Origin of the sequence: Microbacterium sp. PRC9, assembly GCF_031844125.1 — a bacterium.
Taxonomy (GTDB): domain Bacteria; phylum Actinomycetota; class Actinomycetes; order Actinomycetales; family Microbacteriaceae; genus Microbacterium.
Window position 1 is genome coordinate 452313 of sequence record NZ_JAUZUR010000004.1, and the last position, 56190, is coordinate 508502.

Consider the following 56190-nt stretch of genomic DNA (forward strand, 5'->3'; position numbering starts at 1 on the left):
GATCGCTCGGAAGGGGCGGCGGCGGCCCCGGATCCGGAGCGGGGGCCGGCTTCGGCGCGGACGCAGCCGGCGTGCGCTTCTTGCGCGGAGCGGCGGGGGGTTGCGAACCCGCGTCGGTGCGCGGCTTGCGCGGCGGGCGGCGGGGCTTGTCGGGAGCCGGTGAGACCGTGTCTGCGAGGCGTACGACGCGCGCGCTGGAGTGACGGTCCGGCTCTTCCGGATCGATGTCATTCGGCACCGGGAGGGAGGCTGTCACTGAACCAACGTATCAAGCGGGCCTGATCGCGACGGAGTTCGTCTCGCCGCGTCGCGGCATTCGCGTTATGTCACAAATCGGCAACGGGAGCCGCCTATTATGCGCCTTCCCAGGCCTCATCGCTACCATGGTCGAGGCACGAAGGGGTGTCGCGCCGGTGAACCGGCAGTGAATCACGCACTTCAGGAGCAGATTTTGACCCTTCAGACCGTCATCCTCGCAGCCGGAATGGGCTCGCGACTCGGCCGCAGCCTGCCCAAGCCCCTCACGGAGCTCGGCGACGGCCGCAGCATCATGCAGCAGCAGCACGACAACATCCGTGCCGCTTTCGGCCGCGAAGCCAAGATCACCACCGTCGTGGGCTACCGCGCCGAGACCATCGTCGAGGCGTTCCCCGACGTCGACTACGTCTACAACGACCGTTACGACCAGACCAACACGTCCAAGAGCCTGCTGCGCGCCCTCGCCAAGACGGGCAAGGGCGGCGTCCTCTGGATGAACGGCGACGTGGTCTTCGACCCGCGCGTGCTCGGCCGCGCCATCGAGCTGATCGAGCGCGACCAGTCGTTCGTCACGGTCAACACCTCCAAGGTCAGTGACGAAGAGGTCAAGTACACGGTGACGCCGGAGGGCTTCATCAACGAGCTGTCGAAGACCGTCAAGGGCGGCATCGGCGAGGCCGTCGGCATCAACTACATCTCGAGCCGTGACAAGAAGGCGTTCATGCGCCACCTCACGCGCGTCGACGACCAGGACTACTTCGAGCGTGGCCTGGAGCTCGCGATCGCCGAGGACGGCGTGCTGCTGGAGCCGCTCGACATCTCGGACCTGTACGCCGTCGAGGTGGACTTCGCCGAGGATCTCGAGCGCGCCAACCTCTTCGTCTGACGGGTCGCTCCGCGGCTGTCAAGCCCGAGCCTGCGATCAGACTCGGCCGCATAGACTCGGCGCGATGACCGACAAGGTTCACCAGATCCACTCCCTGCCCGGCGACGCGCCGTGGCAGGGAGGGCTGCCGCCCGCAGGATCCGACGAGCACCCCTTCACGATCCGTGCGCTCGACCGGGTGCTCGCGATCCAGCGGCCGGTCGTCCTCGCGCACCTTCGCAGCATCCGTCTCCGCCATCCGGACTCCTCTCCCGCTGACATCGTCCGCATCCTCGAGCGGCGATATCTCGCTGCGGTGACCACCGGCGGCGCCGCGGTCGGCGCGACCGCGGTCGTTCCCGGGATCGGCACCGGCGTGACGCTGGCGCTCAGCGGCGTGGAGACGGTCGCGTTCCTCGAGGCGACCACGCTGTTCGCACAGTCGGTCGCCGAGGTGCACGGCATCCCGGTGTCGGATCCTGATCGGGCGCGGGCCCTGGTGCTGACGCTCATGCTCGGCAAGGAGGGTGTCGACCTCGTCGCGCAGCTCGCCGGCCAGGCCGCCGGGCGCGGTCCCTCCCGTTCGGGCTACTGGGGCGAGCTGATCACGAAGTCGCTCCCGCGCGCGGCCGTCGGGCCGCTCGTCGACCGGCTCAAGACGACGTTCATCCGTCAGTTCGCGGCGCGGGGCGGCGCCTCGTGGATCGGCAAGGCGCTGCCGTTCGGCATCGGCGCGGCCATCGGCGGCGCCGGCAACAACATCCTCGGGCGGCGGGTGCTCACCGGCTCCCGGCGGGCGTTCGGGGTGCCCCCGCACGCGCTGCCTCCCGAACTCGAACCGCGCCCCGGCGCCGACCGTATCGAGCGGCTCGCCGGACGCGGCATCCGTCGCGCCGGCGAGGCGGTCGTCGACGGCGTCACGCGCGGCGCGTCCGGTGCCCGCCGCATCACGGCCCGCGTGATCCGGCGCGCGCCGGAAGCGATCGAAGCGCCCGTTCCGACCGAGGACGGAGCCTCCTCCCCGCCGGCGGGGTGACAATGGCGGTATGGGTCTGTTCAGCAAGCTTCCCGAAGAGCCCGTCGAATGGGCGGGTCTGCCGTCAGAGCCCGCCCGCTCCGAGACGCAGGCCGAACGATTGACCGAAGCCGCATCCGTCGATCTCGGCGGCCTCGGCCTCGGCGACATCGCCGTCGGCGGCGGCGCCGTCGAATCCATCGTCATCCCGGTGGCGCCTGTCATCGAGATCGCCGAGCACCAGGAATCGGGCGAGGACGAGTAGCGCGCGAACCCCGCCCGCTCTGCAAGCGCTTGCAGCGTGTCCTCGACACACGCACGACCACGGGCATACGCTCACAGGTATGGACAGCACGTTGGCGTGCCTTGCGGCGTGGATGCCACGGCAGCGGTGGTACGCCGCCAAGGGGCGCCCGCCCAGCCTGCGCCTGCTCGCGTGGTGGGATCTGAGCGCGGAGTCCGGCGGCGCGGAAGACGCCGACACCGGCACACGCATCCGCACATTCCTCGTCGCGGACGAGGGCGCTCTGCCGGCCGTGCTGTACCAGATCCCGGTCGTCGAGCGCGCGACGGAGGACGTCGACGCCGACCCCGACCACGTCATCGGCAGTCCGGTGCCGGGAACGACCTTCATCGACGGCCCGTTCGACCCCGCGTACGCCCAGGCTCTGCTGCGCCTCATCACGGTCGGGGGCACCGCACACGGACCGCAGACCACGGCGATCGGGCGGGTTGCAGGCTCAGGCGGAGCTCCGTCTCGGGCGACCTCGCGGGTGATCAGCGGAGAGCAGTCGAACACGTCGCTCATCTTCGAAGGCGACGGCGCCCCGGTGATCTGCAAGGTCTACCGGCAGCTGCACGCGGGCCTCAACCCCGACATCGAGCTGCAGGAAGCGCTGGCCGGGGCGGGATCGCCCCATGTGCCGCGTCCGGTCGGCTCGATCGAAGGCACGTGGCCGGACCTGGCCACCGCGCACGGCACCGTGCACGGGTCCCTCGCCTCCGCGCAGGAGTTCCTGCCGGGCGTCGAAGACGCATGGCGCGTCGCGCTGCAGGCAGCAGCCAAGGGTGACGACTTCCGCGACGCGGCACGCGCGCTCGGCACCGCGACGGCCGAGGTGCATGTCGCCCTGGCGGAGTGCTTCCCGACCCGCACGGCGACGGACGCCGACCGCGCGGCGACGGCGGCCACGTGGGAGCGAAGGTTCGCGATCGCCATCGCGGAGGTCCCCGAGATCGCCGGACAGCGGGATGCCGCCGCAACGGTGTACCGGCGCGCGCTCGAGGTGCCGTGGCCGCCGCTGCAGCGCATCCACGGCGATTTCCACCTCGGGCAGGTGCTGCACTCCCCCGAGCGCGGCTGGATCATGGTCGACTTCGAGGGCGAGCCGCTGCGCCCGATGGCCGAGCGCACGCAACCCGATCTCGCACTGCGCGACGTCGCGGGGATGCTCCGCTCGTTCGACTACGTCGCGGGTTCGCTGCGCCTGGACGACCCGGATCGCTCCGCCGACGCGGTGCGCGCGTGGGCGCGGGACGCACGCCGGGCGTTCGTGGACGGATACGCCGCGTCGGCGGGAGGGCTCGACCCCCGGCATCCGCTCCTCGCCGCGCTCGAGCTCGACAAGGCGGTGTACGAGGCGATCTACGAGGCCCGCAACCGGCCGACGTGGGTCGCGATCCCGCTGCGCGCGATCGCGCGGCTGGTCGAGCGTCCTGCCCCGGTGGCCTGACGCCGTCGGCCGAGCGTCGCGGGCTCAGCCCTCGTCGTCGAGTTCCGCCTCGTCCTCGGGCTCGTCGTCCTCGGCGTCGGCGACCGACCGTGCGTACCAGGAGTCCCAATCATCCATGAGGCGCTGCACGGCCCCGTGGAATCTCGCCGTCGCCGAGCCCGGTGCGGTGTCGCCGAAGTAATGGGTGACCCACTCCTCCAGGCGGGCGACGGCCTCGGGGTCCGAGAGGACGCGCTCGGTCTGGGCGACGATGTCAGGGGCGGCTGTCGCGTCGAGCCACTCGCAGGCCGACAGGTACCCGTGCGTATCGATCGCGGCGGCGGGGTCGGCCGGCCGCGTGATCATGAGCGGCTTGTCGGCCGCGAGCCGGTCGTAGACCATCGCCGAGATGTCGACGATCGCGACGTCCGCGGCGGACAGCTGCCAGCCGAGCTCCGGCCCGTCGTCGAAGACGTGCTGGCCCGAGGGATCCGAGGCATTCGCCGCGTTCAGGGCCGCGATGATGCGCTTGTTCGCCGCCCCGTACTCGTGATTCACGACACCCGAGCGCGGGTGGGGCCGGTAGATCACGCGATGGCGACCCGTGGCGAGGAGCGCGGTCACGAGCGCCTCACCGTGCGTGGCTATCGAGCCGTAGTGGGCCGACGGGCGGTCCCCCTCCCACGTGGGCGCGTAGAGCACCACCGTGCGCGCGTCGGGGGTGTAGGGCAGAGTGCCCGAGTAATGGTCGGCCTGCGGGCGCCCGATCTCGATCGTGCGGCGCGCGATGTCGTAATCCCACAGCACCCGCGAGAGTCGCTCCCGCGCGGCGTCGCCCGCGATCATCGCGTAGTCGTACGCCTTGTACTGGTTCGTGGTCATGTACATCTTGTCGGACTCGCCGTGGTTGATGAACACGTGCCAGCGACGGCCGTAGCGGAACATCTGGAAGTTGCGCGTGTTCTGGTTGACGTACAGCACGACGCGGATGTCCTGCTTGGCGATGAAGCGCTCGAGATCGCGCACCGTCGGAACGAACGCCACCGGAAGCGCCCCGTCGGCCAGCAGCGCTTCGGCGCCGGTGGCAGCGCGGCTCAGCACCACGACGGGCCAGGTCTTCGCGAGGTCTGCGAGCGGCTTGTACCACTGCCGCATCTGGTACATGTTGACCGCGCCGTCGGCGAAGTAGACGGCCACCCGGTACTGGAAGGGCGGGTGCGGCGGCCGGGCCGCGAGGGTGCGCCTCACGTCGATCACGGCCGAACGATTGCGCACCGCCTTGCGGACGAGAGCGACCGCCTTCTTGCCATCCGAGACCAGACCCACGCTTCCAGCCTACCCAGGGCTCTCATGACATGATCGACGCGTGCATGTCGAGCAACACGGGCGCAGGGACGCTCCGGTCCCTCCCCCCGGCTCCGGCGTGAGCTTCGTGATGCCGGTGCTCAACGAGCGCGACTACCTCGGCCGTGCCGTCGAGACGGTGCTCGCGCAGGACGTTCCCGGCCCGACCGAGCTGGTCCTGGCTCTCGGCCCCTCGACGGACGGCACCAACGCGCTGGCGGCGAAACTCGCCGCCGGCGATGATCGCATCGTGCTCGTCGAGAACCCGGGCGCAGACATCCCGATCGGCCTCAACCTGGCGATCCGCGCCGCGCGGCACCCCACCGTGGTGCGCGTGGACGCACACTCCGAGCTGGATCCGACGTACGCGCGACGCGCGCTGGCGACCCTCGACCGCGTGCGCGCCGCGAACGTCGGCGGCGTGATGCGCGCCGACGGCCGCACGCCGTTCCAGCGTGCCGTCGCGCGCGCCTACAACTCCCCCATCGGCCTCGGCGGCGGCGCGTACCACGGCGGCACGCAGGAGGGCGAGGCGGAGTCCGCCTACCTCGGCGTCATGCGCCGCAGCGTGCTCGAGGAGGTCGGACTGTTCGACGAGAGCATCCGGCGCGGCGAGGACTGGGAGCTGAATCTGCGCATCCGTCGTGCCGGCTACCGCGTCTGGTTCGATCCCGCACTGGCCGTGACGTATTGGCCGCGCGAGAGCTGGGCGCGCCTGGTGCGCCAGTTCTCGGCGACGGGCCGGTGGCGAGGGGAGCTCGTCCGCCGCTTCGGGCGCGGCAACTCGCTGCGGTTCTTCGCCCCGCCGGCGCTCGTGCTGACGATCCTGCTGGGGATCATCGTCGGCGTGCTCCAGCTCACGGGTCTGCTGCAGGGTTGGTGGTCGGTTGCGGCTTGCGTCGCCTACCTCCCCGTGCTCGCGTACGCCGTCCTCATCGCCGTCGTCGCTCTCGGCCGGGGTGGCGGGCACGGCTGGCGCGACAAGCTGTGGACGGCGGCGGTGCTGCCGTCCATGCATCTCGCATGGGGCTGGGGCTTCCTCCTCGGAGTGATCGGCGGTGCACACGACACCGTCGACACGTCCCGCCTCGGAAGCCGCAACACGCCGCTGCCGTGACACCCGGCGGGCGGGCGGCCGTCAGGCGTCGATGAAGCCCTGGTCGAGGATGCGTGCCACGACCCGCTCGGCGGCGCGGCCGTCGTCGCGGGCATTGAACTTGTCGCGCCACCGCGCGTACCGCGACGCGTACTTCGCGGTCTCGTCCGCGGCGAGCGCGGCCACCAGTTCATCCTGCGTGCGCACCATCGGGCCCGGCGCGTGCGCGGCCAGGTCGAAGTAGAACCCGCGCAGTTCCCCTCGGTAGTGCTCCATGTCGGGCACGAGGAAGTACATGGGCTTCCCGGTCACCGAGTAGTCGAACATCACGGACGAGTAGTCGGTGATGAGCGCGTCGGCGACGAGCAGCAGCAGCGAGGTGTCGGGGAAGCCGGTGACGTCGATCACGCGCGGGCCTTCCGCGTCACGTCCGGGCAGCAGCGTGCGCGAGTGCCCGCGCACGAGCACGACCGCATCGGTGGCCGCGGCGAGCGAGACCGGATCGATGAAGTCCACGATCTGGTCGCGGTCGTCACGCCACGTCGGCGCGTACAGCAGGACGCGCTCGCCGGGACGGATGCCGAGGGCCTCGCGCGTCGCCGTGCCGTCGCCCGTGGTCAGCACATCGTTGCGCGGATACCCCTCGACCCAGATCGGTCGTGTGAGGAATGCGTACGCCTTGCCGAGGATGCGCGCGGCATAGGGGTTCTGCGCCAGCAGGATGTTCCACCGCCGCGACTCGCGGACGACCGCCGCCGTCCGGCGCGGGTCGAACCCGGGCCGGTGCAGCGCCAGGCGCTTGAGGGGCGTGCCGTGCCAGGTCTGCAGCACCACCTGCCCCTTGCGTCGCGCGAACCGGCGGCGCAGCCAGTCGTTGACCACGAGCAGTCGCGCGGCGCCGCGGGCCCGCCACCATTCGGGGCTGCCCTCGACCACGGGAATCGCGCCGGCCGGCACGGCGACCGACAGGTCGACGACGCTCCAGTAGCGGGTCACGCCCGGCGCGCGGCGCGCGACCTCTCGGTCGATCGCGAGAGGGTTGCAGCTGGCGTTGCGGCCATAGAAGCTCTCGAAGAACACCGCGTTCTCGAACCCCGTGGCGGGTCGGGTCGCATAGCGGCGTTCGAGGGCGTCCTGCCCCTCACCGGAGTCGTACGCGGGGTCGATCGGGGGCCCGACGCGCAGGGTCCACCCCTCGAGGCTCGCTCTGAGTGTTCCGAGCTGCGTGAGCGGGAGGACTTCGGGGGGACGGATGCCGCGGGCCGTGGGGTCCGTGATGCGCACCTCGTACGAGCCCGCGGGCAGCGGCAGTTCCGGGCCGCCCCAGCGCGCGGCGCGCAGCGGGAGCGTCGCGGTCCACGTCTTGCCGCGGCCGGTGAGGCGCGCGGTGACGCGGGCGCGGGCGCCGACGATCTCGACGGATTCGGGCCGTTCCCCCTCGCCCGAGAGCACGAGAGCCGGGCTCCCCTCCGTCGTGAAGCGCGCGTCGGTCATCCGGTTCCTTCCCTCGGGCCGTCGTGGGCCGTTCCGGCCAGAATCGCACGGTACACCCTCTCGGCGTTGCGCCCGTCGCGGAACGCGTGCACCCGCGCGTCCAGCGCGACCGCCCGTTCGACGCGGCGCGCGCGCTCGGCATCGTCGCCGAGCACCGCGTCCAGCTGGGTCGCCGCCTGAGTCCAGTCGATCGCCCAGTCGTCGCCCGCCACGTCGGCGTAGGTGCCGTAGAAGCCGCGCCTGCGCGCGTACTCGTCGACGTCGGGCGCGAGGAACAGCGTGGGCAGCGGCACGAGCGAGGCGTCGAACGCGAGCGACGAGTAGTCGGTGACGAGGGCGTCGAGGCCGGGCAGCAGCGGGGTCACGTCTGCGACCAGGTCGCTGCCGAGCGACTGCACGCGGTCCGTCGGGAACGGCGGGGCGTAGTCGCCCGCGCCGAGCGGGTGCGAGCGGACGAGGAGCGTCGCGTCATGACGCCCCAGCACGTCGACGATCTGCGACCACTCCTCGGTGGTCGGCACCGCGGGGTCGACCGCACCGTCTCGCCAGGTGGGCGCATAGAGCACGAAGCGGGTCGAGGGCTCCACGCGGGCAACCGCGCGCCCGATCGCGGCGCGCGCCTGCACTCGGCGATCCTCGGCGGTGCCGCGCGAGAGCACGTCGACGCGAGGCTCGCCGGTCACCGGCACGCTCGCGTCGGGCAGGGCGAAGGCGGATTCGAGACGGCCGCGGACGAGGTGCGAGGCGGCCGGAATCACGCGGATGCGGCGCGCGGCGCCGCGGTACATCGATCTCAGGAGCCCGCGCACCGCTCCGGCGGCGGGGGTGGCCGCGACGACGCCGGGCACCCTCAGCGTCTCGGGGGAATCGACCCCGATCCGCTTGAGCGGGATGCCGTGCCACAGCTGCACGACGAAAGCGCCCGACACGGCGTAGCGGTTGACGTCGCCGAATCCGTGCGTGACGACGACCACCCGGGCGCGCGCGGTGCGCCACAGCCCGTTCAGGGAGCGCTTCGGAACCGTGCGGATGCCGCGGGCCGCGGCATCCGCCGCCTCCTGGGCCGACCCGACCAGCCACACCGGGCAGCGTCCGTCGGCGGCCGCGACCTCCCAGAGCGCCAGCGCACCGTCGCCGATGCCGACCGCACAGCCGATGACCCACTCGTCGCGCGAGCGAGGCACGAGGAGGGTGAGGAGGCGTCCGGCGGCGTAGAGCGGGATCGTCGCGAGCTTTCGGGCGTTCCCCGCGCCGAACGAGAAGGACGCCATCCCGCGAGCCTACCTGCTCGCCGGATGGCGTCCCTGGGGGGGTGTGGACTACTGCTGGAGCGATCCCAGCGTGACCTGGACGGTCTGCGTCTTGCCGTCGCGGACGTACGTCACTTCGGCGTCGCTGCCGGCCGCGGCCGCACGCACCTGAGCCGTGAGGTCGGTCGCGTCGGTGACCGGCACGCCGTTGAAGGCGGTGACGATGTCGCCCTGCTGCAGGCCCGCGGCGGCGGCCGCACCGCCGTCGGTGACGGCATCGATGTAGGCGCCGGTGATCGTGGAACCCTCGACGGATGCCGCGGCCTTCACGTTCGCGCCGAGCAGACCGTGGGTCGCCTCGCCGTTGTCGATGATCTCGCCGGTGATGCGCTTGACGATGTCGGACGGGATCGAGAAGCCGACGCCGATCGAGCCCGAGCCGTCGGACGACGAGCCGCCCGCGGTCGCGATCGCCACGTTGATGCCGATCAGCTTGCCGTCGGAGTCGACCAGCGCGCCGCCCGAGTTGCCCGGGTTGATGGCGGCGTCGGTCTGGATGACGGAGATCGAGATGCTCTCGGTGGCCGTCGACTGCTGGTCGCCCTGGCCGAAGTCGAACCGGAACGGGCCCTCCTGGCTGTTCTGGTCCTGCTCGTCCTGGCTGTCGCCGCCCGCGTCGGGCGCCGCCGACGACGCGATCGAGATCGAGCGGTTGAGCGCGCTCACGATGCCTTCGGTCACCGAGTTCGCAAGTCCCAGCGGCGCGCCGACCGCGACGGTCGTGTCGCCGACATTGAGCTTGCTCGAGTCTGCGATCTCGATCGGGGTGAGGTCCTCGGCGCCTTTCAGCTTGATGACGGCCAGGTCGTACGTCGGGTCGGTGCCGACGACCTCGGCGTCGTAGACGCGGCCATCGGACGTGGTCACGCGGACGGTCGCGTCACCGGTCGCGCCGTCGAGCGTCACGACGTGCGTGTTGGTGACGACGTACCCGTCCTTCGTGAGCACGACGCCCGAACCGGTGCCGGCCGCCGACGAGCCGGTCGCCTCGATCGTGACGACGCTCGGCACGACCTTCGCGGCGATCGCGGTGGTCTGGTTGACCGAGTCGGTGTCGTTGACCGTGACCGTCGACGGTCCCGCGGCGGGCGAGGCGCTCACCGGGGCGAACCAGGTGACGCCGGCGTACGCACCGCCGAGGCCCGCGGCGCCGCCGACGATGGCGGCCGCGACGATCAGGCCGACGACCTTGCCGGCTCCGGACGACTTCCTGGGCGCCTTGGTCGCCGTCGGCACCGCGCCGGTCGTGCCCGCGATCGGCACCGTCGGCTGGGCGTCCGCGGCGGTGACGCCGAACGCGGCACCGGGGGCACCGGGCGCCGGCTGGCCCGCGTAGGAGTGGGGGTAGGGCGCGGGCTGACCGGCGTAACCCTGCGGACGGGCGTACGCGTGCGCCGCTGCCGGGTAGCCGGCGGGCGGCACGGGCTGGGTCGGCGCGGTCGCCTGCACCTGGGCCGCAGGCTGCGCGGCGGGTGCGCTCGGCGGGACCGGGGGCAGCGCGGCGGCGGACTCGGCCGGGGTCACGGGCGGCGCGGGCTGGGCCGGCGCGGCGGGCTGCGCGGGCTCGACGGCTTCCGGCGCGGCCGCGGCGGGGGCCGGGGTCTCGGGCTGGGCGGGCGTCTGCGCGGCGGCCTCCGCGGCCGACTGCGAGGGGACGGCGGGGGTCTGGTCTTCCGGGCGATCGCCCTGGATGTCGCTCATGGTTGCTCCTTCTGCCAAGCACTCACCACTGTGCCCACCGATGCTGTGCGTTTCTTATGTCGCGAATGGGACTCGGCTATGCAACAGGGATGAGCCCGCCCGGTATTACGGTGAAGCGATGCGACAGATCCCCGGAGCATGGCGCCGCACAGCCGCGGGCGCCGGACTCGTCGGTTCCGACGGGTCGATCCACCCCACCATCTTCGCCGAGATGTCGGCCCTTGCGGCGCGTACGGGCGCGATCAATCTCGGGCAGGGCTTCCCCGACGAGGACGGCCCGGCCGAGGTGCTCGAGGCAGCCCGCTCGGCGATCGCGAACGGCGCCAACCAGTACCCGCCGGGTCGCGGCATCCCGGATCTCCTCTCGGCCGTGGCCGAGCACCAGGAGCGGTTCTATGGACTGCGCCTGGATCCCGCCCGCGAGGTGCTCGTGACGGCGGGCGCGACCGAGGCGCTCGCCGCGGCGCTTCTCGCCCTCATCGACGGTCCCGACGACGAGGTCGTGGTGTTCGAGCCCTACTACGACTCGTACGCGGCGGTCGTCGCCCTCGCCGGCGCGCGGCTCGTGACGGTGTCGCTGAGGTGGCCCGACTTCCAGCCCGACCTCGACGAGCTGCGCGCCGCCGTGAGCGATCGCACCCGCGTCATCCTCGTGAACGATCCGCACAATCCCACCGGGGCTGTCTTCGGCGCCGAGGTGCGCGACGAGGTCGTGCGCCTCGCCGAGCGCCACGACGCCGTCATCGTGACCGACGAGGTGTACGAGCACCTCGTCTTCGACGAGCCGCACGTGCCGATCGCCACGCTCCCCGGCGCCGGGGAGCGCACGCTGACGATCTCGTCGGGCGGCAAGACGTTCTCGACGACCGGCTGGAAGATCGGCTGGATCTCGGGCCCCGCCCCACTCGTCGACGCGGTGCTCGCGGTCAAGCAGTTCCTCACGTACGTCAACGGCAGCCCGTTCCAGCCCGCGATGGCCACCGGACTCCGCTTGGACGACGCGTTCTTCCAGAGCATCGCCGGCACGCTGCGTGCGAAGCGCGACCTGCTCGGCGCGGGGCTGCGCGCCGCCGGGTTCGATGTGTCGACGCCCGCCGGCTCGTACTTCACCGTCGCGGACGCCGCGCCGTTCGCAGCGACGGATGCTGCGGCCTTCTGCCGCGCCCTCCCCGGGCGCGCCGGGGTCGTGGCCATCCCCCTCACCGCGTTCGCGACGCCGGACCGGCGTGAGCAGTACGCCACGCTCGTGCGCTTCGCCGCCTGCAAGCGCGTCGAAGTGCTGGAGGACGCGGCATCCCGCCTCGCCCGCCTCGGATGAGCCTCGGCGTCAGCGCGGCCCGACACCGAATCGCCGGAGCGTCAGCGCAGGGTTGACACGGCGCACGCGCTCGATCGCTCCGACGTCGAGGTGGGCGACCGCGACGTCGGTCGACGTGCCGACGGCGGCGAGCTCCACGCCCTGCGGGTCGACGACGAGCGAGTGGCCCACGCCCAGGGGCGGCGGATGGTCCGCGGCGGCGACGAACACCGTGTTCTCGATCGCGCGGGCGTGCAGCAGGGTGCGCCAGTGGTGCTCCTTGAGCGGACCGCGCACCCATTCCGCCGGCACGAGGAACACATCGGCCCCGGCGTCCACGAGCAGTCGCCCGACCTCGGGGAAGCGGAGGTCGTAGCAGGTCATGAGACCGAACCGGAGTCCCCCGAGCTCGAACGTCTGCGGTTCAGCGGGCTCGCCGGCTTCGACCCAGTCCGACTCCCGCTGGCCGAACGCGTCGTACAGGTGCAGCTTCCGGTAGTGCGCGATCAGGCCCGTCGCATCGACCGCGACCGCGGTGTTGCGCACACGCTCGCCGTCGCCGGCGCGCTCGAGCAGTCCGGCGACGATCGTCAGGTCGTACTGCGCGGCGAGTCGCGTGAGCGCCTGCACGAACGGGCCGTCCAGCTCCTGGGCGTTCGCGGCGAGCGACTCGTCGAACGGGTCGACGAAGTAGCTCGAGTACTCGGGGAGCACGACGACCCGCGCTCCGCGATCGGATGCCGTGGCCACGAGCTGCGCGATGGACTCGAGGTTCACCGCGGCGTCGGCCGTCGGCGCGAACTGCGCCACCCCGATGGGGAGGGTCTCGGTCATCGTCACGCTCCGTTCGTCCGGCGTCGCGCCCGGAGGATCGCGGGCAGGACCAGCCACATCGCGCAGACCAGCAGCCCGAGCGGGATGAGGGCCCACCAGAACGCCGACCCGCCCAGCACGACATCGAACACGAAGGCCACGACACCGACAAGGAGCACGGCGACGGTTCCGAGCGCAGTGACGAGGGCGAGGTGTCCGTACCGCACGACTTCGGCTTTGGCGCGCTGCTGGAACAGCGCGCGATGCAACGCCACCGGTGCGAGGGCGACGATCGAGCTGAGGGCCGACAGCACGACGAGCCCCAGATAGAACGACTTCTGGGAGTCGGTGAGGTCGCCGAAGGCCGGCTGGAACGCCAGCGCGAGCAGGAAGCCGGTCAGGATCTGCGTGCCCGTCTGCAGGACGCGCACCTCCTGCAGGACCTCGCTCCAGTTGCGGTCGGCGCGCTCCTCCGGCGTCTCGGCGCGGCCGTCGGCGCGCTCTTGTCGAGGGTCGGTGTCGCGCTCGGTGGGCATGGGTTCATCCTCGCCCGCTGCCCGCGATCGGGGCAAGCAGACCACCCCGTGTCACGACCACCCCAAACCCCGTGCTAGGCTATTCCTTGTGCCGCGGGGTGGAGCAGCTCGGTAGCTCGCTGGGCTCATAACCCAGAGGTCGCAGGTTCAAATCCTGTCCCCGCAACAGAAAACACAGAAGAGGGCGTCCCGAAAGGGACGCCCTCTTCTGTGTTTGTCCCGCGTTGTCGCTTCAGTCCTCCGGGTCCATCGCACCGCACAGGTCGTCGAGGAACCGCGCGACCACGGCGAGTTCCTCTTCGTCGTAGTCCATCGCGACGCTTCGCATCGCCCGCAGCCGGTCGCCGAAGACCCGGAAGAACGCATTGCGCGCGTCCTCCGTGAGCACCACCACGCGCCCCCGCCCGTCGCTGGGATGCGGTCGGCGCTGAACATGCCCGGAATCCACGAGTCGATCGAGCAGCTTCGTGGTCGATGCTGTCGAGATGCGCAGATGGCGGGCGATGTCGCGCGGGCTGACCGACCGCCCTTGCCGCTCCCGGATGATGAGCAGCCGAAGGGCCGCGACATCGGAGGCGTTCATGTCCATGTCGCCCTTCATGCCGCTGTGCATGCGCTCCATCGCGTCGCTGACGGCACGGATGGACGTGAGCACACGCATCACCGCATGCTCATGCTCTGTCTGTGGCAGCCATCGCTCGGACATCATGGAAGTTCCCTCCGACCCGTTGTAGCATCGCACGAGAGGTATTGCTAGTTTATCTAGCAATCTGAGAGGAATGATGGGATGCCCGACACCGACCACGTCGTCCTGCTCGACGATGACGGCCGCGCCATCGGCACGGCCCCGAAATCCAGCGTGCACGGCCCCGATACCGCCCTGCATCTCGCGTTCTCCTGCCACGTGGTCAACAGCGACGGCCAGGTGCTGATCACCCGTCGGGCCCTCACGAAGCGTACGTGGCCCGGCGTCTGGACCAACTCGTTCTGCGGGCATCCGCGTCCTGCCGAGCCGGTGCTCTCGGCGGTCCGCCGCCACGCGGACTTCGAACTCGGGCTCACGCTCACCGACCTCCGGGTCGCGCTTCCGTTGTTCCGGTACCGCGCCACCGACGCCAACGGCGTCGTCGAGCACGAGGTGTGCCCGGTGTACACCGCCTACACCGACGACGAGCCCGTGCTCAATCCGCTGGAGGTCGTCGACGCGCGGTGGGTCGAACCCGAGGCGCTCGCCATCTCGCTCGAGGCGACCCCGTGGGCGTTCAGCCCGTGGCTGGTGCTCCAGGCCCAGCAGCTCCACCTCTTCGAGACGCCATCGCGCGAGAGACGCGCGTCATGATCCCCGCGGCAGCCGACCCCGATCTGCGGATCGCGATCGACGGGGCGCTCGCGCGCATCCGCGAGCGCGCGTCGGAGCTCGGCCCCGCGTTCGGCGTCCTGGGCGACGCGATCACCCGTGCAGCGCAGGGCGGAAAGCGTCTGCGTCCCGCCCTGGTCACCGCATCCTTCGACGCGTTCCGCTCCGACGAGGCCGACACGTCCGCGGTCCTCTCCGTCGCGGCGGCCTTCGAGCTGCTGCACACGGCGTTCGTGGTGCACGACGACGTGATCGACCACGACACGATGCGCCGCGGGGTGCCCAACATCGGCGGCGAGTTCCGGCGGCGGGCAGCGGACGACGGCGCCGACCCCGACGGGGCGGCACTGGTGGGCGACGCCGCCGCGATCCTGGCCGGCGACATCCTGCTCCACGAGGCCTTCCGCCTGGTGGCGATGGCTCCCACCGACGGTGCGACGCGGGACCGGCTCCTGACCCTGCTCGACGACGCCGTCCTGATCTCGGCGGCGGGCGAACTCGCCGACGTCGAGAACAGCGTCGCGACGCGGCATCCGTCCCGCCTCTCGACCCTCGATACGGCGTTCAACAAGACCGCGGTGTACACGTTCCGCGCTCCGCTCCAGGCGGGCGCGCTCCTCGGGGGCGCCGACGGCGACGCTCTGCGCGTGCTCGGCGAGGCCGGCGGGCGCCTCGGGCTCGCCTTCCAGCTCGTCGACGACCTCATCGGCGCCTTCGGGACCACGGCGCAGACAGGGCGTGACACCGGACCCGACCTCCGCGAGAACAAGCGCACCCCGCTCGTCGCGCTCGCGCGCGAATCGGGCGCCGCGCCGCGCGTCGACGAGGCGCTCGCCCTCGCGCGCACCGGACCCGTCGCGGTGCGCGAGGCTCAGGTCGTGCTGGAGGAGACCGGAGCACGCCAGCGCCTGGTGCAGCTCGTCGCGGACACGTTGACCGCCGTGCGGGCGGCGTCGCACGATCCCGCACTCCCCGACCGGGCCGGCGCTCTCCTGCGCACCCTCGCCGACGGCATCGAAGGACGGATCCCATGAGCACCGTGCGCACCGCGACCCACACGGGACTCGCCCTCTACAACCAGGCGGCGGCGGATGCTGCGGCAACCGTGATCGGGCGGTACTCGACGTCGTTCGGGCTCGCGTGCCGGCTGCTCGGTCCGCGACCGCGACCGCATGTGCGCAACGTCTACGCGCTGGTGCGCATCGCGGACGAGATCGTCGACGGCCCCGCCGAAGAGGCCGGGCTGCCTCCGGAGGTCGCCGGCGAGATACTCGATCAGCTCGAGCAGGAGGCACTCTCGGCGATCGCGCGCGGCTTCAGCTCGAACCTCGTGGTCCACGCGTTCGCCGGGACGGCCCGCGAGTGCGGCATCGGCGAGGATCTCGTGCGTCCCTTCTTCGCGTCCATGCGCACCGACCTCGGCACGCACAGCCACGACGCCGCCTCGCACGACGCCTACGTCTACGGCTCGGCGGAGGTCGTGGGGCTGATGTGCCTGCAGGTGTTCGTCAACGCCGGGGCGCAGCATCCGGTCACGCCCTCTCCTGAGCTCGTCGACGGCGCCCGGCGCCTCGGCGCCGCCTTCCAGGACGTCAACTTCCTGCGCGATCTCCACCACGACGAAGCCGTGCTCGGACGCGACTACCTCGGTCTCTCGTCGGCCGATGGGGAGCGCGCTGCGGTGCTCGATCGCATCGACCGCGACCTGGCCGTCGCGGCCAGCGCCATCCCGGCGCTTCCCGCCGACTGCCGCCGCGCGGTGACCGCCGCGCACGACCTCTTCGCCGAGCTCGCCGTGCGCCTGCGCGCGTGCGACGGATCCGAGGAGCGGGTGCGCGTGCCCGACGCCGTGAAGGCGCGCCTTGCGGCCCGCGCGCTGCTGGGCTTCGCTCCGCGGGAGGTGCGCGCATGACACTCGTCGACGGACCGCGCCGCGCGGTCGTCATCGGCGGCGGCGTCGGCGGACTCGCCTCGGCGGCGCTGCTGGCCTCCGAAGGGTGGGACACGACCCTGTTCGAGGCGCGCGACGAACTCGGCGGGCGCGCAGGGTCGTGGGAACGCGACGGCTTCCGATTCGACACGGGGCCCAGTTGGTACCTCATGCCCGAGGTGTTCGAGCACTTCTTCCGGCTGCTCGGCACGACTGCGGAGCGCGAACTCGACCTCGTGCCGCTGGATCCGGCGTACCGCGTGTACTCGGATCCGTCGACGGGCCTCTCTCCGCTCGACGTGCGCTCCGGCCGCGCCGAGGCCACCGCACTCTTCGAGGGCGTGGAGCCCGGCGCGGGCGCCCGCCTCGACGCGTACCTCGATTCCGCCGCCGACGCGTACGACCTCGCGGTCTCGCGCTTCCTCTACGACACGTACGAGACGACCGCGGGCCTTCGAGACCCGGCACTGCTGCGACGGATGCCTCAGCTCGCGCCCCTCCTGACGCGCAGCCTCGCCCGCCATGTCGAGCGCCGGTTCACCGATCCCCGGCTGCGTCAGATCCTCGAGTACCCCGCGGTCTTCCTCGGGGGATCGCCCTACGGTGTTCCGAGTCTGTATCACCTCATGAGCCACCTCGATCTGGGAGATCGCGTGCTCTACCCGCGCGGCGGATTCACCGAGCTCGTGGGCGCGATCGCTCGCCTGGCCGAGGCATCCGGGGTCGCGATCGAGACCGGAGCGCGAGTCACCGCGATCACCACGGAGGCCGCAGTCGCGACGGGCGTCGAACTCGCCGGCGGACACCGCGTTCCGGCCGACCTCGTGGTGTCGGGCGCCGACCTGCACCACACCGAGACCCGGCTGCTCCCCCGCGCCGCGCAGACGTATCCCGAGGAGTGGTGGCGCTCGCGCACGCCGAGCCCCGGCGCGCTGCTGGTGATGCTCGGCGTGGAGGGGCGGCTTCCGCAGCTCGCCCACCACACGCTGCTGTTCGCCCGGGAGTGGCGCGAGAACTTCACCGACATCTTCGGCGCGCGCCCACGCATCCCGGCCCCCGCGTCGCTCTACATCTGCCGTCCCAGCGCCACGGACCCCAGCGTGGCGCCGCCGGAGCACGAGAATCTCTTCGTGCTCGTCCCCGTGCCCGCAGACCCCCAGCTGGGGCACGGGGGCATCGACGGCGGCGGCGACGCGGCGATCGAGGCGGCCGCCGACGAGGTGATCGCGCAGATCGCCGAGTGGTGCGGCATCCCCGACCTGGCGGAGCGGATCGTGGTGCGCCGCACGGTGGCACCCGGCGACTTCGCCGACGACTTCGGAGCCTGGCGCGGCAACGCGCTCGGCCTCGCGCACACGCTCGGGCAGAGCGCGGTGTTCCGTCCCCGGAACACGTCGCGCAAGGTCGAGGGCCTGTCGTACGTCGGCGCCTCCACCCTGCCCGGCATCGGGCTGCCGATGTGCCTCATCTCGGCCGAACTCGTCGTCAAGCGTCTGCGAGGGGATCGCTCCCCCGGTCCCCTCGCAGAGCCGGCGAAGGTGTGACGGTGCCGGGACTCTACCTCGCCGCCATCCTCGTCTCGGCGGCGGGCGTGCTGCTGATCGACCGGCGCTGGCGCCTCGCGGCGTGGCCCGCGCCGGGACGCACGGCCCTGGCGGTGGCGATCGGCACCGCGTTCTTCCTCGCGTGGGACGCCGTCGGGATCGCCACCGGTGTCTTCGTCAAGGGCGACAGTTCCCTGCTGCTGGGCGTCGACCTTGCTCCCCATCTCCCGCTCGAAGAGCCCGTGTTCCTGGCGTTCCTGTGCTACCTGGCCCTCGTCGCGTGGTCCGGCGCCCTGCGCCTGACAGATCGGCGGAGGGCGGATGCTGCGCCCCCGCGCTCGGAGGCGACCCGATGACCTACTCGCTCATCGTCGTGCCGTTCGTCCTCATCACCGCGATCGTGGTGGTGCTGACGGTCCGCCTCCCGGCGTTCGGGCGCAGGATGACGGCATCCGTCATCGCCGCGGGCGTCCTCGTCGTGCTCACCGCCGTATTCGACAACATCATGATCGCCGCGGGGCTCTTCACGTACCCCGAGGCGCTGATCTCGGGGGTGCGCATCGGCCTCGCCCCTCTCGAGGACTTCGCCTATCCGGTGTGCGCGGCGTTCCTCGTACCGGCGATCTTCGCGCTGCTCGGGTCGTCGAGCTCGCGTCGTGAGAAGGTGGCCTCGTGACCACCGCTGCGCCCCTGCGCGCGAGCACCGTCGCCCGGCAGCTTCTCATCGCCTCGCGGCCCGTGAGCTGGATCAACACCGCGTACCCGTTCGCCGCCGCCTATGTCATGACCACGCGCGAGGTGGATCTGACCCTCGTGCTGGGCACGCTGTTCTTCCTCGTGCCGTACAACCTCGCGATGTACGGCATCAACGACGTGTTCGACTACGAGTCGGACCTCCGCAACCCCCGCAAGGGCGGCGCCCACGGCGCCGTGCTCGATCGGCGGATGCACCGCGTGACCCTGTGGGCCTCCGCACTGCTGTGTCTGCCGTTCGTGGCCTATCTCGTGGTCATCGGGTCCGCGGTCTCGTGGCTCGTCCTCGCCGCGAGCCTGTTCTTCGTCGTGTTCTACAGCGCGCCGCCGCTGCGGCTGAAGGAGCGGCCGTTCCTGGACTCCGTGACCAGCAGCATCCACTTCTTCTCCCCTGCCGTGTACGGGCTCGTCCTGGCGGGAGCCACGTGGACACCCGCCCTTGTGGCGCTGATCGCCGCGTTCGCGCTGTGGGGCGTCGCCTCCCACGCGTTCGGCGCGGTGCAGGACGTCGTCGCCGACCGCGAAGCGGGGATCGCATCGATCGCCACGGCGCGCGGCGCACGCTGGACGGTGCGCTTCGCCCTCGCGTGCTACGCCGCGGCGGGGGTCGCGATGCTCGCGACGACCTGGCCGGGACCGCTCGCGGCTGTGCTCGTGGTGCCCTACCTCGTGACGGTGTGGCCGTACCGCTCGATCGCCGACGCCGAGGCGGCGGCCGCGACCACGGGATGGCGCCGGTTCCTGTGGCTCAACCAGTTCTCGGGCTTCGCGGTCACGCTGCTGCTCATCTGGTACGCGATCCTCACCGCTTAACCCCGGAACGCCGAAGGCCGGTCCCCGCGGGGACCGGCCTTCGGCGTTCCGGGGTCTACGGCTGCTCGCCGAGCTGGATGAGCTTCTCGACCGCCGCGGTCAGACGCTCGTCGGCCGCGCCGTACGCGGCCCAGTCGCCCTGCTCGAGCGCCGCCTGGCGATCGAGCATCGCCTGCTGAGCGTCCTGCAGCGCGGCCTGGTACTCATCGGTCGGCTCGGTCGGCGTCGTCGGCTCGGTCGGCGTCGGCTCCGGAGTCGGCGCCGGCGTGGCACCCGGGGTCGGCTGCACGTCGGTGTCACCCGCGTCGGCGCCGGAGTCACCGCCGAACAGCGTGTCGAGGGCCTCGTTGAGTGTGTCTTCGAAGGCGATCTTGTCGCCGAACGAGACCAGCACCTTCTGCAGCTTGGGCAGCTTCGTACCCGTCGACGACTGCACGAACACCGGCTGGACGTACAGGAGGCCGCCGCCGACCGGCAGGGTGAGCAGGTTGCCGTTGAGCACCTCGGACTGTCCCTGTTTCAGCAGGTTGATCTGCGCCGAGATCTGCGGATCCGAGTTGAACGTGTTCTGCACCTGGCCAGGACCGGGCACCGTCGTCTCGGCATCGATCACCAGCATCCGGAGCTTTCCGTAGTCCTCGCTCTTCACGCCCGCTTCGCTTCCGGCGTTCGAGTCGACCGCGAGGTAGCCCATCAGGACGTTCCTGGTGTTGCCTGCCGTCGCCGCCGGGATGAACGACGTGAACATCGAGTACGTCGGCTGATCCTGGTCGGGCATCTGCATCGTCAGGTAATAGGGCGGCTGCAGCGCCGTCTCCTCCTGCGGGTCGTTCGGGGTCTGCCAGCGGTTGTCGCTCTGGTAGAACGAGCGCGCGTCGTCGACGTGATAGACCCCGAGGATCGTGCGCTGCACCTTGAACAGATCGGTCGGGTACCGCACGTGGCTGATCAGGTCGGCCGACATGTCGCTGATCGGCTTGATCGTCGACGGGTAGACCTTCTGCCACGACTCCAGCACCGGGTCGCTCTCGTCCCACGCGTACAGGGTGACCGATCCGTCGTACGCGTCGACGGTCGCCTTCACCGAGTTGCGGATGTAGTTGATGTCGTCGAGAGCGAAGCGCGGAGCGGGGTTGCTCGAATCCGAGATCGCCGACGTCAGGCTCACGGTCGACGAGTACGGGTAGTTGGCGCTCAGCGTGTAGCCGTCGATGATCCACACGATCCGCCCGTCGACGACGCTCGGGTAGGCGTCGTTGTCGAGCGTCAGGTAAGGGGCGACCTTCTGGACGCGATCGCGCGGATTGCGGTCGTACAGGATCTGCGAGTCCTCGTTGACGTAGTCGGAGAACAGGATCTGCTCGGCCTGGAACTTGAGCGCGTAGATGAGCCTGTTGAAGACGTTGCCCAGGCTCGGCCCGCCCTCGCCGTCGAACGTGGTCTTCGTCTCGCCGGAGCCGTCCTCGCCCGAGGGGTAGTCGAGCTCCACCGGTTCGGCCCCCGCGGGCGCCCCGACGATGGAGTACGTCGGCGAATACTCGCCGAAGTACACCCGCGGCTGGAAGTCCTCCCGGTCGGAGAGGAACCCGGAGGCGGGGATGCCGCGCTCGAGGAACACGGGGTCGCCCTCATTCGTGCGGTCGTTGCCCTTCGCGGCGACGAGGCCGTAGCCGTGCGTGTAGACGACGGCGGAGTTCTGCCAGTCGGCGGCGTTGCCGAGCTGCGCGAGGTTCAGCTCGCGCACCGACACCACGGTGTCCTGCGCGACCCCGTCGATGTCGTACCGGTCGACGTCCAGCGGGTCGGCGAACTGGTAGTACGACCGGTACTGCTCGAGCTGGCGCACGTTCGGCGAGATGATCGCGGGGTCCATGATGCGCACCTGGGCCGTGGTGGCCGCGTCGTCGCGCAGCTGGCCGGCCGTGACATCGGTCACTGCCGTGAAGTCCTGCTGGTCGAGGTTGTCGACGCCGTACGCCTCGTGCGTCATGTCGACGTTGCGCTGGTAGTAGTCCTCTTCGAGGGCGAACCGGTTCGGCTGCACCTGGAAGGTGTTGACGACCCACGGATAGCCGACGCCGACGACGATCGCCGACACGACGAGCAGGGCGGTCGCGATGAGCGGGTAGCGCCAGCGGCCGATGATCGCGGTCACGAAGAACAGGATGGCGACGATGACGGCCGCGAAGGCGAGGATCGTCTGGCCGGGGATGATCGCGTTGACACCCGTGTATCCGGGACCCGTGATCCGATCACCCGGCTCGACGAGCGTCTTGTACCGGTCGAGCCACAGGCTCGCGGCCTGCACCAGCAGGTACAGCCCCGCGGTCACCGCGAGCTGGATGCGCGCCGACTTGGAGATCCGCAGCTCGCGCTGACCGATCCGCACAGAGCCGTAGAGGTACGAGACCAGCGCAGTGACGAGCAGGCAGATCAGCAGGACCGCCGAGACGAAGCCGATGAGCGAGCTCCAGAACGGCATGGCGAACATGTAGAAGCCGGTGTCGAGCCCGAACTCGGGGTCGGTCGTCTTGGTGGCGACGCCGTTGAACCACAGCCACGTGGTCTCCCACTGGGCCGAGGCGGCGAAGCCTGCGAAGAAGCCGAAGAAGATCGGGATGCCCCACATCGCGAGCCGGCGCAGCGGCTCGACGACCTCCTGGTAGCGGTCGAGCTGCGAGCTCAGCCGTGCGTAGACGGGGCGCAGCCGGTAGGCGAGCTGGATGGAGAGCCACACCGGCACCGCCATCCCGAGGAAGCCCACCGCGAACATCACGACCCGCGCGACCCACTGGGTGAGCAGCACCTCCGAGAACCCGAGCTGGTCGTACCAGAGCCAGTCCGCGTAGAGGCTGGCGAAGATGAAGAAGGCCACCACGAGCGCGGCGATGATCGCCAGGGTGATCGCTATGACGCGTCGGGTGCGAGAAGGTGTGGCCGGAGTCGGCGCGGAGGTCGTGGTCACGTTCCCATCCTAGGCGCGCGATTCTCGGCTCCCGCCTTGTCCTCCCTGGGCGAACTCTAAGAAACTCGCAACGTTTCGGGCACGATCCGCACGCTCACTTGAGCGTGCAGGTCGGGAGCGCGTCGAGATCGCCGTCCGAGCTCACCGCGTCGAGCACCGCCAGCGCATCGTCGAGATCCTCGACCGAGAACACGCGCAGATCTCCCGGGATGTGACCCACGACCTCGTCGCAGTTCGCCTCGGGAGCGAGGAACCACTGGGCGCCGGCATCGAGCGCACCCCACATCTTCTGACGGATGCCTCCGATCGGCCCGACCTCGCCGTCGGCGGTGATCGTGCCCGTGCCGGCGACCTGCTGCCCGCCGTTGAGCTCACCCGGGGTGAGCGTGTCGATGATCCCGAGCGCGAACATCATGCCGGCGCTGGGTCCGCCGACGTTGTTCAGCTGGATGGTGACGTCGATCGGGAAGTCGTAGTCCGTCGTGAGATTGACCCCGAGGATCCAGGTCGTCTTCCCCGCGTCGTCGGTGGTCTCCTTCGGGGTGACCTCCACCGTCTGCTGCTCGCCGTCGCGCTCGATGAGCAGTTCGACGGGAGCTCCCTCCCCCTCGTTGATGATCGAGCGCAGGGTTGCGACATCCGTGAGCTCCTCGCCGTTGGCCTCCAGGATGAGGTCGCCCTGCTCGAGGATCCCCTCGGCGGCGGCGCCGTCGATGACCGAGAACACCGCAAGGGTCCCCCCCACGTCGTAGCCGAGCTCGGTCAGAGCAGCGGCCGTCGCCTCGTGCTGGGAGTCCACCATCATCTGGGCGCTCTCCTCGTTGCGCTCCTCGGTGGTCTGGTTCTCGGGGAAGATCGTGTCGATCGGCATGACCGCCCGGCTCGGGTCGAACCAGGCCATGGCGAGCTCGAACCACGACGGCGTGTGCTCGCGATTGCCCTGCACCTGCACGGTGAGGAGGTCGAGCGATCCGTCCGTCGGGTAGGTCTCGGCGCCCTCGACCGAGATCAGCGGCACCTCCTCGCCGTCGGCGTTCTGAGCGCTGCCGAGCGTGTTGTACACCGGACCCGGCCGCTGGATGACGTAGGAGGTCGGCAGGAACGTGATGACGAGGAGAACCACCATCGCGACGGCGAGCGCCCACACACCCGCCAGCGTGCGGCGGGACATCCGCGGCCGTGGGGCGGGCTCGATCGTCGTGTTCTCGTCGAACAGGGCCACGCGGGACCTCTCTTCCGTGCCTTTTCGGTGATGCGCCTGGTCGTTCGCGACCGGCGTAAGGCGTTCGGGTCCTTGCCGGGGAGTGCGACGGATGCTGCGACTAGCGTAGAACGCAACCTCATCGACCGGCTGAAAGGCGGCTGAAGTGGCAGACGACGTCACTGGCGGGGGCGACCCCAGCCCCGAGGACGACTTCCAGGAGCTCATCCGTCAGCTGTTCGGCGGCGCGGGGGGCGACTTCGACCCCGAGCAGCTGTCGCGGCTGTCGGGCATGAACATCGACCCCGCGATGATGCAGGCTGTCATGCGCCAGCTGCAGGGCGCTTTCGAGGGCGCGGATGAGACCGGCATCTCGTGGGACATGGCGAAGCGTCAGGCGCTGCACATCGCCAACCAGGAGGGCCTGGGCGTGACCGCGGGCCAGCGCACGGACCTCGACCAGGCGTTCGCCCTGGCGACGCTGTGGCTGAGCGAGGCGACCACGATCTCGGAGCTGCCGGCTCCTCCGGCGACGCTCACGCGCGGCGCCTGGGTCGAGGCGACGCTGCCCGTGTGGCAGGAGCTCGCCGCTCCGGTCGCCACCAGCATCGCCGACGCGCTCACCTCCGCGCTGAGCGAGCAGGCGCCCGAAGACATGCAGGGACTCGTGCAGGGCGCCGGGCGCCTCATGCGCACGGTCGGCGGCTCGCTCTTCGCGTCGCAGCTCGGCCAGGTGGTCGGCAACCTGTCCAAGGAGGTCGTGAGCGGCGGTGACGTCGGCATCCCGCTCATGCCCGACGGCCAGGCCGCGATCCTTCCCCAGAACTTCGCCGACTTCGGGCGCGATCTCGAGGTGCCCGAAGACCAGCTCGCGCTGTACGTCGCGACGCGCGAGCTCGCGCACGCCCGCCTCTTCCGTCACGCGCGCTGGCTGCGCCTGCACCTGATCTCGCAGGTCACCGACTTCGCGCGCGGCGTGCACGTCGATACGGACGCCCTCGAAGATCTCGCGACGCGCTTCGACCCGTCCGAGCCCGAGGAGCTCCGTCGCGCGATCGAGAGCGGCGCGCTGCTGCCTGCCCGCTCCGAGGCCCAGGAGGCCGCCCTCGCGCGTCTGGAGAACCTCCTCGCAACCGTCGAGGGCTGGGTCGAGGTCGTCACGGAAGACGCGACCTCCCGACTCCCCTCGGCACAGCGCATCTCGGAGGCCGTTCGCCGTCGCCGCGCCGTCGGCGGTCCCGCCGAGCGGGCCCTCGGCTCGCTCGTCGGCCTCGAGATCCGCCCGCGCCGCATGCGCGAGGCCGCCGCGATGTGGCGCGCCGTGACGGATGCCGTGGGCCCGGCCGCGCGCGACGCGCTGTGGGACTACCCCGACCTCATGCCGAGCGCGACCGACATCGACGATCCCGCGGTGCTCGTCGCCCGCCTCGAGGCCCGCGCCCGCGGCGAGGAGCCGGTGCGCGACGAGATGGACGACGCCCTGGCTCGCCTCCTCGCGGGCGAGGAGCCCGACGGATCGGCCGCGGACGAGGCATCCGATCCCCCGTCTGAGTCCGACGGGGCCGACGACGAGGATGAGAGCGGCGCGCCCGACGACCACCGGCCCGTGTAGGCGGCGGGCCGGGGTCGGGTCGCCGGTTCCTCCCCAGGCCGTCGCGGCGCCCCGAAGACGCCTCGCGGCCTGTGGATACCCGTTGCGAGCCCCGGACTTCCGACAGGATCGGGCGCATGCTGCGACTCGACCCCTCGTATCCCCCGGTGTGGCGGACCGACTCGACGATCCAGTTCGGCGCCGACCCGGTCGCGGTCCTCGACGATCCGCACCCCTGGCAGCAGCGCCTGCTCCGCGAGCTGGAGCGCGGCATCCCCGATGGCGCCGCGGTCCCCTTCGCGCAGGCGCTCGGTGCTCCGGACGCGTCCGCCGCGTCACGGTTCCTGTCGCGCATCCGCCGAGCACTCATGACGGACGCCGCGGCCCGTCGCCTTGTCACGATCCAGTGCGCCGAGGATGTGCCCGACCGCCATCGTGACGCGGTCGCCGCGGGCCTCGCCGCGGAGGGGTACGACGTCCACACCGCTCACCGCTTCGACGGCATCGGCGGCGCCGGCACGGATGCCGCGGCCGTCGTCTTCCTCGTGCATCGCGTCGTGGCGCCTGGCGCAGCCGCCGCCCTCATGGGCGCCGACGTCGATCATGTTCCGATCGCGCTCACCGGCTCGGGCGCGGAGGTCGGTCCCTTCGTGGAACCGGGCCGCAGCGCGTGCCTCGCCTGCGTCGCGGCTCACCGCCGCGACAGCGATCCCTCGTGGCCCGCTGTCGCTGCGCAGCTGCTCGGGCGCCCTGTCGAGAGTGAGCCCTCGGTGCTGTGGGAGGCGGGGATGGTGGCCGGGCGCCTCATCGCGGAGCGCGCGCGGAACCCCTCGGCCGGCCGGACCCGGTCGGTGACCCTGCGCGCCGGCTCGCTGCATCGGCACGTGCGGTCGCACCTCCCGCACGCAGAGTGCCGTTGCCGATCTCTCGCAGGAACCGCGACGGCTGCCGCTCCCGTACGCCTCGAGCCCACGACAGCGACAGTGTTCGCCCAGCCCGCGTGATGCCGACGTACGCGAGACGCCGCTCTTCGTCGACCTGCTCGAACGTGGTGGCGTAAGAGATCGGAAGGAGCCCCTCCGCGACGCCGATGAGGTGCACGTGCTCCCACTCCAGACCCTTGGCCGCGTGCAGCGTCGCGAGCGTCACCGTGCGCCTCGCGGGCTCGTCGTGCGCCTTGGCGCGGGCGGTGAGCTCGTCGGCGAAAGCCCGGAGGGTGGTCCCCTCGGGCGCCTCCTGGGCGAGACGCAGCAAAGCCGCTCGGGCCTCCCACGCGTCGCGGAGAGCGCCGCCGGCCTCCGGCGGCTCGTCCGTGAGGCCCCGCGAGCGCAGGATGTCGCGCACGGTGTCGACGAAGCCGCTCTCGATGGGTGCGACCGAGGCCGCACGCAGCTCCATGACGGCCTGCCGCACCTCGGGCATGTCGAAGAAGCGGCGTCCGCCGAGCACCGTGGTCGCGATCCCCGCATCCGAGAGGGCGGCGACGAGCTCCGCGGACTGCGCATGAGCGCGGTAGAGCACCGCGATGTGGCCCGGGTCCGCGCCCTCGGCGATCTGCGCGGTGATGCGCGCGGCCACCGCGCGCGCCTCGTCTCGGTCGTCCTCGAACGCGGTCACCGTCGGGACCGGGGCCGAGCCGGCGTCGGCGTCGCGGTCGGCGGCCGCCGAGAGGTGCAGCGCGCCGGGTCGACCGCGCATGAGCTCGTTCGCGACGGCCAGGATCGGGGCATCCGATCGATAGTTCGTCTCGAGGCGTACGACGCGGGCGCCTTCGAAGCGCGAGGCGAAATCGAGGAGGTACGCCGCATCGGCGCCGGCGAACGAGTAGATGGTCTGGCTCGCGTCGCCGACGACGCAGAGGTCGCGGCGGTCCCCCAGCCACAGCTCGAGCAGGCGGTTCTGCAGGGGCGAGACGTCCTGGAACTCGTCGACCGTGAAGTGGCGGTACTGCTCGCGAACGGCCTTGGCGACCTGCGGCTCGGCCTCGAGCATGCCGGCGCAGGCGAGCAGCACGTCCTCGAAATCGAGCTGACGGCGTTCGTCCTTGAGCTTCTCGTAGGCGTGCTGCAGCGCCACGACGCGCTCGACGCCGAGGCGGCCGACGCCGTTCGGGCGGGCCGCCGCGTACGCGTCGACGCTCAGCATCGAGACCTTGCGCCATTCGATCTCGGACGCGACGTCGCGCAGGGTGGCGACGTCGGGCGCGAGCCCGATTCCGTCGGCCGCATGGGCGAGCATCCTCACCTTGTTGTCGACGATGCCCGGCGCGGTGTCGCCCGCGAGCGTCGGCCAGAAGAAGTTGAGCTGCGCGAGCGCGGCCGCGTGGAACGTGCGGGCCGACACCCCGCCGACACCCATCGCCCGCAGACGCCCTCGCATCTCACCGGCGGCCTTGGTCGTGAAGGTCACCGCCATGACGCGTCCGGGCGAGTACGCGCCGGTGTCGACACCGTGGGCGATGCGGTGCGTGATGACACGGGTCTTTCCGGTGCCGGCGCCGGCCAGCACCGCGACGGGCCCGCGCAGGGCAGTCGCCGCCTCGAGCTGATGCTCGTCCAGCCCCGCGAGGGCGCTCACGCCCGCTCCGCGTGCCAGTCGGCGATGAGCCGGTGCGCGATGGACGCCCGCCCGGGAAGCACGACGTCACCGTCGCCGGCGAGCGCCCGGCCGATCTCGTCGCGCGTGAACCAGCGGACCGCGGCGATCTCCTCGCCGTCGGCACGCGCCGCCGCATCGTCGCGGGACTCGGCGAGGAATCCGACCATGAGCGAGCGCGGGTACGGCCATGCCTGGGACCCGCGGTAGGTCACCGCGCCGACCACGATGCCGGACTCCTCGGCCACCTCGCGGCGCACGGCCGCCTCGAGCGACTCGCCGGCCTCGACGAAGCCTGCGAAGCACGAGAACCGGTCGGCACCCCACAGGGCGTTCGAGCCGAGGAGCAGCAGATCAGGGTCCGCCGTGCTCGTGATCGCGACGATCACCGCGGGATCGGTGCGCGGGAAGTGCTGCCGCCCGCAGTTCGGGCAGCGGCGCGACCAGCCCGCGTCACCGAGGATGGTGCGGGTGCCGCACGCCGGGCAGAAGGGCGCGTCGAGGAGCCAGCGTCCGAGGCTCAGCGCCTCGACGAATGCGCCGGCGTCGCGGGGCGACAGCAGAGCACCGACCGTGCGCAGGCCCGCCCAACCCGCCGGGGCGGCGAACAGATCGTCGTCGCGCGACGCGAACACTGCGGCGAGCAGGGCGGCGCCGTCGGCATCACGCCCGAGGAAGGCCCACTCGGCCCCGTCCGGCACGTCCGCCGGGGTGCGCCATTCGAGGGCGTCGGGTGCGGCGAGCGGTGCGGAGTCGCCGACCACGACGAGGACCCGGGACGCGGCATCCGTCTTCGCCGTCTCGACGAGGTCGGGAATCAGCCTCTCATCGGCCGCGCGATCGAGTCCGGGGTGCGCCAGCGGATTGAGGCTGGTGCTGTCGGGCGCCGTCATCGAACATGCTCCGCTTCGTCGTTCAGGGCCGGGCGTGGCGCGGGGACGGACGAGCGCGACCGACCTACCCTGGGCACATGGCACGCTCACCCCTCACTCTAGCCGCGTCGGTCACGTCGGCTCTCCCGCGGGTCGGCGTCGTCGGAGTCGGCGCCCTCACCGAGGGAGCGGCCGGCCGATTCGACGCGGCGGTCGCCGATCTCGACGATGGGCGGCGGGTGGTCGTACGTGTCCCTGCCGATGCCTCGTCCGCTCCCGAACTCGCCGCGGAAGTGCGCGCGCTGCGCGCGCTCACCCCCGGTGTGAGGGGCCTCCTCCCCTTCCGCGCGCCCGAGCTCCTCGGCGAGACGGGCCTCGGAGACACACGTGTCGTGGTCGTCGACTTCCTTCCCGGCTACCGCGTCGATGCGGCGCACCTGCCGCCCGGACGCGGCGCGGCGACCTCGCTCGGTGCCGCACTCGCGGCGCTTCATGCGCTTCCGCATTCGATCGTCAAGAGCGAGGGCCTGCCGGCGCGCACGCCGCAGCAGGTGCGCGCCGATGTCACGCGAATGATCGAACGCGCCGTCGCGACCCGCCGACTGCCGGTGAGCCTGGCCGAGCGCTGGCACCGGGCCGTCGACGCCGACGAGCTGTGGCGCTTCGAGTCCGCCGTCGTGCTCGGCGGCGCGGGGGCCGCCTCGTTCCTCTTCGAGGACCTCGACGGCGTTCCCACCGTGACCGGACTGCTCGAGTGGCACGGGCTGTCGATCGGTGACCCCGCGACCGACCTGCAGTGGCTCGCGTCGGCCCCCGACGCCGCCGATGACGTCTACGCCGCTTACGTCGCCGGCAGCGGCCGCGCTCCCGACGTCCGGTCGCGCGAGCGCGCGCGCCTGTACGCCGAGCTCGAGTTCGCGAAGTGGCTCGTGCACGGCCACGACGCCGATCGCGACGACATCGTCGCCGACGCCGTCGAGCTGCTCGAATCCCTCGCCGGCGGGGTCGCCGGCGACGACATCCTCTCGCCGGGCGCACTCGACGTCGACGACGCGATCGCCCTTCTCGAACGCACGCCCGGCGCGAGTGCGCCGACCATCGACACGTCGATGCAGACCGATGCGTACGACCCCGAGGAGCTGGCGCAGTGGGTCGCCGACGAGGACCATGCGCGACGCGAGACGGGGCCGGTGCCACCCGCGCCGGAGTCCTTCGACACGCAGGAGATCGCCGCCGAGGAGCTCGCCGCATTCCGGCCCGTCGATCTCGACCCGGCTGCGGTGGAGCTGCCCGCGATCCACCCGGACGACGACCTCTCCACCGCGCCCATCACGCTGCCGACGGGCGCGGCCACGAACGGGTCCGGTTCCCGCGATGACGACCGCGACAGCGGACTGGATGCCGAGGCCGAGGCGGAGCGCGCGTCCGAGGCGGCGCTGCGCCGCTGGATGGCCGACTGAGGCGAGCCGCGACATCGTGCGGCCCGGACCGGTTCTCGCGTCGGGGGCTCAGCTTCGCAGGATGACGTCCTCGGCGACGTAGTAGAGCGCGACATCGATCTCGTCGAGCGGCACGCCGTGCTTCGAGTGATAGGCCTGTCGGTACAGCTCGAGCTGCAGCATCCGTTCCTCCTTCTCTGCCGGGGTGCGCGGCGCGACGCCGGTCTTCCAGTCGACGATCTCGATACGCCCGCCGCGGTCGTCGCGCCGGTACACGGCGTCGAGCTTGCAGATCACGATGTGCGGCAGGCCGTCAGGGCCGATGGTGGTGAAGTCGATCTCGGTCTCGACCTCGATCGGCTGGAGCGCGGCCCACTCCGACGCGAGGAAGCGTTCGCGCAGGGCCGTCAGCGCGGCGGCGTCCTCGACCGAGGCCTCCGTCCCGGGAAGGTCCTCGTCCGTCTCCCACAGCGCGTCATCGAGCGAGCCGCCGAGTCCTGCGCGCCCCGAGCGCTGTTCGACCCAGGCGTGGAACAGCGTGCCGAGGCGGGTCTGACGGAAGGGGCGCTCGGGCATCGGCCGGGCGATGCCGGCGAGAGTGCCCTCGAGGTCGGCCACATACTCCTTGTAGCGCGACGCCGCGATGCGCGTCGGCGCCGTGTGCACCGGGCGCGCACGGCGCGCCTCGCGCTCGGCGAGCAGCAGCGCCGCCTGCGCATCGATCTCCGCACGCGGTGCGCCCAGCGCGGCTTCGACCGTTCCCGCGGCGCCTGCCACCGCTGCCCTGCGGGCACCCAGCGGATCGATCGGCCACTGGAGCACGCGCCGCTCCCCCTGGTACGGATCGTCGCCGGGCTCGTCGTCGGAGAGCGGCACCCCGAGCGCCTCGGCGATCTCGGCGAAGAACGTGCTGCGGGTGCGCGGGCGCTTGGTGCCCGACCACGTCGCACCGGTGAGCAGCAGGTGATCGCGGGCGCGGGTCACGGCGACGTACGCCAGTCGGCGATCCTCTTCGAGCTGCCGAGCCCGGTTCGCCTCGACGAACGTCTCGATCGCCTCCTTGAGATCCTGCTGCGTCTCGGCCGACTGCCAGCCGAGCGCCGGCAGCCAGGCCGAGTCGCCGCGGAACGCGTACGGCAGGACGCCGAAGCCCAGCCACGCCTTCGTGTCACGGGGTGCGCTGGGCAGCTCGTCCTTGACGAGCCGCACGACGGCGACGGCGTCCCACTCGAGACCCTTGGATCCGTGGATCGTCAGCAGCTGCACGACGTCGTCCTCAGGCGGCTCGGTGCGCGGCGCGAACTCGTCCAGCTGCTCGGCGTGGTCGAGCCACGCGAGCAGGCTCGACAGCGACCCGGTCTCGTCGGCGGCGAGGAAGGCGTGCACCTCGTCGACGAACGCCCGCAGCTGCGCCGAGGCGATGCGCGCGGGGCCGCGTGACTCGTTCGCGGCGAGCTCGATGTCGAGCCGCAGCTCGAGCTCGATCAGCCGCACCAGTTCAGGGATCGGCATGCCGCTCGCCTGACGGAGTCCCGCGAAGACGGATGCCGCGTCCCGCAGTCGCTCCCGCGCTTCGGGCGTGAAGCCCGCGAGCCAGCCGTGATCCGGCTTCTGCCGCAGCACGAAGTCGAGGGCATCGACGAGCGACCCGTCGTCGTCGCCCGCGCTGCCCCGGATGCGCTCGACCACTTCTGGTGCGAGGGGCTGCAGCGCGGCGTCGTGGCGTGCGAGGCGGCGTGACAGCGCCGCGAGCTCGCGCAGGTCGGGGAGCCCGATCGCCCACCGCGGTCCCGACAGCAGCCGGATGAGCGCGGAGCCGGCAGACGGGTCGCTGATGACCCGCAGCGCGCAGACGACGTCGACCACCTCGGGCGTCGACAGCAGACCGCCGAGTCCGAGGATGCGGTGCGGGATGCCGCGGCGCCCGAGTGCGTCGCCGAAGCGCACCATGTGCTTCTTGCTGCGGAACAGGATCGCCCCCGTGGTCGACCGACCGCCGTCGGCGCGCTCGGCGCGCACCCGTGCGAACCAGTCCGCGACGCGGTCGGCCTCGGTGTCGAGGTCTCCGTCGAAGCCGAGCTCGACCATGCCGGCGGGCGCTCCCGGCCGCGGCTGCAGCTCGCCGACCGCGACGGAGGCGGATGCGGCGAGCGGCGCGAGCACGGCGTTCGCCGCCGTCAGCACTGCGGCGCTGTTGCGCCAGCTCGTCAGGAGCGAATACTGCGCGCATGCCGCGCCCGGCGCGAAGGCCGATGAGAAGCCGCCGAGGTTTCCGGCGCTGGCCCCGCGCCACCCGTAGATCGCCTGGTGCGGATCGCCGACCGCCATCACCCCGGTGCCGGCGAAGAGAGTGGCCAGCAGGTCGGTCTGCACGACGGAGGTGTCCTGGTACTCGTCGAGCAGGACGACGCGGTACCGCTCGCGCAGCTCGTCGGCGACCGCGCGGTGGCTCGCGACGACCTCCAGCGCGCCGGCGACCTGATCGGAGAAGTCGATGACCCCGAGACGGAGCTTCTCCGCGGCGTACTCGCGCGCGAGGTCGGCGAGCAGCGCGAGCGCATCGACGCGGTCGGCCGCGTCGGAGACGTCGGCGTACACCGTGGTGCGCCGATTCGTCGACGGCAGCTCCCGTACCGCGCGGAAGCGCTCGGGGAACGCGGCCAGCGCGTCGAAGTCGACGAGATTGTCGACGCCGTCCCGCGCGATCCGCAGGGCCGCGTCGACGATCGTGCGCACCGCCTCGCCGCGCTCCTCGAGGCGCGGGTCGTCGGAGGCGAACACGACGCGACGCATGAGGAGCCACGCCGCGGACTCCGAGAGGACGGCGGCCTCGGCATCGCGTCCGATCCGGAGCGCGTGCTCGCGCACGATCTGGTCGGCGAAGCTGTTGTAGGTCGCGACGCTCGGCCGGTGCAGCAGCGTGTCGTCGACGGAATCGTGCGGGACGGCGCCCACCGTCTGCGCGAGCGCGTCGAGCAGGCGGTGGCGCTCCGCGGTCGCCCGTGCCCCGTCGGCGCCGGACCGCTCGAGCTCGCCGAACACGTCGAGCCGCCCCTCGCCCGCGAACGCGGGCAGCGCCGGCAGCAGGCCGCGGCGCTCGAACTCCGCCAGACGCGCGAGGCGTTTCTGGATGCGCTCCGCGAGCTCGCCCGCGGCCTTGCGTGTGAACGTGAGGCCGAGCACCTCGTCGCGGCGGACGATGCCGTTCGCCACCAGCCACACGACACGTGCCGCCATGGTCTCGGTCTTGCCGCTGCCTGCCCCCGCGACGACGAGGGCGGGCGCCAGGGGCGCCTCGATCACCGCGATCTGCTCGTCGGTCGGCGGGAACTGTCCGAGTGCGGCCGCGATCACGCGCGCCGGCAGCGGAGTCGGGGACGCGGATGCCGCGGCCACAGGCTGCCGACTCGCTCCCTGCACGATGGTCACGAGGCGCTCACCGCGCCGACGGTGTGGATCCGGCACAGCCCGTAGGAGTGCTCGTCGCGGCAATGCTCCTCGTACGGTGCGGTGAAGCTCTCGCCGCGCATGACGGCGACGGCCGTGCGGATCCGGCCGACGAATGCGTCACGGCGCTCATCGTCGAACGGCGGCTGCCACGGGGTGACGTAGTCGGACCTGGTCGCGGTCGGCCGCAGCACGAGGAGCTTCGCGCCACCGGGCGCATGGCCGTTCGCCTCCGGGATCGCACCCGACTCGAAGGCCAGCTGGTACGCACCCAGCTGGGGGTTGTCGAGCACCTTGGCGTCGGTCTGCGGCTCGCGCTTGCCGGTCTTGAGATCCATGATGACGACGGTTCCCTCCGGCGTGAGCTCGACGCGGTCGATGTAGCCCGACAGGATCACGCGGTGCTCGGAGGCCTCGGGGACGGCCATCGGCGTCCCGTCTTCCAGCGGGATCACCACCTCGAAGTGCGGCTCGGCGCCGATCAGCGTGCCGCCCGCGTCGTCGAAGCGCCGCAGGTAGAGGTGCAGACGCCGCACCAGGTCGCGCGCACGGGTCTGCTCGGCGCGGTCGCGCCACGCCGCCTCGAACGTCAGCTCGCCCCAGCGCGACTCGACCTCGGCCCACAGCGCCGTTTCATCGTGACCGGCCGCGTGCTCGAGCGCCGCGTGGATGATCGTGCCGAGGCCTGCGGTGGTGCCGCCGGGGTCGCCGCCGAGATCGGCGATGACCCAATTGAGCTCGCACTCCTCCAGGGCGTGCAGCCGGGAGGGCGAGACGCGGACGTCCTCTCTCGACAGGTCGCGCAGCGGGCCGGTCGATGTCGGCCCCGGGACGCCGTACCATTCGCGCGGCGACGCACCCGGCACCCCGGCATCCGCCAGCAGCGCGAGCTGTTCCGCGGCGCGCGCCGCGGGCGCGGCGAGCGACCCGGGAACGGCGGCCGCCCGTGGACCGGCGGCGGTCAGGGTGCGCCGGTGCCGCGCCACGAGCCCGCGAAGGGACACGGGGTGGTCCAGATCGAAGGGCTCCGGGTCGGGCAGCAGCTCGAAGAACACGCTCGGGCCCGAGTCGTCGTCATCGACGGCCGTCACGATCACGCGGGCCGTCGCCCGCGACAACGCGCGCGCGAGCAGGCGGAGTTCGTCGTGCAACGCCGCGCGGCGGCGGTCGAACGCGCCGAGCGTCTCGCCGTCGGCACGGGTGGCCGCGTCTGCGAGACGCCACGTGTCGAGAAGGCTGCCGCGCAGTCTCGTGTTCGGCCAGACACCGTCCTGCACGCCGGCCACGACCACGGTGTCGAACTCGAGCCCGAGCGCTCCGGCAGGCGTCATGACACGCACGCTGTCGTCGCGCGTCGGCGCTTCGAGACGGTCCTCGGCGACGCCGCTGTCGAGGATCGACCGCACGAACACGCGCGGATCGGCGTCGAGCGAGCGCTCGACGAATCGCTTCGCGGCCTGGAACAGCGCGACCAGGGCGTCGAGGTCGCGGTGCGCCTGCTCTGCCAGTGGACCGTTGCCGCGCGCGAGCTCGCCCCATGTGCGCTCGAGTCCGCTGCGGTCCCACGCGGTCCAGAGCAGCTCGTGCGCCGTGGCACCGCGGTCGAGGTCTTCGCGCAGCACCTCGAGCGTGCGCGCCAGCGATGCCGCGCGCCGGGCCTCGCGCGTGTCGAGCAGGTCGAACTCGAGCGGCTGGCGCATCGCCGAGAGCACGAGGTCGCGACCCGAGCGCTCGGCGACGCCCTCACCCTTGTCGCTCTCCGCGGCTGCCCTGGTGTCCGGGTCCTCCGCCGTGCTGTCGATGATCCGGCGCAGCTCGGCGTGCCGCAGTGCCGAGCGCAGCCGGCGGAGCTCGATGACGTCGAGTCGTCCGTACGTGCCGACGAGCGCCGCCGAAACGTCATCGAACGTCCACTCGTCGCGCGACGCCAGCTCGATGAGCCGCAGCAGGTCCGCCACAGGCCGCACGGCGCCGAGGGCGCGCCCCGGTCCGCTCGAACGCGCCGGCACCTCTCGCGCCGACAGCTCCGCCTCGAGCGCCGCTACCTGCCGGGTGTCGTGCGCGATGACGGCACAGCCGCTCCACGACACGCCGTCGTGCACGTGGCGCTCGCGGAGCACCCGCGCGATGGCGTCGTACTCCTCGGCCGCGGAGCGCAGGGTCAGCACCCGCACGGAGTCGTCGGCCTCGGCGCCCGATGCCGCGCCGCGGTGGGCCACGACGCCGACCGCGCCGATGCGCTGAGTGACGCGGCCGACCAGCTCGCGCTGCCACGCGCTCCCGCGATGCCCTGCGGTGAGCACGTGCACGGCACCCAGTGATGCCGCAAGGCGGGCGAAGTTCTCGGGCGTCGCGCCGCGGAACGTTCCCGACCCGACATCGGGGTCGCCGAAGGCGAGCACGGCGGCGCCTCGGGCGCGCACCGCCTCGAGCATCTCGACGCCGCCCAAGGTGAGCTCCTGCGCATCGTCGACCATGACCACGCGCACCCGGTCGACAGCAGGGCTCCCGGCCGGTGCCGTGCGCAGCAGCCCGACCGCTTCGCGGACCAGACCCGCGGCGTCCCGGTGCGCCCCGCGCATGGCGCCCCGCACCTGGAGGTATTCGCCGAAGAACGACGACAGCGACACCCAGGCCGGCAGCTCGTGGCGCTCGCCGAGCTCGCGGAGGCGGCGCGGCCCGATGCCGAGGGTGGTGCACTCGGCGAGGAACGTGCGCACCTCGGTGCGGAACCCGGCCGTGCCGCGGATCGCCGGGCCCAGCCAGTCCGGCCAGCGCACGATCCCGGCCGCCTCGTCCTCGTCGTCGCCCTCGAGCAGATCGCGGATGATCTGGTCCTCGTCGCCGCCGGTGAGAAGCTGCGGCGGATCCGCGTCCGCCGCGACGGCGTGCGCCCGCACGACCTGAAAGGCGTACGAGGCGACCGACCGCGCGAGCGGCCCCGTCGTCGCGACTCCGACCGCGAGGCCCAGGCGGTCGCGAAGCGCCGTCGCGGTCTGACGCGACGGGGTGAGCACGAGCACGGCATCTGGATCCACGCCGGCCCGGATCACGGCGGCCACGCGCGCGATCAGCGTCTCGGTCTTGCCGGTGCCGGGTGCGCCCACCACGACGCCCGATGCCTCCCGCGGCAGCGCCAGCACCGTCTGCTGCGCCGCGTCCGGGGTCCACGCCGCACGATCCGCCTTGCCCGAAGTCACCCTCCGACGCTAGCGCGAGGGCGCGACATCCGCCGTTCGCCCAGAGCGTTCCGGCGACGGGCGGATGCCCCTGCGCGGTGTCGTAGAGTTGCCATGCGTCCGGGGAGCCCTCAGCCTTTCCGCCAGGAGGAGCCCTCAGCCATCTGGCACACAACTATCGCCCCGCGCAGGAGGTCAGTCACGTGGAGATCCGCATCGGCATCGCGAACACCGGCCGCGAGCTCAACTTCGAGACGAACGAGCCGGCGGCAGACGTGAAGAAGTCCGTCGCCGCGGCGCTCGACGCCGGCGCCACGCACGTCACCTTCGCCGACGCGAAGGGCAACTCGTACATCGTCCCCACCGCGGGCCTCGCGTACATCGAGCTCGGCTCCGAGGAGTCGCGCCGCGTCGGTTTCGTCGCCTGAGCGGACCCCGGACATGCAGATCCTCATCGCGTTCATCGTCGGCGCGGTCGTCGGCATCGGCATCCACTTCCAGCTGCACCAGCGCCTGACGCGCGGGGTCGTCCTGGCGCCCATGATCGGCGCCGTGTCGGCCGGTGCCGCGTGGTCGATCCTGACCTGGCTCGGGGTCGGGATCGACACGCCGTGGCCGTGGCTCGCGGCGCTCATCGTGCCGATGGTCGTCACCTACCCGGCGATCACCCTCATCTCCCGCGCCCGCGTCGCCCACGACGCGCGCGAGAAGGCGCGCCTCGGCATCGGCTGATGACGCTCGGCTGAGCGCGACCCGCGGCCGCAGCATCCGTTCGGCGCGTCAGGCCGCCAGGCCCATGGCGTCCATGCGGCGCGAGTGCGCGGCCATGAGCTCGGTGAAGACGGGCTCCACCTTCTCCTCGGCCACCGGGCCGAGGTCGGTCGGCCGCAGCGCGGCGCGCGCGATGAGCAGGGTGTCGCCGACGAGGCGGCGCCCCCACAGCGCCAGCAGCGATTTCCACTCCGGGTCGCTCGCGATGGCCTGGGAGATCAGCTCGACGATGGCCTGGCGGTCGTCATCGGCCTGCAGGATGTGCGCGACGCGGTCGCCGGTCTCCCCGTAGCTCGCTGACAGGGCCAGGTAGAAGTCGTCGAGCATGCCTGCGGTGATGTGCACCGAGAGCATCGTCTCCTGCGTGCGCACGCCGTGCGTGGCCGCCCGGAAGGCGTCCAGCGGCTCCCGGAACGGTCGCATGATCTCGGTGGGGTCGTCGCCGCGCTCGCGGATGAGCGCGACGAGCGCCTCGTGCTTGGTGAGGGCCGCGCCGGCGGCACGGGACACGGCCTCTTTCTCTCCCAGCTCGGGGATCGACTGGATGAGCTCGGTGAGCGTCTCGAAGAAGCCGAGCTGCAGATAGGCCGCCTGGCCGAGGAACGTGTCGATGTCCGGGGCGAGCTCCTCGAAGTCGACGCGATTGCCGCCGCTCAGCTCGTCACGCGAGCGCAGCTGCAGCTTGCGCCCCGTGTCGCGACGCTGCCAGAACCACTTCACCATGGACGAAAGCCTACGAGGGGACACCGCCTCCGCGCTCGCGGCGGGGTCCTCCGGTATCGTGGGTGTCGGCCCCGGCGTCGGATCGGGGCGCCCGCGCCTGTGGGAAAGAAGGGCGTGGATCGCTTTTCCGCCCGCGCGGCGACCTCGCAGAGGCCTCGGACGCGCCAGGGCATGAACCCAGGCAGCATCCCACTGCCGGACAGGCACCCATCGTGACGACCTTCGCCGAACTCGGCGTTGATCAGGACATCGTCGACGCGCTCTCCACAAAGGGCATCGTCGACGCATTCCCCATCCAGGAGCAGACCATCCCCCTCGGCCTCCCCGGCCAGGACATCATCGGCCAGGCCAAGACCGGCACCGGCAAGACGTTCGGCTTCGGCATCCCCGTCGTCCAGCGCCTCGGCGTCGACCCGGCCCCCGGGGTCAAGGCGCTCATCGTGGTCCCGACGCGCGAGCTGTGCGTCCAGGTCTACGAAGACATGGACATGCTGACCTCGAACCGCTCCACGAGCGTCGTCGCCATCTACGGCGGCAAGGCCTACGAGGGCCAGATCGACCAGCTCAAGGCCGGCGCGCAGATCGTGGTGGGAACGCCGGGCCGGCTCATCGACCTCAACAACCAGCGACTGCTCGACCTGTCGAACGCGACCGAGGTCGTGCTCGACGAGGCCGACAAGATGCTCGACCTCGGCTTCCTCCCCGACATCGAGAAGATCTTCTCCAAGGTCCCGGCCGTCCGTCACACGCAGCTCTTCTCGGCGACGATGCCCGGCCCGATCGTCGCGCTCGCGCGGCGGTTCATGTCGAACCCGATCCACATCCGCGCCACCGACCCCGACGAGGGCCTCACGCAGGCGAACATCAAGCACCTCGTCTACCGGGCGCACTCGCTCGACAAGGACGAGGTCATCGCCCGCATCCTGCAGGCCGAGGGCCGCGGCAAGTCCGTGATCTTCACCCGCACCAAGCGCGCCGCGCAGAAGCTCGTCGACGAGCTGAACGACCGCGGCTTCAACGCGGGCGCGGTCCACGGCGACATGAGCCAGGAGTCGCGCGAGCGCTCGATGGCGGGCTTCAAGGCCGGCAAGAAGGACGTCCTCATCGCGACCGACGTCGCCGCGCGCGGCATCGACGTCGACGACGTCACGCACGTCATCAACCACACGATCCCCGACGACGAGAAGACGTACCTGCACCGCGCCGGCCGCACCGGCCGCGCGGGCAAGACCGGCATCGCGGTCACCTTCGTCGACTGGGAGGACCTGCACAAGTGGGCCCTCATCAACCGCGCCCTCGAGTTCGGCCAGCCCGAGCCCGTCGAGACCTACTCGTCGAGCCCGCACCTGTTCTCCGACCTCGACATCCCCGCAGGCACGAAGGGCCGCATCGTGACGGCCCCGAAGACCCAGGCGGTCCGGGTCCAGCCCGAGAGCGCGGCGGATGCTGCCGCCGAGGTCGAGACGAACGGCCAGGCTCCGCGAAGCCGGCGTCGCCGTCGCCGGTCGGGTTCGTCAGAGCGAGTCGGCTCCACCTTCCAGACCGCCGATGCGGGTGCCGCCGGTTCGCCGGAGCACGGCACGCCGGCGAACACCGACGGCGACCGCTCCACCGACGGGGGCGGAACCCACGACGGCGGAGGCAAGGAGCACCACGACGGCAAGCCCGCCCCGCGGCGCCGCCGTCGCCGCCGCGGCGGCAGCGGCGGCGGGTCGACCCCCGCGGGCGGCGCCACCGTCGGCGCCTGAATCCGTCTTCTCCTGTCGCGGCGCCGTCATCCGGCGCCGCGACAACGCTATGGTGAGCGCAGACGGCGCACAGGGCGCCGGTATTCCGCATTCACGAAAGGCACACGATGCGCATCATCGAGGCCGTCACCACCGGTTATGAGTATCAGGGCTTCTGGGGCTCCTTCTGGGACATCATCTGGTGGTTCCTCTGGATCTTCTTCTTCATGGCGTACCTGTTCGCGCTGTTCGCCGTGATCGCCGACCTGTTCCGCGACCACACGCTGAACGGCTGGTGGAAGGCCGTCTGGATCATCTTCCTGATCTTCGTGCCCTTCCTGACGCTGCTGGTCTACCTGATCGCGCGCGGAAACGGCATGGCCAAGCGCAGCGCGAAGGAGGCTTCGGAGCTGCAGAGCGCCCAAGACGCCTACATCAAGTCCGTCGCGGGTGCAGGCGCCAGCCCGGCCGACGAGATCGCCAAGGCGAAGGGTCTCCTCGACGCCGGCACGATCACGCAGGCCGAGTACGACGCTCTCAAGGCCAAGGCCCTGGGCTGATCGTCATGATCTGACCCGCGGCATCCGCGGTCCGAGGCGCCCTCGTCCTCCCTTCACGGGTAGACGGGGGCGCTTCCTGTTGCCCGGGCGATGATGCGCGCCACCATCTCATCGGTGGTGGTGTTCTCGCCCGGCTGATTGGGCTTGCCGAGACCGTGGTAGTCGCTGGATCCCGTCACCACGAGATCGCGCTCGCGGCACAGGTCGCGCAGGGTCGTGAGAGCGGGGTCGCGGTTCTCGCGATGACCCAGTTCGAAGCCTGCGAGGCCGGCATCCAGCATCCGTTCCATCAGTCGCATCGGAAGCAGGCCGGCACGCCCGGCCGGATGCGCGATGACGGCCACTCCCCCGGCGCCCGCGACGAGTCCCACCGCGGTCACCGGATCCGGCGCGTAGAGGGCGACGTAGTAGTCGCCGCGCGGGCTCAGGATGCCCGCGAAGGCCTCGGCGCGATCGCGGACGAGCCCCCGCGCCACCAGGGCGTCGGCGATGTGCGGCCGGCCGACTGTCGCGCCGTCGCTGGTCTGCTCGAGGATGTCGTCCCACACGAGGTCGTAGTCGCGCGCGATGCGGTCGGCCATCAGGCGGGCGCGATCCAGGCGCGAGGACCGGATGCGTGCGGTCTCGGCGCGCAGCGCCGGCTCGTCAGGGTCAGGCAGGTACGCCAGCACGTGGACGCTGCGCCACTCGTGCCGCGCCGACAGCTCCATCCCCGGGATGAAGGTCATGCCGAGGGAGGTCGCGGCCTCGGCGGCCTCGGCCCAGCCCGCCGTGGTGTCGTGGTCCGTGAGCGCCGCCGTCCGCACGCCGTGCCGATGGGCGGACGCCATGACCTCGGCGGGCGGCTGCGTGCCGTCGGAGTTCGCCGAGTGCAGATGCAGGTCGCTCGGTCCTTCGAACGGCTGCAGTCTGGGCATCCTCCGAGCGTAGCGCGGCGCGATTCGCGCGACGCCCGCGCGCGCTGACGGATCTCACAGCCTGCTCGCATAGAGTCGCCGTCGTGCTTCGCCTGCTCGGGATCCTCGTCACCGTGCTGTGCGCCATCGCCGCTGCGGTGCTGACCTTCCCGGGTTTCTTCCGCGTCGAGCGCTTCTATCCCGTCGCCCAGATCGTGTCGTTCCGGGGCATCCTCGCGCTGGCGTTCGCCGCCGCGGCGCTGCTGGCGCTCCTCCTCGCGACCGCCCGCCCGATCCGCGCGTTCGCCTTCTCGATCGCGGTGGTCGCGGGGCTCGCGACCGTCGCGAACGTCGCCGTGCTGTCGTCCCGCGGCGGCCTGGGCAGCGACCCGCTCCCGGCGAAGACCGAGGCGTCCGTCCGCGTCATGACGTGGAACACCGCCGGCGCGGCGACACCGCCCGAGACGATCGCGAAGATCGCTGTCGCGATGGACGCCGACATCGTGGCATTGCCCGAGACGACCATCGAGACCGGGGAGAGCGTCGCCCTCGCGATGCGCGACCTCGGCCATCGCATGTGGGCGCACCACGCCTCCGACCCGTCGACCGAATGGGACGCCGGCTCGACGACGCTCCTGATCTCGCCCGAACTGGGCGACTACGCCGTGATCGAGTCCTCGCTCGACGGCAGCAGCAACACCTCGACCGTGCCCAGCGCGGTGGCCATGCCGGTCTCGGGCGACGGGCCCATCGTCGTCGCAGTGCACGCCGTCGCCCCGCGCCCGAGCTACATGCAGAACTGGCGCGACGACCTCCAGTGGCTTGCCGATCAGTGCGGCGACGGCAACGTGATCATGGCCGGAGACTTCAACGCGACGGTCGACCACATGTCGGGTCTCGGGCTCGACGGCGCCACGATCGGCCACTGCACCGATGCCGCGACCGAGACCGGCAACGGCGCGCTGGGCACGTGGTCGGCCGACATGCCGGCCATCCTCGGCGCCCCGATCGACCATGTGATGGCGACGGCGCAGTGGCGGGCGACGGGCTCGCTCGTGCTGCGCTCGCTCGACGATTCCGGCTCCGACCACCGCCCGCTCATCGTCCAGTACGACCCCGCCGGCTGAACTGCCCGCGCTCCCACGCGCGTGCGAGACTGGGAGGCATGAGCAGCGCAGCCAGCGAGCAGTCCCCCGGCGCCACGAGCACCACCGAGACCTCGACCCCGACCTCGACCAGCACGAATCGCCGTCAGCCGTACGGGCAGGGCTTCCTCGACACGATCTCGACCGGATGGGCCGAACGCCCCGAGTCCGCTCCGCCGGCACGCCCTCAGTCCGCGTTCACGGCGGCGCGTCGCGACGCCCTCTCGGCGGCCTTCCCTGGCAAGCGCCTCGTGATCCCGGCGGGCGAGCTCACGCAGCGCAGCAACGACACCGACTACCCGTTCCGCGCGCACTCGGCCTTCTCGCACCTGACGGGGTGGGCCTCGGACGCAGAGCCCGGCGCCGTGCTGGTGTTCGAGCCTCGCTCGTCAGGTGGCCACGACGTCACACTGTACTTCCGCGAGCGTGCCGACCGCACGACGAGCGAGTTCTACTCGGATGCCTCGATCGGCGAGTTCTGGATCGGCCCGCGCCCCGCTCTGGCGGGCGTCGCCTCCGACCTCGGCCTCGCGACGGCGCACATCGACGACTTCGAGGCTGGTGACGGGGACGTCGTGCTCGACGAGGACGACGACCTCACCCGGTTCGTCTCGGAGCTGCGCCTCGTGAAGGACGCCTATGAGATCGGCCAGATGGAGCTCGCCGTCCAGGTCACCGCATCCGGTTTCGACGACATCGTCGCGAACCTCCCCGCGATCGTCGAGCACCCCCGCGGCGAGCGCGTCGTCGAGGGTGTCTTCCACCAGCGCGCGCGCAGTGACGGCAACGCGGTCGGCTACGACACGATCGCCGCGTCCGGGCCCCACGCGTGCTACCTGCACTGGACGCGAAATGACGGCGCCGTCGTCCCCGGCGACCTCATCCTGATCGACGCCGGCGTCGAGGTCGACAGCCTCTACACCGCCGACATCACGCGCACGCTGCCGGTGAGCGGCCGCTTCACGGACGTGCAGCGCAAGGTCTATGAGACTGTGCGCGAGGCCGCCGACGCCGCGTTCGCCGTGGCGAAGCCGGGCGTGAAGTTCCGCTCGATCCACGAGGCGGCGATGCAGGTCATCGCGACGCGCGTGGCCGAATGGGGTCTCCTCCCCGTCACCGCCGAGGAGGCGCTCGACGCCGAGAGTGGCGGCCACCACCGTCGTTACATGGTGCACGGCACAAGCCACCACCTGGGCATCGACGTTCACGACTGCGCGCAGGCACGCCGCGACATGTACTACGACGGCATCCTCGAGGCGGGCATGGTCTTCACGATCGAGCCCGGACTGTACTTCCAGATCGACGACATCACGGTCCCCGAGGAGTACCGCGGCATCGGCGTGCGCATCGAGGACGACATCCTCATGACCGCCGACGGACCGGTCAACCTGTCCGCCGCGATCCCGCGCACCGCCGACGAGGTCGAGGCCTGGATCGCCCGCGGCGGCCGCTGAACCTCTCATCGGTCGTCAGCTTGTCGAACTACACAGCCCCGTCGTCCTTCACGACGCGCCCGACGCTGACGGGCACGTTCGGCATGTCCGCGTCCACGCACTGGCTCGCGACGGCCACCGCACAGGCGGTGCTGGAGCGGGGCGGCAACGCCTTCGACGCGTCAGTCGCGGCGGCCTTCGTTCTCCACGTCGTCGAGCCTCATCTCAACGGACCCGGCGGCGATCTCGTGGCGATCTTCCAGCCGGTGGATGCTGTGGCCCCGACCGTGCTCATGGGTCAGGGGCCGGCTCCCGCCGGCGCCACGATCGAGCACTACCGCGGCGAGGGTCTCGACCTCACGCCCGGCGCCGGAGGCCTCGCGGCTGCAGTGCCCGGCGCCGTGGACGCCTGGCTCCTGCTGCTGCGCGACCACGGGACGTGGGAGCTCACCGACGTCCTCTCGTACGCCATCGGCTACGCGCGCGACGGGCACCCGATCGTGGCGGGCGCCGCCGCCACGATCGCGCGCGTCGCCGAGCTCTTCCGCGACGACTGGACGACGTCGGCAGACCTGTGGATGCCCGACGGCGAGCTTCCGGTCGCCGGTCGAGTCGTGCGGAACCCGGCCTACGCCGAGGTTCTCGACTCGCTGGTCCACGCGTCGTGCACCGTGCGCGACGACGGGCCGGTCGGACGCGCTGCCCGCATCGACGCCGCACGGCGCGAATGGAAGACGGGGATCGTCGCGCGCGAGGCATCCGCGTTCCTGTCGCAGCCGCACCGCCACTCCGGCGGGGGCCGGCACGCGGCGGTCATCACCGCGGACGATTTCGCAGGCTTCGACGCCGGCTACGAGCCCGCCGTCACGCGGGAATTCCGCGGCCGCACGATCGCGAAGGCCGGCGCGTGGACGCAGGGCCCCGCGCTGCTGCAGACGCTGGGACTGCTCGAACCCCTCGCCGACGAGCTGCTCGACCCGTCACAGGAGGCGGGCGCGCACACGATCCTGGAGGCTCAGAAGCTGGCGTACGCCGATCGCGACGCATGGTTCGGGGACGACGACGTCGACCTCGACGCGCTGCTGTCGGCCGAGTACCTCGAGGAGCGGCGCTCTCTGATCTCGTCGGAGGCCTCGGCCGAGTTCCGCCCGGGTGCGCTCCCCGGCCGCGCGCCGTTCCGTCCCCCGCTGCGCACGACCTACGACGCGCCCGCCGTCGGCACGGGTGAGCCGACCGTCGCCAAGACCGGCGAGACGCGCGGAGACACGTGCCATCTCGACGTCATCGACCGGTGGGGCAACATCGTCTCGGCGACTCCCTCGGGCGGGTGGCTGCAGTCCTCCCCGACGGTCCCGGCGCTCGGGTTCTGCCTCGGCACACGTCTGCAGATGGCGTGGCTCGAGCCGGGGCATCCGTCGTCGCTCGTTCCGGGGAGGCGCCCGCGGACGACCCTCACCCCCACGCTGGTGCTTCGGGACGGCACACCGGAGTTCGCGATCGGCTCCCCCGGCGGCGATCAGCAGGACCAGTGGCAGCTGCTGGCCCTGCTGCGCATCATCGTCGGCGGCTATACGCCGCAGCAGGCGATCGATGCGCCCGCGCTGCACACCACGTCGATGCCCGAGTCCTTCTGGCCTCGCACCTGGACGCCCGCCGGTGCCGTGGTCGAGAACCGGCTCGGCGAGGCGCTGATCGAAGGGCTCGAGCGCCGCGGCCACCGCGTCACCCGGGCGGGCGACTGGGCGCTCGGCCGCGTGTCGGCCGTCGGACGCGATGCCGCCACCGGCGTCCTGTGGGGCGCGGCGAACCCGCGCGGGATGCAGGGGTACGCCGCCGGACGATAGTGCCGCTCAGGCCGCCGCCACCCGCACCGAAGGCCCCACGTACCGCGCCGACGGGCGGATGATCTTCGGGTCGCGCGCCTGTTCGAGGATGTGCGCCGTCCACCCGATCGTGCGCGCGACCGCGAACGTCGGCGTGAACATCGAGCGCGGGATCCCGCATCGCTCCATCACGAGCGCCGCCCAGAACTCGACGTTGGCGTGGAGCTCACGGCCGGGCTTCGCCTCGGCGAGCAGCCGCTCGGCGCTCTGCTGGAAACGCAGGGCGAGCTCGACCCGCGGCCCACCCGTGCGCAGCGCGACGCGCTTCATCAGCTCGGCGCGCGGGTCCGCGGTGCGGTACACCGCGTGCCCGAACCCCATCAGTCGCCGCCCTGCCGCGAGCTCCCCACGGATCCACGGGTCGATGCGGTCGTCGGTGCCGACGGCGTCGAGACCGTCGAGCGCACGGGACGGAGCACCTCCGTGCAGGGGTCCCGTGAGGGCTCCGAGCGCGCCGACGAGGCAGGCCGCGGCATCCGCGCCGGTCGAGGCGATGACCCGGGCGGTGAAGGTGGAGGCGTTGAAGCCGTGGTCCATGACGGCGATCAGATAGGCGGTCAGAGCACGCTCGGTCGCCTCGTCCGGAACGCGTCCGGTGACCTGCCGGAGGTAGTTCGCGACGACGCCCCGGCCCTCCAGCACGGGCAGCTCGCGCTCTCCGCGACCGCGCCGCCAGAGGGCACCGACGAGCACCGGCGTCGCGGCGGCGAGGGCGATCGCATCGGCGAGACGTCCGTTCTCGTCGAGATCGTAGAGCGGACGGATGCCGCGCCTCGCGCCGAGCAGCGGCCAGGCGGCCGCGAGCCCGGCGAGCACGTCCGGCGTCGCCGCCGAGACCGCGTCGACGACGGGCCCGAGGTCGCCGCGCCGCCCGGTCGTGGCATCGGCGACACGGGCGGCGAACCCCGGGCGGGAGGCATCCGTCGCGTCCTGGCCGGTGACGAGGAGCTGCCAGGCGTCTTCGAAGCTCGCGGTCTCCGCAAGCTCGATCGCCGACCGATCCCGGTACTGGTAGAAGCCCTCCGCCCCGCGGACATCGCTCACGGTGGTCTCGGCGACGATCACGCCGGCGAGGCCCCGCGGCGCGTCGATCGGGGTGAGGCGTGTCGTCGTCATGTCGGCTCCTTGCTCGAGGTCTCCGGGAGGTCGACCGCACCGTGGGCGATCGTTCCCGCTACAGTCAGTGTCGGAACTTGATCATGCTTTCGTCAATCTTGATCGGATCAATATCATGAGCGACCTTCCCCGCCTGACCGCGGCCGAGGCGGCGGCTCGTCTCGGCGTCAAGCCGGAGTCCCTGTACGCGTACGTGTCGCGGGGACTGCTGTCGCGAGAGCGCGATGCCGCGGGCTCGTCGTTCGATCCGCTGGAGGTGGAGGCGTTCGCGCGCCGGCGCCGGCGCTCCCCGAGTGCTGCCCCCGGCTCGCCGGCCCCGGGCACCCCGCTCATGGTGCTCGACACCGGACTCGCCCACATCGAGGACGACGAACTGCACTACCGCGAGCGGTCGGCGGCGCGGCTCGCGCGCGGGTCGTCGTTCGAGGAGGTCGTGACCTGGCTGTGGGATGTAACCGCACTCCGTTCCCCGTCGCCTGCCGACCTCGTCGTCGCCCGGCGCACGATCGAGGCGCTGGGCCCGACCGCGCCGCCGGTCGACCGGCTGATCGTCGCGGTGGCGGCTCTCGCGGCCACCGACCCTCTGCGCGACGACTCCGATGCGTCGCAGCTGGTGCGCGTGGGGGCGCGGCTCGTCACAGGCCTGGCCGCCGCGCTCGCTCCCGCCGGCCAGGAGCCGGACGTCGCACGGACCCTGTGGGGCGCACTCGCTCCGCATGACCTCCCTGGCGGACCCCGCCTCCTCGACGCGGCACTGGTGCTCGTCATCGACCACGATCTCGCCGTCTCCACCCTGGCCGCGCGTGTCGCGGCGTCGGCCCGCGCCTCCGGATACGCCGTCGTCACCGCCGCTCTCGGCGCTTTCGATGCGCCCCTGCACGGCACCGCGAGCCGGGCGGCCGCGCAGCTGCTGCGGGCCGTCCGCGACGGCGACGCACCGTCGACCGCGATCGCGCGCGCCGTGCGCGACGGGGGTCGCGGCATCCCCGGGTTCGGGCAGTCGCTCTATGCCGGGGGCGACATGCGCGCGAGCGTGCTCCTCGAGCTGCTGCGGGAGGCGCCGCAGAGCGCGCGCGTCCTCGCCGCGGTGGACGCCGTCGCCGACGAGGTGGCGCGCCGTGCGGACGTGCGTCCGAACCTCGACCTCGCGTTGGCTGCCCTCACCGTGTGGGCTGACATGTCCGATGACGCCGGGTCGGTGATCTTCGCGATCGGACGCATCGTCGGCTGGATCTCGCACGCGGTGGACGAGTACGACGAACGCCCCATGCGCCTGCGACCGCGGGGGCGTTACGTGGGTCCTGCTCCGGAGTGAGCCCGGCGCAACCACTCGGCGACCATCGGTGCGAGGCCGGCCGCGATCTCGGCCGGCGCACGCTTGTGCCCCTTCACCTCGAACGAGTGCCCACCGCCGTCGATCCAGGCGATCTCGCCGACCTGGCACGACGCGACGGCCTCTTCGAGCTGCTCATGCGGGTCGATGAAGGGGTCGTTCGTGCCTTCGACGAAGAGCTGCGGCTGCGACACGTCCGGCAGGTGTGAAGTGCGAGCCCTGTCGGGGTTCCCCGGCGGATGCAGCGGGTACCCGAGGTACACCAGGCCTGCAGGAGCGATCACACCCTCCGCCGCCGCCATCGACGCCATGCGTCCGCCGTACGACTTGCCCATCGCGAACACGGGCGCACCCGCGGCGCGCTCTGCCAGCTCGGCGTGGACCGCCGCCCACGCCGCGATCGCGTGCGCCGCAGGTCCCGGCATCCGTCTCCCCGCCTCCACGTACGGGAAGTTGAACCGCAGCGTGGCGACGCCCTCTCGCGCCAGCGCGTCGGCGAATCCGGTGAGGAACGGATGCCGATACCCCGCGCCCGCACCGTGCGCCACGGCCGCGAACGCCCATGCCGATGACGGCATGACGAGGTCGGCCGATACCTCGGCGCTCCCGTTCGGGAGCGCGACGGTGATCCGCGAGGGATCCCCGTCTTCTTTCATGCGCTCTTGCTGTCGTCCGCGTGCGGCGCGTCGGCGTGATCCTGCCTCGCGTCGGTCGACGGCTCGGGCTCGGTCGGCTCGCCGGGGCGCTCGACCGGTTCGGGACTCACGGCGTGCGCTCCGGGTGCGGCCTCATCGCCGGGCTCGCCCTCGGCATCGGGCTTCGCCGCGACCCGCTCGCCGTACTTCGGCGGCTCGGCGGACGGAGCCGCGGGGCCCGGGGCAACCGGTGCCGTCGGTACGACCGCAACGGCGGGCGTCACGGCGGTCTGGGGGCCGAGCACCTGACGCGCCCGGCCGACGCTGTTGTCGGTGACGGTGACCTCGTAGTGGTCGGCGACGACCTGCATCACGGACGCGTAGTCGCGGCGCCGGCGCACGAACGAGTACGCCACGATGCTCAGCAGCATTCCGATCGCGATGCCGACGAACAGCACGCCGACGAATGCCTGGATCGGCACGGACGGCGAGCCGATGACGAGGATCGCCGAGAAGAGAAGGCCGAGGAGGAGTCCGTTCACCGCGCCCGACCGCGCGGCCGACGCGTAGCCCAGACGGCCGGTGATGCGCTCGATCGAACGGAGTCCCTGCCCCACGATCGCGATGTCGCGTGCCGGAATGTCGGCCGCGATGAGGGACGACACCGCCTTCTGCGCCGCCTCGTACGTCGGGAAGTTCGCCACGGTCTGCCCGACCGCGTCAGAACTCTGCGGAGAGCGCCCTCCCATCATGGTCATCTCCCCATCCTCCCACGGCGCGCGGACTACGCTGGGACGTGTGAGCACGCAGAGGGTTTTCGTCGCGCGCCTGTCCGGGTGCTCGGTCTTCGACCCCGCCGGCGACCGCCTCGGCAAGGTCCGCGACGTCGTCGTCATCTACCGCAAAGACGATCCGCCCCGTGTGATCGGGCTCATGGTCGAGATCCCCGGCCGGCGGAACGTGTTCGTCTCGATCGGCCGCGTCACCTCGATCGCGACCGGCCAGGTCATCACCACCGGGCTCATCAACGTCCGACGCTTCCAGCAGCGCGGCGGCGAGGTGCGCGTCATGGCGGAACTCCTCGGCCGCAAGGTGTTCTTCGCCGACGGATCCGGAACCGCGGTGATCGAGGACGTGGCGATCGAGCGCAACCGTCTCGGCGAGTGGGACGTCGGGCAGCTCTTCCTGCGCAAGCCGAAGACAACGGCCTCCCCCTTCGCCAAGGGTCCCACCACGTTCGCGAACTGGGACGCGGTGCGCGAGAGCCAGGTGCCCGGCGAGGCGCAGTCCGCCGAGCAGCTGGTGGCGACGTACTCCGAGCTGCGGCCCGCCGACCTCGCGAACACGCTGCTCGACCTGCCCGAGGAGCGGCTGCTCGAGGTCGTCGACGAGCTCCCCGATGACCGTCTCGCCGACGCCCTCGAGGAGATGCCCGAAGAGGAGCAGGTCCACATCCTCGAAGCCCTCGACGACGAGCGCGCCGCCGACATCCTCGACGCCATGGAGCCCGACGACGCGGCCGACGTCCTCGGACAGCTCCCCGAGGACCAGCGCGAAGAGCTCCTCGAGCTCATGGAGCCCGAGGAGGCGGAAGACGTCCGCGCCCTTCTCAAGTACGGCCCCGACACTGCGGGCGGCCTCATGACGAGTGAGCCCATCGTGCTCTCCGCCGATGCGACGATCGCCGAGGCCCTCGCGCTGATCCGTCGTCACGAGCTGCACCCCGCGCTCGCGGCCGCTGTCTTCGTGACCCTTCCTCCGTACGAGACACCCACGGGGCGCCTGCTCGGCACCGTGCACTTCCAGCGGATGCTGCGCTACCCGCCGCACGAGCGGCTGGGGGCGATCATCGACGACACGCTCGACCCGGTGCCGGCGACAGCGTCGGCGGCCGAAGTCGCTCGTCTGCTCGCCTCGTACAACCTCGTCTCCTTGCCCGTCGTCGACCCCGCCCATCGGCTGGTCGGCGCGGTCAGCGTCGACGACGTGCTCGACTATCTCCTCCCCGAGGACTGGAGATCGCACGATGCCGAGGAGGATGAACGCCCGGCATCCGAGTCCGTACCCACCACGACCGCCAGCACGTCTGTGCTCGGCAAGCCATCCGGCACAGGGAGGAGGCGCTGATGGCACGCAGCACCCGCCAGCCGTCGCTCGACGCCCCTCGTGGCCGCTCGGGCATGCTGCAGCGCACCCCACAGCCGTCCAGCGACCGCTTCGGCCGCTTCTCGGAGGCGTTCGCACGCGCGATGGGCACGTCGGGCTTCCTGATCGGGATGACGATCTTCGTGGCCGTGTGGCTGGCATGGAACATCTTCATGCCCCCGCAGCTGCAGTTCGATCCCGCGGCGACCAACTTCACGCTGCTCACGCTGATCCTGTCGCTGCAGGCGTCGTATGCCGCGCCCCTCATCCTCCTCGCTCAGAACCGGCAGGACGACCGCGACCGCGTGCAGATCGAGCAGGATCGGCAGCGCGCCGAGCGCAACCTCGCCGACACGGAGTACCTCGCACGCGAGGTCGTCGCCCTGCGGATGGCCGTCAACGACTTCGCCGACCAGGTCCTCACGCGCGACGTCCTCCGCAGCGAGCTGCGCGCCATGCTCGACAAGCTCGAGAGCTCCCCTGAGGTCGAGGACGGCGCCGCCCGATGAGCCCGGCCTCCGCGGACGCCGTCCGCACCGCCGTCGGCGCTGTCTCCGACCCCGAGCTGCGCAGACCCATCGGCGAGCTCGACATGGTCCGTGACATCTCGGTGGACGACGGCGTCGCGAACGTCGCGATCGCCCTCACGATCGTGGGCTGTCCCGCGGCTGACCGGATCGCTTCCGACGTGCGCGCGGCCGCGGCATCCGTTCCCGGGATCACGGACGTCGCACTCGAGGTGGGGGTCATGACTCCGGCCGAGCGGCACGCGCTCACCGAGCGGCTGCGCGGCGGACGAGCGCGCGAGATGCCCTTCGGTCCCGGCACGCTCACGCGCGTCATCGCCGTCACGAGCGGCAAGGGCGGCGTCGGCAAGTCGACCGTCACCGCCAACCTCGCCGCCGCGCTGGCCGCACGTGGGCTCGCCGTCGGGCTCATCGACGCCGACGTGCACGGGTTCTCGATCCCGGGCCAGCTCGGGCTCGTCGCGGCAGACGGCACCGTGCCGCAGCCGACGCGCGTCGACGAGCTCATGCTGCCGCCCGTCGCTTACGGCGTGAAGGTGATCTCGATCGGCATGTTCCTGCGCCGCTCCGCCGCAGACACGCCGGTCGGCGCCGTCGCCTGGCGCGGGCCCATGCTGCATCGCACCGTGCAGCAGTTCCTCACCGACGTCTATTTCGGCGACCTCGACGTACTCCTGCTCGACATGCCGCCCGGCACCGGCGACGTCGCGATCTCGGTGGGGCAGCTGCTGCCCAACGCCGAGGTGCTCGTCGTCACGACGCCGCAGGCGGCGGCGGCCGACGTCGCGGTGCGCAGCGGTGTCGTCGCGCGTCAGACCGGGCAGCGTGTCATCGGGGTGGTCGAGAACATGGCCGCCATGACACTTCCCGACGGCACGACGGTCGATGTGTTCGGCGCGGGCGGCGGCGCCGCGGTCGCAGAGGCGCTCTCGCAGCCGGATGCCGAGGTGCCGCTGCTGGCTTCGGTGCCGCTCAGCCCGACGCTGCGGACGGATGCGGATGCCGGAACCCCGGCGGTCATCGCACACCCCGACGACCCCGCGGCGCGGGCCATCGCCGGCATCGCTGAGACGCTGGCTCAGACGCCGCGCGGACTGTCGGGCCGCTCGCTCCCGTTCCGCCCGCGCTGAACAGCGCCGGGGTCAGGTCGCTTCGCTGTCGTAGGGCGTCGGGCCCTCGATCGGGCTGCGGTACGGCGACCGCACCGGCGTCGTCGGCGGCATGGGTGCGGACGGCGCCTGGGAGGCCGCGATGCTCGCGACCGGGGCGTCGTCGAGGAGCGCCTCACGGATGATGCGACGCGGGTCGTACTGGCGAGGGTCGAGCGTGCGCCAGTCGACGTCGTCGAAGTCCTCGCCCATCTCGTCGCGCATGCGCGTCCGTGCGGTCGTCACCCAGGTCCGCGCCCGTTTGGTCAGGCCGGCGAGCGACTCCGCATAGCGGGGCAGCCGCTCGGGTCCGAGGATGAGTGCCGCGACGAGTCCGATCAGCAGCAGCTTCTCGATCGTGAGGCCGAAGATCATGCCTTCAGATTACCGCCGTGCCTGTGCGGCCAGCGCCGCGCGGCCGCGTAGGCTGGCGGGCGGAGGATGCCGATGGGAGAGCAGAACGCGAACCAGCGGTTCGTCGACGAGGCGACGAGCGAGCCGGAGCACATCGCGCGTGCCCGCGCGCATGCGCTCGAGCTCGGAGCCGCACCGATCAGCCCGGCGATCGGCGCCCAGTGCGCGGTCATCGCAGCGGTGTCACAGGCGCTCAACATCGTCGAGATCGGCACGGGTGCCGGAGTCTCCGGGCTCTGGCTGCTGCACGGCTCCCCCCGCGCGACCCTCACCACCATCGACAAAGAGCCCGAGCATCTCGGCGCCGCCCGCCAGGCGTTCGCCGAGGCCCGGATCCCTCCGGCTCGTGCCCGCTTCATCACCGGCCGCGCCTCGGAGGTGCTGCCGCGCATGAACGAGGCGTCCTACGACATCGTGCTCGTGGACGCCGATCCCGAGGGGGTCATCGAGTACGTCGAGCACGGTCTGCGACTGGTGCGGGCCGGCGGGACGGTGCTCGTCCCCCGCGTGATGGCCGGTGGGGCCGTCGCCGACCCGGTGCGGCGGGACCCCGTGACCACCGCGTACCGCTCGCTCATTCAGGAGACGCAGGCCTCTCCCGCGGTGATCGGCGCACTGTCGATCACGGGCGAGGGACTGCTGCAGCTCACCACCGTCTCCACGCCCTGACTGCTCCGCACCGCATGCAAGAACGGCCGGTCCGATCGGACCGGCCGTTCTTGCAACGAGCGACTACGCGGCGTTGACGACGCCCCCCAGGACGTCGTAGAGCTCCTTGGCCTCAGCGTCGTTCACCGAGACGACCAGACGACCGCCTCCCTCGAGCGGCACGCGCACGATGATGAGTCGACCCTCCTTCACGGCCTCCATCGGCCCGTCTCCGGTTCTCGGCTTCATGGCTGCCATTGCGGCTCCTTTTCATCGATGGTCTGCACGTCAAGTTTATCGTGAGGGCCGACGCCCCGGGCACGCCTGGGGAAAGCGGCATCCGTCATCCGGCGTCATGGGACCTGCCAGTTCGTGCTTCCCAGGGCATACATGTTGTAGATCCACCACCACTGCCCCACGAGACACGCGATCAGCACGCCGATCCGCCAGATGCGAGAGCGCGGAACGGCGAACGCACCCCACAGCGGCGACAGCGGCACCAGCAGGCGGAAGATGCTCGACTGCGGAAAGAAGACCAGCAGGAGGTAGACGAGGTAGCTCGCACTCCACAGGCGGATCTCGATACCGAGCCGGCGCACGTGCGGCAGCGCGACCAGGGCCACCGCGATGAGGAGCAGTCCCCCGCCGACGAGGGCGTACCCGAGGGCAAGCGGGAGGTGCCACATCGTCTCGAACCAGTAGGAGATTCCCGCGAGGAACGGCTCGAGCGGCGTGAACGTCGCGTCGCCGAGGATCCAGTTGCGCCGCCAGGCCATCTCCGTGACGAGATAGGCGTCCGGGTTCCCCGTCACCCATCCCGCGATGAACTGCCACGCGAACCCCGCCACCGCGGCGAGAAGGCCGGCGGCGATGATGTGCCCGATCTCCGGTGCCCGCAGCGGTTCACGCGCCCGTGTGAACCAGCGCCAGATGCCGAACAGCGCGAGGAACAGGGCGAACGCCAGCACGCCGGGTCGTGTGAACGCCATCAGCGGGATCAGGGCATACAGCCACACATAGCGCCGGCGTGCCACCGCGAGCAGCGCGCAGAACAGCCAGAACAGGTTGAGCGCCTCGGCATATCCGACGTGGAAGAGCGCCGCGAGCGGTCCGCTCGCGAAGAACGCCACAGCCCAGAGCGTCGCCGACTCGTCCAGCCGCCTCCGCAGCAGGTAGTAGAGGGCGACGGATGCCCCGTACCCGGCGACCAGCGACACGATGAGGGCGCCGGTGTGCCAGAGGCCGAACGGGACCGAGACCCACTGCGCGAGCCACGGATAGATCGGGAGGAACGCCCAGGCGTTCTCAGCGACCTGGCCGGCGTCATTGAGCGGCAGCCGGCTCGGGTAGCCGGAGACCGCGACCAGCCAATACCACTCGCCGTCCCACGCGACGACGGTGTCGCCCAACCGGGCATCCGCACCCATCCGGGACGTGAAGCCGGAGAGCTCGGTGGCCGCGAACAGGAACAGCGTGGTGACCAACCTGGCGGCGACGTAGATCGCCGCGACCCGCGCAGCAGTCCGAGCCGCAGACGGACGCGTCACCGGCGACAGCGTCAGCTGCTCGCCAGCCACGCGCGCAGACCCTGCTCGACCGCCTCGATCTGAGCGACCGGCACGCGTTCCTCGTCGTGGTGCGCCAGGTGGGGATCGCCGGGTCCGTAGTTCACCGCGGGCACTCCGAGCGCGCTGAAGCGGGCGACGTCGGTCCAGCCGTACTTCGGCCGCGGCTCGGCGCCGACGGCTGCCAGGAACTCCTGCGCGAGCGGTGCGTCGAGCCCCGGACGGGCGCCGGCTGCAGCATCGACGACCTCCACCTCGAACCCTGCGAGCACGTCACGCACGTGGCTCTCCGCCTCCGCGACGTCACGGCTCGGTGCGAAGCGGTAGTTGACCTCCACCTCGCACAGATCCGGGATCACGTTGCCGGCCACACCGCCGTTGATGCGCACCGCAT

Annotated in this window: 50 protein-coding genes and 1 tRNA gene (2 of these 51 running past the window's edge); 28 read left to right on the plus strand and 23 right to left on the minus strand. The window is 71.6% G+C overall.

All coding sequences use genetic code 11. The annotated features are described in order from the left end of the window. Window positions 1-256, minus strand: the beginning of a protein-coding gene (locus tag Q9R33_RS11485; protein WP_310250823.1) for an ATP-binding cassette domain-containing protein. It extends 1343 nt beyond the left edge of the window; 256 of the gene's 1599 nt are visible here — the first part of the coding sequence; the start codon lies at window positions 254-256; its stop codon lies off the left edge, out of view. 195 nt (window positions 257-451) lie between these two features. Between Q9R33_RS11485 and Q9R33_RS11490 the strand changes: the two genes are divergently transcribed. From Q9R33_RS11490 to Q9R33_RS11505, 4 genes are all read left to right on the plus strand, one after another. Then, complete coding sequence (locus Q9R33_RS11490) at window positions 452-1144, plus strand: NTP transferase domain-containing protein (protein ID WP_056367826.1); 693 nt, start codon at window positions 452-454, stop codon at window positions 1142-1144. 64 nt (window positions 1145-1208) lie between these two features. After that, entirely contained in the window at window positions 1209-2159 is a 951-nt protein-coding gene (locus tag Q9R33_RS11495) for a hypothetical protein (protein WP_056367828.1), read from the plus strand. Window positions 2160-2169: 10 nt separating this feature from the next. Beyond that, the gene (locus Q9R33_RS11500; protein ID WP_056367830.1) at window positions 2170-2403 is read left to right on the plus strand and encodes a hypothetical protein; all 234 of its coding nucleotides are present in this window, start codon (window positions 2170-2172) and stop codon (window positions 2401-2403) included. Window positions 2404-2482: 79 nt separating this feature from the next. Next, window positions 2483-3871, plus strand: coding sequence for a phosphotransferase (locus Q9R33_RS11505; RefSeq protein WP_056367832.1), 1389 nt, complete (start codon window positions 2483-2485; stop codon window positions 3869-3871). Between the two features lie 24 nt (window positions 3872-3895). Here Q9R33_RS11505 and Q9R33_RS11510 read toward each other — a convergent pair whose 3' ends face one another. After that, window positions 3896-5176: a CDP-glycerol glycerophosphotransferase family protein gene (locus Q9R33_RS11510; RefSeq protein ID WP_056367834.1), complete on the minus strand. Its 1281-nt coding sequence runs from the start codon at window positions 5174-5176 to the stop codon at window positions 3896-3898. Between the two features lie 109 nt (window positions 5177-5285). Between Q9R33_RS11510 and Q9R33_RS11515 the strand changes: the two genes are divergently transcribed. After that, window positions 5286-6311: a glycosyltransferase gene (locus Q9R33_RS11515; RefSeq protein ID WP_396654102.1), complete on the plus strand. Its 1026-nt coding sequence runs from the start codon at window positions 5286-5288 to the stop codon at window positions 6309-6311. 21 nt (window positions 6312-6332) lie between these two features. On the opposite strand, the gene Q9R33_RS11520 is transcribed toward Q9R33_RS11515, so the two are convergent. The 3 genes from Q9R33_RS11520 to Q9R33_RS11530 are packed head-to-tail and all read right to left on the minus strand — an operon-like array spanning window position 6333 to window position 10795. Further along, window positions 6333-7784 carry a CDP-glycerol glycerophosphotransferase family protein gene (locus Q9R33_RS11520; RefSeq protein WP_310250835.1) on the minus strand — a complete coding sequence of 484 codons (1452 nt, stop codon included), beginning with the start codon at window positions 7782-7784 and terminating at the stop codon, window positions 6333-6335. After that, entirely contained in the window at window positions 7781-9055 is a 1275-nt protein-coding gene (locus Q9R33_RS11525) for a CDP-glycerol glycerophosphotransferase family protein (protein WP_311293804.1), read from the minus strand. Before Q9R33_RS11525 ends, Q9R33_RS11520 begins: the two co-directional genes overlap by 4 nt. A gap of 48 nt (window positions 9056-9103) precedes the next feature. Beyond that, window positions 9104-10795 (minus strand): trypsin-like peptidase domain-containing protein, encoded by a 1692-nt coding sequence (locus Q9R33_RS11530; RefSeq protein ID WP_311293805.1) that lies wholly within the window; start codon window positions 10793-10795, stop codon window positions 9104-9106. Window positions 10796-10913: 118 nt separating this feature from the next. Between Q9R33_RS11530 and Q9R33_RS11535 the strand changes: the two genes are divergently transcribed. After that, window positions 10914-12113: an aminotransferase class I/II-fold pyridoxal phosphate-dependent enzyme gene (locus Q9R33_RS11535; RefSeq protein ID WP_311293806.1), complete on the plus strand. Its 1200-nt coding sequence runs from the start codon at window positions 10914-10916 to the stop codon at window positions 12111-12113. 9 nt (window positions 12114-12122) lie between these two features. On the opposite strand, the gene Q9R33_RS11540 is transcribed toward Q9R33_RS11535, so the two are convergent. Together Q9R33_RS11540 and Q9R33_RS11545 are read right to left on the minus strand one after the other, a co-directional pair. Then, the gene (locus tag Q9R33_RS11540; protein ID WP_310250845.1) at window positions 12123-12926 is read right to left on the minus strand and encodes a carbon-nitrogen hydrolase family protein; all 804 of its coding nucleotides are present in this window, start codon (window positions 12924-12926) and stop codon (window positions 12123-12125) included. 2 nt (window positions 12927-12928) lie between these two features. Next, entirely contained in the window at window positions 12929-13441 is a 513-nt protein-coding gene (locus Q9R33_RS11545) for a DUF6328 family protein (protein ID WP_311293807.1), read from the minus strand. A 92-nt stretch (window positions 13442-13533) separates the two neighbouring features. Here Q9R33_RS11545 and Q9R33_RS11550 point away from each other — a divergent pair. Further along, a tRNA-Met gene (locus Q9R33_RS11550) sits at window positions 13534-13607 on the plus strand. Window positions 13608-13673: 66 nt separating this feature from the next. Here the strand turns inward: Q9R33_RS11550 and Q9R33_RS11555 are convergent. Next, entirely contained in the window at window positions 13674-14102 is a 429-nt protein-coding gene (locus Q9R33_RS11555) for a MarR family winged helix-turn-helix transcriptional regulator (protein WP_235560170.1), read from the minus strand. A 126-nt stretch (window positions 14103-14228) separates the two neighbouring features. On the opposite strand from Q9R33_RS11555, the gene idi reads away from it, so the two are divergent. The 7 genes from idi to Q9R33_RS11590 are packed head-to-tail and all read left to right on the plus strand — an operon-like array spanning window position 14229 to window position 19838. Beyond that, window positions 14229-14780, plus strand: a complete 552-nt coding sequence (gene idi, locus Q9R33_RS11560; protein WP_056367847.1) for an isopentenyl-diphosphate Delta-isomerase — start codon at window positions 14229-14231, stop codon at window positions 14778-14780. After that, the gene (locus Q9R33_RS11565; protein WP_056367849.1) at window positions 14777-15832 is read left to right on the plus strand and encodes a polyprenyl synthetase family protein; all 1056 of its coding nucleotides are present in this window, start codon (window positions 14777-14779) and stop codon (window positions 15830-15832) included. Before idi ends, Q9R33_RS11565 begins: the two co-directional genes overlap by 4 nt. Beyond that, window positions 15829-16710: a squalene/phytoene synthase family protein gene (locus tag Q9R33_RS11570; protein WP_311293808.1), complete on the plus strand. Its 882-nt coding sequence runs from the start codon at window positions 15829-15831 to the stop codon at window positions 16708-16710. Before Q9R33_RS11565 ends, Q9R33_RS11570 begins: the two co-directional genes overlap by 4 nt. Further along, entirely contained in the window at window positions 16707-18272 is a 1566-nt protein-coding gene (crtI, locus tag Q9R33_RS11575) for a phytoene desaturase family protein (RefSeq protein ID WP_311293809.1), read from the plus strand. The genes Q9R33_RS11570 and crtI overlap by 4 nt, the downstream gene beginning before the upstream one ends. 2 nt (window positions 18273-18274) lie before the next feature. Then, window positions 18275-18628, plus strand: a complete 354-nt coding sequence (locus Q9R33_RS11580; protein ID WP_311293810.1) for a lycopene cyclase domain-containing protein — start codon at window positions 18275-18277, stop codon at window positions 18626-18628. Further along, window positions 18625-18948 carry a lycopene cyclase domain-containing protein gene (locus Q9R33_RS11585; RefSeq protein WP_311293811.1) on the plus strand — a complete coding sequence of 108 codons (324 nt, stop codon included), beginning with the start codon at window positions 18625-18627 and terminating at the stop codon, window positions 18946-18948. The genes Q9R33_RS11580 and Q9R33_RS11585 overlap by 4 nt, the downstream gene beginning before the upstream one ends. Further along, window positions 18945-19838 (plus strand): prenyltransferase, encoded by an 894-nt coding sequence (locus Q9R33_RS11590; protein ID WP_235560171.1) that lies wholly within the window; start codon window positions 18945-18947, stop codon window positions 19836-19838. Before Q9R33_RS11585 ends, Q9R33_RS11590 begins: the two co-directional genes overlap by 4 nt. 55 nt (window positions 19839-19893) lie before the next feature. On the opposite strand, the gene Q9R33_RS11595 is transcribed toward Q9R33_RS11590, so the two are convergent. Together Q9R33_RS11595 and Q9R33_RS11600 are read right to left on the minus strand one after the other, a co-directional pair. Further along, the gene (locus Q9R33_RS11595; RefSeq protein WP_056367857.1) at window positions 19894-22803 is read right to left on the minus strand and encodes a UPF0182 family protein; all 2910 of its coding nucleotides are present in this window, start codon (window positions 22801-22803) and stop codon (window positions 19894-19896) included. A 94-nt stretch (window positions 22804-22897) separates the two neighbouring features. After that, on the minus strand, window positions 22898-24025 hold the full coding sequence (locus Q9R33_RS11600) for a S16 family serine protease (RefSeq protein ID WP_311293812.1): 1128 nt from the start codon (window positions 24023-24025) through the stop codon (window positions 22898-22900). A 145-nt stretch (window positions 24026-24170) separates the two neighbouring features. Here Q9R33_RS11600 and Q9R33_RS11605 point away from each other — a divergent pair, with 145 nt between their 5' ends. Beyond that, the gene (locus Q9R33_RS11605; RefSeq protein ID WP_311293813.1) at window positions 24171-25616 is read left to right on the plus strand and encodes a zinc-dependent metalloprotease; all 1446 of its coding nucleotides are present in this window, start codon (window positions 24171-24173) and stop codon (window positions 25614-25616) included. A gap of 783 nt (window positions 25617-26399) precedes the next feature. Here the strand turns inward: Q9R33_RS11605 and Q9R33_RS11610 are convergent. Both Q9R33_RS11610 and nudC read right to left on the minus strand, forming a co-directional pair. Further along, window positions 26400-28172 carry an ATP-dependent helicase gene (locus tag Q9R33_RS11610; RefSeq protein WP_311293814.1) on the minus strand — a complete coding sequence of 591 codons (1773 nt, stop codon included), beginning with the start codon at window positions 28170-28172 and terminating at the stop codon, window positions 26400-26402. Further along, window positions 28169-29083 (minus strand): NAD(+) diphosphatase, encoded by a 915-nt coding sequence (nudC, locus tag Q9R33_RS11615; RefSeq protein WP_311293816.1) that lies wholly within the window; start codon window positions 29081-29083, stop codon window positions 28169-28171. The genes Q9R33_RS11610 and nudC overlap by 4 nt, the downstream gene beginning before the upstream one ends. A gap of 77 nt (window positions 29084-29160) precedes the next feature. Between nudC and Q9R33_RS11620 the strand changes: the two genes are divergently transcribed. Next, on the plus strand, window positions 29161-30522 hold the full coding sequence (locus Q9R33_RS11620; RefSeq protein WP_311293817.1) for a phosphotransferase: 1362 nt from the start codon (window positions 29161-29163) through the stop codon (window positions 30520-30522). Between the two features lie 48 nt (window positions 30523-30570). Here the strand turns inward: Q9R33_RS11620 and Q9R33_RS11625 are convergent, their stop codons facing one another. Continuing rightward, window positions 30571-33867 (minus strand): ATP-dependent DNA helicase, encoded by a 3297-nt coding sequence (locus Q9R33_RS11625; protein ID WP_396654103.1) that lies wholly within the window; start codon window positions 33865-33867, stop codon window positions 30571-30573. A 59-nt stretch (window positions 33868-33926) separates the two neighbouring features. Continuing rightward, a complete protein-coding gene (locus tag Q9R33_RS11630) occupies window positions 33927-37148 on the minus strand; it encodes an ATP-dependent DNA helicase (protein ID WP_311293818.1) in 3222 nt (1073 codons plus the stop codon). 182 nt (window positions 37149-37330) lie between these two features. Between Q9R33_RS11630 and Q9R33_RS11635 the strand changes: the two genes are divergently transcribed. Together Q9R33_RS11635 and Q9R33_RS11640 are read left to right on the plus strand one after the other, a co-directional pair. Continuing rightward, a complete protein-coding gene (locus Q9R33_RS11635) occupies window positions 37331-37555 on the plus strand; it encodes a DUF3107 domain-containing protein (protein ID WP_045296833.1) in 225 nt (74 codons plus the stop codon). Window positions 37556-37568: 13 nt separating this feature from the next. After that, window positions 37569-37859 carry a hypothetical protein gene (locus Q9R33_RS11640; RefSeq protein ID WP_056367873.1) on the plus strand — a complete coding sequence of 97 codons (291 nt, stop codon included), beginning with the start codon at window positions 37569-37571 and terminating at the stop codon, window positions 37857-37859. 48 nt (window positions 37860-37907) lie between these two features. Here the strand turns inward: Q9R33_RS11640 and Q9R33_RS11645 are convergent, their stop codons facing one another. Then, window positions 37908-38621, minus strand: a complete 714-nt coding sequence (locus Q9R33_RS11645; protein WP_056367874.1) for a ferritin-like fold-containing protein — start codon at window positions 38619-38621, stop codon at window positions 37908-37910. Window positions 38622-38833: 212 nt separating this feature from the next. On the opposite strand from Q9R33_RS11645, the gene Q9R33_RS11650 reads away from it, so the two are divergent. Next, on the plus strand, window positions 38834-40369 hold the full coding sequence (locus Q9R33_RS11650) for a DEAD/DEAH box helicase (protein ID WP_311293819.1): 1536 nt from the start codon (window positions 38834-38836) through the stop codon (window positions 40367-40369). A 107-nt stretch (window positions 40370-40476) separates the two neighbouring features. Further along, a complete protein-coding gene (locus Q9R33_RS11655) occupies window positions 40477-40908 on the plus strand; it encodes an SHOCT domain-containing protein (RefSeq protein ID WP_056367878.1) in 432 nt (143 codons plus the stop codon). Window positions 40909-40961: 53 nt separating this feature from the next. Here Q9R33_RS11655 and Q9R33_RS11660 read toward each other — a convergent pair whose 3' ends face one another. Next, window positions 40962-41825, minus strand: a complete 864-nt coding sequence (locus Q9R33_RS11660) for a PHP domain-containing protein (protein ID WP_056367880.1) — start codon at window positions 41823-41825, stop codon at window positions 40962-40964. An 83-nt stretch (window positions 41826-41908) separates the two neighbouring features. Here Q9R33_RS11660 and Q9R33_RS11665 point away from each other — a divergent pair, with 83 nt between their 5' ends. The 3 genes from Q9R33_RS11665 (at window position 41909) to Q9R33_RS11675 (ending at window position 46226) form a co-directional block, all read left to right on the plus strand. Beyond that, a complete protein-coding gene (locus tag Q9R33_RS11665) occupies window positions 41909-42931 on the plus strand; it encodes an endonuclease/exonuclease/phosphatase family protein (RefSeq protein WP_311293820.1) in 1023 nt (340 codons plus the stop codon). A 38-nt stretch (window positions 42932-42969) separates the two neighbouring features. Further along, window positions 42970-44403, plus strand: a complete 1434-nt coding sequence (locus Q9R33_RS11670; protein ID WP_311293821.1) for an aminopeptidase P family protein — start codon at window positions 42970-42972, stop codon at window positions 44401-44403. Window positions 44404-44486: 83 nt separating this feature from the next. Beyond that, a complete protein-coding gene (locus Q9R33_RS11675; RefSeq protein ID WP_311293842.1) occupies window positions 44487-46226 on the plus strand; it encodes a gamma-glutamyltransferase in 1740 nt (579 codons plus the stop codon). Between the two features lie 6 nt (window positions 46227-46232). Here the strand turns inward: Q9R33_RS11675 and Q9R33_RS11680 are convergent, their stop codons facing one another. Next, window positions 46233-47381 carry a citrate/2-methylcitrate synthase gene (locus tag Q9R33_RS11680; protein ID WP_311293822.1) on the minus strand — a complete coding sequence of 383 codons (1149 nt, stop codon included), beginning with the start codon at window positions 47379-47381 and terminating at the stop codon, window positions 46233-46235. Window positions 47382-47496: 115 nt separating this feature from the next. Here Q9R33_RS11680 and Q9R33_RS11685 point away from each other — a divergent pair, with 115 nt between their 5' ends. Next, window positions 47497-48696, plus strand: a complete 1200-nt coding sequence (locus Q9R33_RS11685; RefSeq protein WP_311293823.1) for a citrate/2-methylcitrate synthase — start codon at window positions 47497-47499, stop codon at window positions 48694-48696. On the opposite strand, the gene Q9R33_RS11690 is transcribed toward Q9R33_RS11685, so the two are convergent. Beyond that, window positions 48672-49370 carry an alpha/beta family hydrolase gene (locus Q9R33_RS11690; RefSeq protein ID WP_311293824.1) on the minus strand — a complete coding sequence of 233 codons (699 nt, stop codon included), beginning with the start codon at window positions 49368-49370 and terminating at the stop codon, window positions 48672-48674. The genes Q9R33_RS11685 and Q9R33_RS11690 overlap by 25 nt on opposite strands. Further along, window positions 49367-50107 (minus strand): general stress protein, encoded by a 741-nt coding sequence (locus tag Q9R33_RS11695; protein WP_310250912.1) that lies wholly within the window; start codon window positions 50105-50107, stop codon window positions 49367-49369. Before Q9R33_RS11695 ends, Q9R33_RS11690 begins: the two co-directional genes overlap by 4 nt. A 40-nt stretch (window positions 50108-50147) precedes the next feature. On the opposite strand from Q9R33_RS11695, the gene Q9R33_RS11700 reads away from it, so the two are divergent. Genes Q9R33_RS11700 through Q9R33_RS11710 form a run of 3 tightly spaced genes read left to right on the plus strand, consistent with a single transcriptional unit; the run spans window position 50148 to window position 53151 of the window. Continuing rightward, window positions 50148-51476 (plus strand): magnesium transporter MgtE N-terminal domain-containing protein, encoded by a 1329-nt coding sequence (locus Q9R33_RS11700; protein WP_056367891.1) that lies wholly within the window; start codon window positions 50148-50150, stop codon window positions 51474-51476. Beyond that, window positions 51476-52003, plus strand: coding sequence for a DUF1003 domain-containing protein (locus tag Q9R33_RS11705; RefSeq protein ID WP_311293825.1), 528 nt, complete (start codon window positions 51476-51478; stop codon window positions 52001-52003). Before Q9R33_RS11700 ends, Q9R33_RS11705 begins: the two co-directional genes overlap by 1 nt. Beyond that, complete coding sequence (locus Q9R33_RS11710) at window positions 52000-53151, plus strand: P-loop NTPase (protein WP_311293826.1); 1152 nt, start codon at window positions 52000-52002, stop codon at window positions 53149-53151. The genes Q9R33_RS11705 and Q9R33_RS11710 overlap by 4 nt, the downstream gene beginning before the upstream one ends. A gap of 12 nt (window positions 53152-53163) precedes the next feature. Here Q9R33_RS11710 and Q9R33_RS11715 read toward each other — a convergent pair whose 3' ends face one another. After that, window positions 53164-53544, minus strand: coding sequence for a hypothetical protein (locus Q9R33_RS11715; RefSeq protein WP_056367896.1), 381 nt, complete (start codon window positions 53542-53544; stop codon window positions 53164-53166). Window positions 53545-53616: 72 nt separating this feature from the next. Here Q9R33_RS11715 and Q9R33_RS11720 point away from each other — a divergent pair, with 72 nt between their 5' ends. Then, the gene (locus Q9R33_RS11720; protein ID WP_056367899.1) at window positions 53617-54252 is read left to right on the plus strand and encodes an O-methyltransferase; all 636 of its coding nucleotides are present in this window, start codon (window positions 53617-53619) and stop codon (window positions 54250-54252) included. Between the two features lie 63 nt (window positions 54253-54315). On the opposite strand, the gene Q9R33_RS11725 is transcribed toward Q9R33_RS11720, so the two are convergent. The 3 genes from Q9R33_RS11725 to dapE all read right to left on the minus strand — a co-directional run. Continuing rightward, the gene (locus tag Q9R33_RS11725; protein ID WP_019179788.1) at window positions 54316-54489 is read right to left on the minus strand and encodes a DUF3117 domain-containing protein; all 174 of its coding nucleotides are present in this window, start codon (window positions 54487-54489) and stop codon (window positions 54316-54318) included. A gap of 95 nt (window positions 54490-54584) precedes the next feature. After that, entirely contained in the window at window positions 54585-55808 is a 1224-nt protein-coding gene (locus Q9R33_RS11730) for a hypothetical protein (RefSeq protein WP_311293827.1), read from the minus strand. Beyond that, window positions 55790-56190, minus strand: the final stretch of a protein-coding gene (gene dapE / locus Q9R33_RS11735) for a succinyl-diaminopimelate desuccinylase (RefSeq protein WP_311293828.1). 676 nt of this gene lie beyond the right edge of the window; only the last 401 of its 1077 coding nucleotides appear in the window; the start codon falls outside the window, past its right edge; the stop codon is at window positions 55790-55792. Before dapE ends, Q9R33_RS11730 begins: the two co-directional genes overlap by 19 nt.

Excerpts from the sequence above, each read along its gene's own strand:
- idi (WP_056367847.1), top strand. The coding sequence starts at position 14,229 with ATGCCCGACACCGACCACGTCGTCCTGCTCGACGATGACGGCCGCGCC.
- Q9R33_RS11515 (WP_396654102.1), top strand. The coding sequence starts at position 5,286 with ATGCCGGTGCTCAACGAGCGCGACTACCTCGGCCGTGCCGTCGAGACG.
- Q9R33_RS11690 (WP_311293824.1), bottom strand. The coding sequence starts at position 49,370 with ATGAAAGAAGACGGGGATCCCTCGCGGATCACCGTCGCGCTCCCGAAC.
- Q9R33_RS11585 (WP_311293811.1), top strand. The coding sequence starts at position 18,625 with ATGACCTACTCGCTCATCGTCGTGCCGTTCGTCCTCATCACCGCGATC.
- Q9R33_RS11675 (WP_311293842.1), top strand. The coding sequence starts at position 44,487 with ATGTCCGCGTCCACGCACTGGCTCGCGACGGCCACCGCACAGGCGGTG.
- nudC (WP_311293816.1), bottom strand. The coding sequence starts at position 29,083 with ATGACGGCGCCCGACAGCACCAGCCTCAATCCGCTGGCGCACCCCGGA.
- Q9R33_RS11645 (WP_056367874.1), bottom strand. The coding sequence starts at position 38,621 with ATGGTGAAGTGGTTCTGGCAGCGTCGCGACACGGGGCGCAAGCTGCAG.
- Q9R33_RS11505 (WP_056367832.1), top strand. The coding sequence starts at position 2,483 with ATGGACAGCACGTTGGCGTGCCTTGCGGCGTGGATGCCACGGCAGCGG.
- Q9R33_RS11710 (WP_311293826.1), top strand. The coding sequence starts at position 52,000 with ATGAGCCCGGCCTCCGCGGACGCCGTCCGCACCGCCGTCGGCGCTGTC.
- Q9R33_RS11685 (WP_311293823.1), top strand. The coding sequence starts at position 47,497 with ATGAGCGACCTTCCCCGCCTGACCGCGGCCGAGGCGGCGGCTCGTCTC.
- Q9R33_RS11655 (WP_056367878.1), top strand. The coding sequence starts at position 40,477 with ATGCGCATCATCGAGGCCGTCACCACCGGTTATGAGTATCAGGGCTTC.
- Q9R33_RS11670 (WP_311293821.1), top strand. The coding sequence starts at position 42,970 with ATGAGCAGCGCAGCCAGCGAGCAGTCCCCCGGCGCCACGAGCACCACC.
- Q9R33_RS11640 (WP_056367873.1), top strand. The coding sequence starts at position 37,569 with ATGCAGATCCTCATCGCGTTCATCGTCGGCGCGGTCGTCGGCATCGGC.
- Q9R33_RS11525 (WP_311293804.1), bottom strand. The coding sequence starts at position 9,055 with ATGGCGTCCTTCTCGTTCGGCGCGGGGAACGCCCGAAAGCTCGCGACG.
- Q9R33_RS11495 (WP_056367828.1), top strand. The coding sequence starts at position 1,209 with ATGACCGACAAGGTTCACCAGATCCACTCCCTGCCCGGCGACGCGCCG.
- Q9R33_RS11705 (WP_311293825.1), top strand. The coding sequence starts at position 51,476 with ATGGCACGCAGCACCCGCCAGCCGTCGCTCGACGCCCCTCGTGGCCGC.
- Q9R33_RS11520 (WP_310250835.1), bottom strand. The coding sequence starts at position 7,784 with ATGACCGACGCGCGCTTCACGACGGAGGGGAGCCCGGCTCTCGTGCTC.
- Q9R33_RS11680 (WP_311293822.1), bottom strand. The coding sequence starts at position 47,381 with ATGACGACGACACGCCTCACCCCGATCGACGCGCCGCGGGGCCTCGCC.
- Q9R33_RS11695 (WP_310250912.1), bottom strand. The coding sequence starts at position 50,107 with ATGACCATGATGGGAGGGCGCTCTCCGCAGAGTTCTGACGCGGTCGGG.
- Q9R33_RS11620 (WP_311293817.1), top strand. The coding sequence starts at position 29,161 with ATGGCACGCTCACCCCTCACTCTAGCCGCGTCGGTCACGTCGGCTCTC.
- Q9R33_RS11660 (WP_056367880.1), bottom strand. The coding sequence starts at position 41,825 with ATGCCCAGACTGCAGCCGTTCGAAGGACCGAGCGACCTGCATCTGCAC.
- Q9R33_RS11500 (WP_056367830.1), top strand. The coding sequence starts at position 2,170 with ATGGGTCTGTTCAGCAAGCTTCCCGAAGAGCCCGTCGAATGGGCGGGT.
- Q9R33_RS11530 (WP_311293805.1), bottom strand. The coding sequence starts at position 10,795 with ATGAGCGACATCCAGGGCGATCGCCCGGAAGACCAGACCCCCGCCGTC.
- crtI (WP_311293809.1), top strand. The coding sequence starts at position 16,707 with ATGACACTCGTCGACGGACCGCGCCGCGCGGTCGTCATCGGCGGCGGC.
- Q9R33_RS11570 (WP_311293808.1), top strand. The coding sequence starts at position 15,829 with ATGAGCACCGTGCGCACCGCGACCCACACGGGACTCGCCCTCTACAAC.
- Q9R33_RS11715 (WP_056367896.1), bottom strand. The coding sequence starts at position 53,544 with ATGATCTTCGGCCTCACGATCGAGAAGCTGCTGCTGATCGGACTCGTC.
- Q9R33_RS11555 (WP_235560170.1), bottom strand. The coding sequence starts at position 14,102 with ATGCGTGTGCTCACGTCCATCCGTGCCGTCAGCGACGCGATGGAGCGC.
- Q9R33_RS11725 (WP_019179788.1), bottom strand. The coding sequence starts at position 54,489 with ATGGCAGCCATGAAGCCGAGAACCGGAGACGGGCCGATGGAGGCCGTG.
- Q9R33_RS11565 (WP_056367849.1), top strand. The coding sequence starts at position 14,777 with ATGATCCCCGCGGCAGCCGACCCCGATCTGCGGATCGCGATCGACGGG.
- Q9R33_RS11545 (WP_311293807.1), bottom strand. The coding sequence starts at position 13,441 with ATGCCCACCGAGCGCGACACCGACCCTCGACAAGAGCGCGCCGACGGC.
- Q9R33_RS11720 (WP_056367899.1), top strand. The coding sequence starts at position 53,617 with ATGGGAGAGCAGAACGCGAACCAGCGGTTCGTCGACGAGGCGACGAGC.
- Q9R33_RS11535 (WP_311293806.1), top strand. The coding sequence starts at position 10,914 with ATGCGACAGATCCCCGGAGCATGGCGCCGCACAGCCGCGGGCGCCGGA.
- Q9R33_RS11540 (WP_310250845.1), bottom strand. The coding sequence starts at position 12,926 with ATGACCGAGACCCTCCCCATCGGGGTGGCGCAGTTCGCGCCGACGGCC.